This window comes from Paenibacillus sp. Pae15, assembly GCF_024519685.1.
Classification (GTDB): domain Bacteria; phylum Bacillota; class Bacilli; order Paenibacillales; family NBRC-103111; genus Paenibacillus_G; species Paenibacillus_G naphthalenovorans.
Genome location: NZ_JALJRM010000027.1, coordinates 1 through 57,671 on the forward strand (window position 1 = coordinate 1; position 57,671 = coordinate 57,671).

The 57,671-nt window shown below is 48.7% G+C and carries 51 protein-coding genes and 7 pseudogenes (1 of these 58 running past the window's edge); 39 read left to right on the forward strand and 19 right to left on the reverse strand.

Annotated elements, in window-relative coordinates; genetic code table 11:
• Window positions 1-114: 114 nt before the first annotated feature.
• The 3 genes from NR121_RS19320 (at window position 115) to NR121_RS19330 (ending at window position 3,279) form a co-directional block, all read left to right on the forward strand.
• Entirely contained in the window at window positions 115-657 is a 543-nt protein-coding gene (locus NR121_RS19320) for a type 1 glutamine amidotransferase domain-containing protein (protein WP_054818554.1), read from the forward strand.
• A 191-nt stretch (window positions 658-848) separates the two neighbouring features.
• Window positions 849-2,519, forward strand: a complete 1,671-nt coding sequence (locus NR121_RS19325) for a GMC family oxidoreductase (RefSeq protein ID WP_137671064.1) — start codon at window positions 849-851, stop codon at window positions 2,517-2,519.
• 19 nt (window positions 2,520-2,538) lie between these two features.
• Window positions 2,539-3,279, forward strand: coding sequence for a gluconate 2-dehydrogenase subunit 3 family protein (locus NR121_RS19330; RefSeq protein ID WP_054818555.1), 741 nt, complete (start codon window positions 2,539-2,541; stop codon window positions 3,277-3,279).
• Window positions 3,280-3,389: 110 nt separating this feature from the next.
• Here the strand turns inward: NR121_RS19330 and NR121_RS19335 are convergent, their stop codons facing one another.
• The 5 genes from NR121_RS19335 to NR121_RS19355 all read right to left on the reverse strand — a co-directional run bounded on the left by NR121_RS19335 (window position 3,390) and on the right by NR121_RS19355 (window position 7,837).
• Window positions 3,390-4,028 (reverse strand): ABC transporter ATP-binding protein, encoded by a 639-nt coding sequence (locus NR121_RS19335; RefSeq protein WP_062408314.1) that lies wholly within the window; start codon window positions 4,026-4,028, stop codon window positions 3,390-3,392.
• Window positions 4,029-4,045: 17 nt separating this feature from the next.
• Window positions 4,046-5,530, reverse strand: coding sequence for a hypothetical protein (locus tag NR121_RS19340; RefSeq protein ID WP_256831800.1), 1,485 nt, complete (start codon window positions 5,528-5,530; stop codon window positions 4,046-4,048).
• A complete protein-coding gene (locus tag NR121_RS19345; protein WP_062408316.1) occupies window positions 5,527-6,309 on the reverse strand; it encodes a hypothetical protein in 783 nt (260 codons plus the stop codon). The genes NR121_RS19340 and NR121_RS19345 overlap by 4 nt, the downstream gene beginning before the upstream one ends.
• A 36-nt stretch (window positions 6,310-6,345) precedes the next feature.
• Window positions 6,346-7,269, reverse strand: coding sequence for an anti sigma factor C-terminal domain-containing protein (locus NR121_RS19350; RefSeq protein WP_256831801.1), 924 nt, complete (start codon window positions 7,267-7,269; stop codon window positions 6,346-6,348).
• A 67-nt stretch (window positions 7,270-7,336) separates the two neighbouring features.
• Window positions 7,337-7,837 carry an RNA polymerase sigma factor gene (locus tag NR121_RS19355; RefSeq protein WP_062408318.1) on the reverse strand — a complete coding sequence of 167 codons (501 nt, stop codon included), beginning with the start codon at window positions 7,835-7,837 and terminating at the stop codon, window positions 7,337-7,339.
• 407 nt (window positions 7,838-8,244) lie between these two features.
• On the opposite strand from NR121_RS19355, the gene NR121_RS19360 reads away from it, so the two are divergent.
• The 20 genes and pseudogenes from NR121_RS19360 to NR121_RS19450 all read left to right on the forward strand — a co-directional run.
• Window positions 8,245-9,672, forward strand: a complete 1,428-nt coding sequence (locus tag NR121_RS19360) for a hypothetical protein (protein WP_062408319.1) — start codon at window positions 8,245-8,247, stop codon at window positions 9,670-9,672.
• Complete coding sequence (locus tag NR121_RS19365) at window positions 9,669-10,025, forward strand: acetone carboxylase subunit gamma (RefSeq protein ID WP_054818564.1); 357 nt, start codon at window positions 9,669-9,671, stop codon at window positions 10,023-10,025. The genes NR121_RS19360 and NR121_RS19365 overlap by 4 nt, the downstream gene beginning before the upstream one ends.
• Window positions 10,022-12,148: a hydantoinase/oxoprolinase family protein gene (locus NR121_RS19370; RefSeq protein ID WP_054818565.1), complete on the forward strand. Its 2,127-nt coding sequence runs from the start codon at window positions 10,022-10,024 to the stop codon at window positions 12,146-12,148. Before NR121_RS19365 ends, NR121_RS19370 begins: the two co-directional genes overlap by 4 nt.
• Before the next feature lie 33 nt (window positions 12,149-12,181).
• Complete coding sequence (locus NR121_RS19375) at window positions 12,182-14,242, forward strand: hydantoinase B/oxoprolinase family protein (RefSeq protein ID WP_137671069.1); 2,061 nt, start codon at window positions 12,182-12,184, stop codon at window positions 14,240-14,242.
• A gap of 26 nt (window positions 14,243-14,268) precedes the next feature.
• Window positions 14,269-15,996, forward strand: coding sequence for a helix-turn-helix domain-containing protein (locus NR121_RS25255; RefSeq protein WP_054818569.1), 1,728 nt, complete (start codon window positions 14,269-14,271; stop codon window positions 15,994-15,996).
• A 233-nt stretch (window positions 15,997-16,229) separates the two neighbouring features.
• Window positions 16,230-18,194, forward strand: a complete 1,965-nt coding sequence (locus tag NR121_RS19385) for a hydantoinase/oxoprolinase family protein (RefSeq protein WP_256831802.1) — start codon at window positions 16,230-16,232, stop codon at window positions 18,192-18,194.
• Between the two features lie 3 nt (window positions 18,195-18,197).
• On the forward strand, window positions 18,198-18,569 hold the full coding sequence (locus NR121_RS19390; protein ID WP_054818571.1) for an acetone carboxylase subunit gamma: 372 nt from the start codon (window positions 18,198-18,200) through the stop codon (window positions 18,567-18,569).
• Window positions 18,566-20,755, forward strand: coding sequence for a hydantoinase/oxoprolinase family protein (locus NR121_RS19395; RefSeq protein ID WP_256831804.1), 2,190 nt, complete (start codon window positions 18,566-18,568; stop codon window positions 20,753-20,755). The genes NR121_RS19390 and NR121_RS19395 overlap by 4 nt, the downstream gene beginning before the upstream one ends.
• A gap of 14 nt (window positions 20,756-20,769) precedes the next feature.
• Window positions 20,770-22,827, forward strand: a complete 2,058-nt coding sequence (locus tag NR121_RS19400) for a hydantoinase B/oxoprolinase family protein (RefSeq protein WP_054818572.1) — start codon at window positions 20,770-20,772, stop codon at window positions 22,825-22,827.
• A gap of 18 nt (window positions 22,828-22,845) precedes the next feature.
• Window positions 22,846-23,754 carry a uroporphyrinogen decarboxylase/cobalamine-independent methonine synthase family protein gene (locus NR121_RS19405; RefSeq protein ID WP_256831805.1) on the forward strand — a complete coding sequence of 303 codons (909 nt, stop codon included), beginning with the start codon at window positions 22,846-22,848 and terminating at the stop codon, window positions 23,752-23,754.
• An 18-nt stretch (window positions 23,755-23,772) separates the two neighbouring features.
• A complete protein-coding gene (locus NR121_RS19410; protein WP_062408327.1) occupies window positions 23,773-25,104 on the forward strand; it encodes a phenylacetate--CoA ligase family protein in 1,332 nt (443 codons plus the stop codon).
• Window positions 25,023-25,298: an SDR family oxidoreductase gene (locus tag NR121_RS25385; RefSeq protein WP_306274588.1), complete on the forward strand. Its 276-nt coding sequence runs from the start codon at window positions 25,023-25,025 to the stop codon at window positions 25,296-25,298. Before NR121_RS19410 ends, NR121_RS25385 begins: the two co-directional genes overlap by 82 nt.
• Window positions 25,292-26,473: an acetyl-CoA C-acetyltransferase gene (locus NR121_RS19415; protein ID WP_171006020.1), complete on the forward strand. Its 1,182-nt coding sequence runs from the start codon at window positions 25,292-25,294 to the stop codon at window positions 26,471-26,473. The genes NR121_RS25385 and NR121_RS19415 overlap by 7 nt, the downstream gene beginning before the upstream one ends.
• Before the next feature lie 468 nt (window positions 26,474-26,941).
• A pseudogene (locus NR121_RS19420) lies at window positions 26,942-28,258 on the forward strand (threonine--tRNA ligase).
• Window positions 28,245-28,436 (forward strand): hypothetical protein, encoded by a 192-nt coding sequence (locus NR121_RS19425; RefSeq protein WP_256831806.1) that lies wholly within the window; start codon window positions 28,245-28,247, stop codon window positions 28,434-28,436. Before NR121_RS19420 ends, NR121_RS19425 begins: the two are co-directional and overlap by 14 nt.
• Window positions 28,411-29,103 (forward strand): response regulator transcription factor, encoded by a 693-nt coding sequence (locus NR121_RS19430; protein ID WP_054818576.1) that lies wholly within the window; start codon window positions 28,411-28,413, stop codon window positions 29,101-29,103. Before NR121_RS19425 ends, NR121_RS19430 begins: the two co-directional genes overlap by 26 nt.
• Complete coding sequence (locus tag NR121_RS19435; RefSeq protein ID WP_256831807.1) at window positions 29,100-30,182, forward strand: sensor histidine kinase; 1,083 nt, start codon at window positions 29,100-29,102, stop codon at window positions 30,180-30,182. The genes NR121_RS19430 and NR121_RS19435 overlap by 4 nt, the downstream gene beginning before the upstream one ends.
• A 130-nt stretch (window positions 30,183-30,312) precedes the next feature.
• The gene (locus NR121_RS19440; protein WP_256831808.1) at window positions 30,313-31,629 is read left to right on the forward strand and encodes a cell wall-binding repeat-containing protein; all 1,317 of its coding nucleotides are present in this window, start codon (window positions 30,313-30,315) and stop codon (window positions 31,627-31,629) included.
• A gap of 188 nt (window positions 31,630-31,817) precedes the next feature.
• Window positions 31,818-31,954: pseudogene (locus tag NR121_RS19445) on the forward strand (IS110 family transposase); the annotation flags it as partial.
• Between the two features lie 113 nt (window positions 31,955-32,067).
• A pseudogene (locus NR121_RS19450) lies at window positions 32,068-32,393 on the forward strand (transposase); the annotation flags it as partial.
• Between the two features lie 150 nt (window positions 32,394-32,543).
• Here the strand turns inward: NR121_RS19450 and NR121_RS19455 are convergent.
• Window positions 32,544-32,687 (reverse strand): cysteine hydrolase family protein, encoded by a 144-nt coding sequence (locus tag NR121_RS19455; protein ID WP_256831809.1) that lies wholly within the window; start codon window positions 32,685-32,687, stop codon window positions 32,544-32,546.
• A gap of 263 nt (window positions 32,688-32,950) precedes the next feature.
• On the opposite strand from NR121_RS19455, the gene NR121_RS19460 reads away from it, so the two are divergent.
• The 4 genes from NR121_RS19460 (at window position 32,951) to arsC (ending at window position 35,695) form a co-directional block, all read left to right on the forward strand.
• The gene (locus NR121_RS19460; protein ID WP_375162531.1) at window positions 32,951-33,283 is read left to right on the forward strand and encodes a copper amine oxidase N-terminal domain-containing protein; all 333 of its coding nucleotides are present in this window, start codon (window positions 32,951-32,953) and stop codon (window positions 33,281-33,283) included.
• Window positions 33,284-33,600: 317 nt separating this feature from the next.
• Window positions 33,601-33,915: an ArsR/SmtB family transcription factor gene (locus tag NR121_RS19465; RefSeq protein ID WP_137671079.1), complete on the forward strand. Its 315-nt coding sequence runs from the start codon at window positions 33,601-33,603 to the stop codon at window positions 33,913-33,915.
• Window positions 33,916-33,926: 11 nt separating this feature from the next.
• On the forward strand, window positions 33,927-35,237 hold the full coding sequence (locus tag NR121_RS19470) for an arsenic transporter (RefSeq protein WP_062408333.1): 1,311 nt from the start codon (window positions 33,927-33,929) through the stop codon (window positions 35,235-35,237).
• A gap of 32 nt (window positions 35,238-35,269) precedes the next feature.
• Window positions 35,270-35,695 carry an arsenate reductase (thioredoxin) gene (arsC, locus tag NR121_RS19475; RefSeq protein ID WP_256831812.1) on the forward strand — a complete coding sequence of 142 codons (426 nt, stop codon included), beginning with the start codon at window positions 35,270-35,272 and terminating at the stop codon, window positions 35,693-35,695.
• Between the two features lie 231 nt (window positions 35,696-35,926).
• Here the strand turns inward: arsC and NR121_RS19480 are convergent, their stop codons facing one another.
• Window positions 35,927-36,544 (reverse strand): RraA family protein, encoded by a 618-nt coding sequence (locus NR121_RS19480; RefSeq protein WP_054818580.1) that lies wholly within the window; start codon window positions 36,542-36,544, stop codon window positions 35,927-35,929.
• 625 nt (window positions 36,545-37,169) lie between these two features.
• Between NR121_RS19480 and NR121_RS19490 the strand changes: the two are divergent.
• From NR121_RS19490 to prpF, 3 genes and pseudogenes are all read left to right on the forward strand, one after another.
• A pseudogene (locus tag NR121_RS19490) lies at window positions 37,170-37,568 on the forward strand (aconitase family protein); the annotation flags it as partial.
• A 74-nt stretch (window positions 37,569-37,642) separates the two neighbouring features.
• Window positions 37,643-37,837, forward strand: a complete 195-nt coding sequence (locus tag NR121_RS19495) for a hypothetical protein (protein ID WP_054818582.1) — start codon at window positions 37,643-37,645, stop codon at window positions 37,835-37,837.
• A 22-nt stretch (window positions 37,838-37,859) separates the two neighbouring features.
• Window positions 37,860-39,029: a 2-methylaconitate cis-trans isomerase PrpF gene (prpF, locus tag NR121_RS19500; protein ID WP_062408336.1), complete on the forward strand. Its 1,170-nt coding sequence runs from the start codon at window positions 37,860-37,862 to the stop codon at window positions 39,027-39,029.
• Between the two features lie 93 nt (window positions 39,030-39,122).
• Here prpF and NR121_RS19505 read toward each other — a convergent pair whose 3' ends face one another.
• Together NR121_RS19505 and NR121_RS19510 are read right to left on the reverse strand one after the other, a co-directional pair.
• Window positions 39,123-40,193 (reverse strand): sensor histidine kinase, encoded by a 1,071-nt coding sequence (locus tag NR121_RS19505; protein WP_054818583.1) that lies wholly within the window; start codon window positions 40,191-40,193, stop codon window positions 39,123-39,125.
• On the reverse strand, window positions 40,190-40,882 hold the full coding sequence (locus NR121_RS19510) for a response regulator transcription factor (RefSeq protein WP_054818584.1): 693 nt from the start codon (window positions 40,880-40,882) through the stop codon (window positions 40,190-40,192). Before NR121_RS19510 ends, NR121_RS19505 begins: the two co-directional genes overlap by 4 nt.
• A 196-nt stretch (window positions 40,883-41,078) precedes the next feature.
• Here NR121_RS19510 and NR121_RS19515 point away from each other — a divergent pair.
• From NR121_RS19515 to NR121_RS19525, 3 genes and pseudogenes are all read left to right on the forward strand, one after another.
• A pseudogene (locus tag NR121_RS19515) lies at window positions 41,079-41,777 on the forward strand (DJ-1/PfpI family protein); the annotation flags it as partial.
• An 80-nt stretch (window positions 41,778-41,857) separates the two neighbouring features.
• On the forward strand, window positions 41,858-42,490 hold the full coding sequence (locus NR121_RS19520) for a DUF2306 domain-containing protein (protein ID WP_062408339.1): 633 nt from the start codon (window positions 41,858-41,860) through the stop codon (window positions 42,488-42,490).
• 48 nt (window positions 42,491-42,538) lie between these two features.
• Window positions 42,539-42,760 (forward strand): hypothetical protein, encoded by a 222-nt coding sequence (locus tag NR121_RS19525; protein WP_256831814.1) that lies wholly within the window; start codon window positions 42,539-42,541, stop codon window positions 42,758-42,760.
• A gap of 59 nt (window positions 42,761-42,819) precedes the next feature.
• On the opposite strand, the gene NR121_RS19530 is transcribed toward NR121_RS19525, so the two are convergent.
• Window positions 42,820-43,029, reverse strand: coding sequence for a hypothetical protein (locus NR121_RS19530; protein WP_054818585.1), 210 nt, complete (start codon window positions 43,027-43,029; stop codon window positions 42,820-42,822).
• Between the two features lie 264 nt (window positions 43,030-43,293).
• Here NR121_RS19530 and NR121_RS19535 point away from each other — a divergent pair, with 264 nt between their 5' ends.
• Window positions 43,294-44,352, forward strand: coding sequence for a nitric oxide synthase oxygenase (locus tag NR121_RS19535; RefSeq protein WP_256831815.1), 1,059 nt, complete (start codon window positions 43,294-43,296; stop codon window positions 44,350-44,352).
• Window positions 44,353-45,473: 1,121 nt separating this feature from the next.
• Here the strand turns inward: NR121_RS19535 and NR121_RS19540 are convergent.
• Window positions 45,474-46,019 carry a MerR family transcriptional regulator gene (locus NR121_RS19540; protein WP_235594336.1) on the reverse strand — a complete coding sequence of 182 codons (546 nt, stop codon included), beginning with the start codon at window positions 46,017-46,019 and terminating at the stop codon, window positions 45,474-45,476.
• A gap of 206 nt (window positions 46,020-46,225) precedes the next feature.
• The gene (locus NR121_RS19545; protein WP_062408343.1) at window positions 46,226-46,984 is read right to left on the reverse strand and encodes an SDR family NAD(P)-dependent oxidoreductase; all 759 of its coding nucleotides are present in this window, start codon (window positions 46,982-46,984) and stop codon (window positions 46,226-46,228) included.
• Window positions 46,985-47,198: 214 nt separating this feature from the next.
• On the opposite strand from NR121_RS19545, the pseudogene NR121_RS19550 reads away from it, so the two are divergent.
• Together NR121_RS19550 and NR121_RS19555 are read left to right on the forward strand one after the other, a co-directional pair.
• Window positions 47,199-47,342 (forward strand): annotated as a pseudogene (locus tag NR121_RS19550) (IS110 family transposase); the annotation flags it as partial.
• Window positions 47,343-47,592: 250 nt separating this feature from the next.
• A complete protein-coding gene (locus NR121_RS19555) occupies window positions 47,593-49,236 on the forward strand; it encodes an S-layer homology domain-containing protein (protein ID WP_054818591.1) in 1,644 nt (547 codons plus the stop codon).
• Window positions 49,237-49,316: 80 nt separating this feature from the next.
• On the opposite strand, the gene NR121_RS19560 is transcribed toward NR121_RS19555, so the two are convergent.
• The 4 genes from NR121_RS19560 to NR121_RS19575 are packed head-to-tail and all read right to left on the reverse strand — an operon-like array spanning window position 49,317 to window position 52,687.
• Window positions 49,317-49,790: a hypothetical protein gene (locus NR121_RS19560; protein ID WP_256831816.1), complete on the reverse strand. Its 474-nt coding sequence runs from the start codon at window positions 49,788-49,790 to the stop codon at window positions 49,317-49,319.
• Window positions 49,791-49,823: 33 nt separating this feature from the next.
• The gene (locus NR121_RS19565) at window positions 49,824-50,351 is read right to left on the reverse strand and encodes an NAD(P)H-dependent oxidoreductase (RefSeq protein ID WP_174349924.1); all 528 of its coding nucleotides are present in this window, start codon (window positions 50,349-50,351) and stop codon (window positions 49,824-49,826) included.
• Window positions 50,352-50,395: 44 nt separating this feature from the next.
• Complete coding sequence (locus NR121_RS19570; protein ID WP_256831818.1) at window positions 50,396-52,024, reverse strand: DHA2 family efflux MFS transporter permease subunit; 1,629 nt, start codon at window positions 52,022-52,024, stop codon at window positions 50,396-50,398.
• A gap of 27 nt (window positions 52,025-52,051) precedes the next feature.
• Window positions 52,052-52,687, reverse strand: coding sequence for an HlyD family efflux transporter periplasmic adaptor subunit (locus NR121_RS19575; RefSeq protein WP_074729241.1), 636 nt, complete (start codon window positions 52,685-52,687; stop codon window positions 52,052-52,054).
• A 171-nt stretch (window positions 52,688-52,858) separates the two neighbouring features.
• Here NR121_RS19575 and NR121_RS19580 point away from each other — a divergent pair, with 171 nt between their 5' ends.
• Window positions 52,859-53,332, forward strand: coding sequence for a MarR family winged helix-turn-helix transcriptional regulator (locus tag NR121_RS19580; RefSeq protein ID WP_054818609.1), 474 nt, complete (start codon window positions 52,859-52,861; stop codon window positions 53,330-53,332).
• A 51-nt stretch (window positions 53,333-53,383) separates the two neighbouring features.
• Entirely contained in the window at window positions 53,384-54,013 is a 630-nt protein-coding gene (locus NR121_RS19585) for a TraX family protein (RefSeq protein ID WP_062408349.1), read from the forward strand.
• 68 nt (window positions 54,014-54,081) lie between these two features.
• Here the strand turns inward: NR121_RS19585 and NR121_RS19590 are convergent, their stop codons facing one another.
• The gene (locus tag NR121_RS19590) at window positions 54,082-54,327 is read right to left on the reverse strand and encodes a hypothetical protein (RefSeq protein ID WP_062408350.1); all 246 of its coding nucleotides are present in this window, start codon (window positions 54,325-54,327) and stop codon (window positions 54,082-54,084) included.
• A 490-nt stretch (window positions 54,328-54,817) separates the two neighbouring features.
• A pseudogene (gene infC, locus NR121_RS19595) lies at window positions 54,818-55,289 on the reverse strand (translation initiation factor IF-3).
• 63 nt (window positions 55,290-55,352) lie between these two features.
• Between infC and NR121_RS19600 the strand changes: the two are divergent.
• Window positions 55,353-55,664 (forward strand): hypothetical protein, encoded by a 312-nt coding sequence (locus NR121_RS19600; RefSeq protein WP_054818597.1) that lies wholly within the window; start codon window positions 55,353-55,355, stop codon window positions 55,662-55,664.
• A 160-nt stretch (window positions 55,665-55,824) separates the two neighbouring features.
• Here the strand turns inward: NR121_RS19600 and NR121_RS19605 are convergent, their stop codons facing one another.
• Window positions 55,825-57,671 carry the 3' portion of a sensor histidine kinase gene (locus tag NR121_RS19605; protein WP_256831819.1) on the reverse strand. It continues 10 nt past the right edge of the window, so the window shows 1,847 of its 1,857 coding nt (coding positions 11-1,857); its start codon lies beyond the right edge, outside the window; its stop codon occupies window positions 55,825-55,827.

Consider the following 57,671-nt stretch of genomic DNA (forward strand, 5'->3'; position numbering starts at 1 on the left):
AAGCCCGGCAAATACCAGAGAGCGTAATGCTCACCCGGACGGGGAACGGCAACGGCCTGCTTGGGGGCGTGCTAGATGAATTGATAATGAAAGTGAATGGAAGGAGCGAAAGCTATGAGGTTAAACGGCAGGCGCGTTGCGCTGCTGATCGAGGATGATTACCAGGAGCTGGAGGCTTGGTATCCGGTACTCCGGCTGCAAGAGGAGGGTGCGACGGTCGTCATCGTCGGATCGGGCAGGAAATCTACTTATCACAGCAAGCTCGGCTATCCAATCACAGCGGACCGGTCCGCGGATGAGGTCAAGGCGGATGAGTTCGATGCGGTGGTGATTCCCGGCGGGTTCGCCCCGGATCACATGCGGCTCTCCCGGCCGATGGTGAATCTCGTCCGCAAGGCGTACGAGTCCGGGAAGCTGACGGCGGCGATCTGCCATGGCGGATGGATGCTCGCGTCGGCGGGTGCGGTGCGCGGGCGGCGGGTGACGGGCTATCTGCCGATTCGCGACGACGTGGTCAACGCCGGGGGCGAGTGGGTAGATGCAGAGGTCGTATGCGACGGGAACGTGATTACGTCCCGAACGCCTGAGGACCTGCCGGCCTTCGCCCGGGAAATCGTCAAGTACCTGGAACGGGCGTCGGTGAGCAGCAGCTTCTAAGCTGGCACGCAGGACGGCGCACGTGGCTGCGATGAACCGATGGACGAGGACTGGTACCGCCATCCGTCCGAGGCAGTGGGCGCAGCTGTGAAACAGTTGAATGATCACCATCACCCGCGAAATCGATGGGGGCGCAGCGAGAACCATCCCTTTCGCGGGAACGAATTCGTCTGCAAAGGGGAAGATAGGATATGACGTATGTAAAGAAGCCCGAACCGGTCGACGTGTGTATCGTGGGGGCAGGTGCAACCGGCGCCACGACCGCTAAGGTTCTGGCAGAAGCAGGATTGAAAGTCGTGGTGTTGGAGAAAGGTCCCCGGATGAAGCCGGAGAACTTCTCGGGTGACGAACTTAAGTATGTTAACCGGAACTACCTTTGGCCGGATCCGAAGATCAGCCCGAGGACCGTGCGGCCGGATGAACACACGAAAGCGAAACGGTTCCAGTTTTCCCCTACGCCGCAGATGGTCGGCGGTGGTACGGTGCATTGGGCCGGATGGGTCCCGCGTCCGTTGGAATGCGACTTTAAAATGCACACTTTGCATGGCGATATTGAAGGCGCCAGCCTTGCGGATTGGCCGATCACCTATGATGATCTCGAGCCCTACCTCACCAAGGTCGAGTGGGAGTTCGGTATCTCCGGCCTTGCTGAAGCAAACAAGTATGAACCGCGCCGAAGCAAAGGATATCCTACCCCGCCGCTGCCACCGACGAGGTTTGGGAAGAAATTTTACGAGGGGAGCAAGAAGCTCGGGATCAATGCGTTCCCGATTCCACATGCCATCATCACCAAACCCCATAAGGGGAGGACTCCGACGAACTGGACGGGATTCTGGAATCAGTACGGCGACCCGGGAACCACTCGGTCGAGCACATTGACTACCTTTATCCCCGAAGCCCTGGCGACGGGACGGTGCGATCTGCGAACCGGATGCTACATTCGTGAAATCACCCTGCATAAAGACGGTCGTGCCAAAGGGGTAATCTACTTCGATTCGGAAGGGCGCGAGGTCGAACAGGAGGCCAGCATCGTGGTTTTGTGCCCTGGTGCCATAGAATCGGCACGGCTGCTGCTGCTGTCCAAGTCCAACCTGTTTCAGGACGGCTTGGCGAACAGCAGCGGACTGGTCGGAAAGAACGCCACCTTCCACGAATACGCGTTCGCGACCGGCCTCTTCGACAAAGAAGTGCACGATCCTCTTTACGGGTTTGCCGGTCACTACATCAGCGGAGGCTCGATGCAGTTCTACGAGACCGATGAGAAGAGAGGGCACATCGGCGGTTGTATCCTCGCTGCGTCGCAAGTAGGACACCCGATCAACTGGGTTTTCCCGGGCAGGCCGGAGTGGGGGATGGCCATGAAGGATGCGGACCGCGACTTCTACAACTACTCCATGAAGATCGGGATTATCCTTCAGGATCTGCCTCAAGAGTCCAACCGAGTGGACCTGGACCCCGAGGTTAAGGATGCTTGGGGCATGCCGGTTGCGCGGATTACGTACAAACCGCACTCGAACGATATTCGTATGGCAAAATGGATGATCAACAAAAACGCGGAGATCCTTGAAGCTGCAGGGGCGTCGAAAACCATCAAAGTCATTCCCGAAAACTCGTTGACCGGCAACACTTGCCACCAGCATGGTACCGCGCGGATGGGCAATGATCCCTCCAAGAGCGTGCTCAACAAGTGGTGCCAAGCCCACGATGTCGAGAACCTCTACATCCTGGACGGGAGCAGCTTCCCAACGTCCCTGGGGGTTAACCCGACGCTCACGATGATGGCTAACGCCTGGCGGTGCTCCGAGTATATCGCCGAAATCCATGCCAAAGGCCGCCAGAAACGGCAAGCCGCCGGGTTATAACATAGAGGAGGTAGGTTTCATGACAAGCAAAGCAGATTGGCCCGTCATGGGGTCTCCAGTGGATCACGAATCCAACAAGCCCTTGTTCTTCGAGCAGCATGAGTGGGAGACGATCGAAGCCGCGACTGCCCGGATCATCCCAACTGACCACGACCCCGGCGCTCGGGAGGCTGGCGTGGTCCGCTTCATCGACCATTACCTTTCGGGCATTGACTACATCTATGCAGCTGCCGACGGAAGCGGATTTCTGATGCTGGAGGGCAAAGAGGCCGATGCCTGGCGGGAGCGTATCGCCGAAATGCAGGAGAACTACCGTCAGGGGATCCGGAAACTGGACGAAATCTCCCGCGAGAAGTTCGGCGCCGCTTTCAAGGACTTGAGCGACGACCGGCAGGATGAGGTTCTGGTGGCCCTTTCAGGGAGGCCGCAGCCGCAGCCCATTTCCCTCACTACGGAAGGGGACCACAGTACCTTTCTTCAGGGCTCGTTCGACGAGGGCATGGACTTCTTCAGTGCTTTGGTGCTCCACACCCGGCAGGGATTTTATTGCGACCCGGTCTACGGGGGCAACAAGGATCATGTCAACTGGAAGGTCATCGGGTTCCCAGGCCCTAAATCCTTGGCCGACACCAACACCTGCAAGTACAGCGTCCAGGAGTACTACGTCGAAGATTACGACTGGGCCGATCTGATCCCTTACCTGAAAGAGAGGGAGAATTCAGCAAAAGGCGAAGAAGAAAAGCAAGGAGAGCAACAATGAAGCTCCCTGTTGAAACAGCCTTTCAGATGGGGTGGCACTAGAGTGGCCGTTGCGCGGGTATGGCAGCGAGCCGGGAAATGAGAAGCCACTCGGGAGAAGAGTGGCTTTCTCTATTTCAGTTGTTCTAAAGTACAATTTCTCACTCTAAACACATGCTCACAAAGAAGCTCTATATCTTCGTTATGATGGCTGGTTAAGATAATGGTTTTCCCCTCTTGATTTAAACTTTTTAGCAGATTCCTAATATTTTCTACACTATCCACGTCTAACCCGTTAAATGGTTCATCCAGAAGCAAGACATCCTGGTCTTCCATGATCGCCTGTGCAATAGCTAATTTTTGCTTCATTCCAAGGGAATAATGTTTAACCTTTTGTTTTAGAGTGTATTGAAGTCCTACCATTTCCAACGTTTCTTTGATCTTCTCATCAGATATTTTATTTTGTATAGCAGCCAGATACTTCAGGTTTTCAAACCCGGTTTTATCACCTAAGTATCCAGGCTTATCAATGATGATTCCAAAGTTCTCAGGAAACCTTTTATTTTTCCCAAGCTCTATTCCATTGACCAAAACACTTCCCTGATCGGGGAAAACAAAACCGCACATCATTTTAAAAAGCACAGATTTCCCGGAACCATTGTGGCCCACAATTCCATATATTTTTCCTTTTTCAAAAGACACGGATACATTCTCAAATAAAGATAATCCTTTGAATGATTTGCTTACATTTCTTAATTCTATTCCATTCATCACTTTCACCTTTCTTTTTATAGGGTATAGTCTTTCTTGTTTAACAGAAATAATAAAATGAAGATTTCAGCCGCAACAAAAGCTGCTAACTGAGCTGACGTTAAATAGATTGAAGAGCTTTCAAGGAGATAACCCATGCTATTTAACCCCATCGGAATGATATTGTGGATTCGAAAGCCCGGCAGCATAAAAATCGTCAGCACTAACATAGTAATAAAGCTTTTTAAGACATCTTTTGTAACAAAAGAGATGAGGATGACTAAAAGCACATAAAAAAGCAGCTGCAAAAACCCGTTAACCATAAAATGATACAGAATTTGGTATACATTCTCCGGAACGGTAAGAGAATATCCTTTTAGCATCCCTATGAACATGGTTACAGCAAGCAGTGCCAGCAATAATAGGATGATTGATTTTAATATTTTGGGGAACCAACTTAAAAACCACTTGTTCATAAAGTGATATCTTATCATGGTATAAAAACTCATTTCCGATAGATGCTGCTGCAATAACAATTGAACAAGATAAACCGCCCCTAAGAAAACGACTACGTAATAAGTAAAGGAGAGAAGGCTAAACCTTTCATTGGTCGTTCCCATAAATGTGCCTATAAAAATGTCCCAAATGGACAAACCCTCATTTGCGTATTTGCCTGTATTCAACCATATCCCCATTAAGCAGAGTAATCCATAAATGAATAATGGCGATTTTTTTATTGCATATTGTTTTATGCTGCTGTGATTTAAATCGATCTTGTTGGCAATAAAGACTAACATCAGCAGAGTTAAGGCCATGATCCCAAAAGGCGCGATTATACTATGAAAAGAAAGTACCCCGTGAAATAAACTCAAATAGTTTACAACGGAAAACCATTTCATGGAGGATGGCAAAACTTTAAAGCCAATAGTACCCCATAGGAACAGCAGTACATTCAAAATATGCAGGATGGACTGCTTCCTATATATTGTAAAAAGGATGCACAGCATAAGCTGAATCGTGATGAGTGTAAACATAAACAAAACAATTTGTAACAATGCTGCGATAAATGGTGTTGCAAAATGTAATTGCAAATGATAAAGAATGTCATTACCAGCTACATTCATTGTGCCAACATCGCTCCAATTCATTGAAAACGGCGTATTTATTGAAGTGATGAGCAAAGATCCAATGAGTATAGCCATAAAGAAAATATTAATAAAGAGCAGTTCCCATAACTTTTTAGAAATCCACTTCCTATATGAGCCCAACCGTATAAGCATCGTGTATTCAAATGTATTATTGATAAAAAGCGTAGATACGAACACAATGAGTGGGAAAAAATAATACAGGATAAAGTATGGATGACTTGCCGGTATCAATACATAATCCCAAAAGTTAGCGGAAACGTTGTATTCCTGCTCGAAAAGCGGCATCGACAGTCTGTCACTTAAGGAATATAGGATAATCGGGATAGCAGCAAACAACCATTTCCATGAAATTAGTTTCACTTGAACTTTCATCATTCATCAGCCCAAACGATCTGCTTCGTTTTTATCAGAGTTAGCAAAATAACGATGACTAGAATCAAAGCTGTAAAAGGAACAAATACTGTCCAGATCGGCTGAGGAGTTATTCCAAATGGAAAAACGGTATAAATCGGTGAAAATTTTTCTAATCCGGATATCCCGGTAACATAGTGCCCAACAAACCACCATAAAAATGGAATGGATAAAGCAACGAACTTGTTATTAATGTATATTGAAAGCAAATAACCCATCGTTACATAAAGTGCCCCATGGATGGCTACCCATAGTGAATACACTGCGCCATAAAGAAAAAAGGATTTTTCAGCTAAAAATTCAAACGTTCCGACCCGAACACGTTCGAAATATTCTGTTGTATACTGGATCATATTAAAAAGCGGGTCTACATATTGAATGAATAAAAAGGGAATAAATATCATCAGGAAAGCGACAACAAAAGCCACAATAGCACTTGCAAGTCCCTTTGCAACAACATAATCGGATAAATCAGTCCTTGGCTGTACATAGGAAAGGAAATGATCTTTCTTTTCCTTGGCATAGGAGCTCGCAAGCAGTGGAACTAACAATGCCGGAAATAATAACGAGATGGCCGAGGTCTCAAATAACCGGGAATGTACCTCTATAGGTCTAAAAAAGACGTATGCACCGTTGATTAAAGGTAAACCGACGAGAAGCGGCAAAAATATAAAAGCCAGGCTAATCATTACAACCTTAATCGATAACCTTTTTTTAAGTTCGATGGCTAATAAATGTTTCAACGTATTCACTTTCCTTTCTGCAGCCATTTTTGCTTTTCAAAATTGATCTACTGTAGCGCCCAATACGGCTGCTCTGATAAATGGTTGATCTTTAAGCGTAAGAAGGCTTTCTCTAGTCCCTGTCACTACGGCTCCAATAATTAAACCGTCTTTTTTGTTTTTTTCTATGGCGTTATAGATCCTTTGATATTCAGAAATATAATAATCCTTTTGTTCTATTGCCGTTTTGACGAATCGGATAAAATCCTCTTCGGTTTGTTTTTGTGCCGGATCATTGGCGGTTAAACCATCTCTATAACGATCAAACCCGTAACTGGTTTCCGCTCTTAACGGTTGTTGATCGTCATGAAATCCTGCCAATTCTTCTGCATCTATCGTATTAACCCAATACCAGGTCACATGAACTTCATCCGGCAATAAGCGCTCCACATCCTCCAAGGCATACGATTTATCGAAAGATAATCCGATTTCAATGTATTTGTCATTTGGAATAGCCGGAAGTACCGTCAAATCGTTAATTATCGATGTATACGGAAGAGAGGGATGATAAAACAGCAGTTCCCGTTCTCCGGTTTGTTTGTTGAAAACCCTGCTTGTACCATTGGATTCATAGATTTGTACATCTTCATGGCTGCCGAACCTTTTCGACATCGTTCCAAAAATGGAGTATTCCATATTCACGGTACCCCAGGGGATGATCCGGTCTTCCATTTTTTTAACTAACATGTATTCCATCTCACCTTTAAACAAACGTGGCTGAAATTGCGCACTTATAATATAGGTGTTCGGTCCTGAAATTTTTTTCAAATGTTCTCTGCTTGCCAGCGCATGATAGCCTTGTTCATTTAAAGTATTTCGAATGATAATGTACCCAATGAACAGGAGAATGGCCGCTGCAAAAAAAACTACCGTTGAAGTTATAGCCGTTCGAAGCAGGCTTTTTCGCTGCGCTTTCTTCACGATCGTTTGCAGTTTCTGTGTATCGAACGGTTCGTCCGCTGCGTCAGTGTGATCGTTGTAATGTTCGTTACTCATGGTAGTACCTCCCAAATCTTTTTTTAAAGTGCTGTCTGGCTCTTGCCAAATACGTCTTCACCTTTTCTTCTTTCATATCCAATAAACTTGCGATTTCCTTGTACGATAAATCCAAATCATATTTGAGCAGCAGAAGGTGCTTGTATATATCGCTCATTTGCTGCAGTACTTCATAAATCTTTTTCTTTTCTTCTTGAGCAAGCAGCATGTCCTCAATCAGTTTTTGGTTGGCCGTTAAATTTTCTTCCAATTCGATATGGCTTATTTTTTTCGTTTTCCTTCTCAGATCGTAAAATTGATTCGTCGCGACTTTAAACATCCATGAAGAAAATTTATCCGGTGGAATGGTTTCGATATAAAGGATTGCTTTGTAAAAAGAATCTTGAACGATGTCTTTTGCATCCTCCGGGTTCGCTCCGATTTTCACAAGATAATGATATATCTTGTTCATGACCATTTTGATGACTTCTTCATTGAATCCTTGAACCACCATCCTCATCCTTTCGTTATTACAACGAATCAAAGCTTAAAATGTAAACAAGGGGAGCAAAAAAATAAATTTCATGTCCTATCCAGTATTTCCAACGGGCATTTTCTTTACAACTATAAATCTATAAGAGGGAAGGATGGAGGTTAAATAAATGGGGAAGGTCTGTGGAATGTGGGAAGCGAAGACGTGACTGTCCTAAAGGTACAAATGAGTTTGTCATTACGGATTGACGTATTGTTGAGTAAGATGGTATATTAATGGAAATTAGACGAAAAATAAATTAACGTAATGAACAATATACTACTCACATCCGGGCGGGCACAATCTATATGATGGAAACCGATCGAAATGAAGGAATAATCAATGATTAATTCATTGTTAACTCGCGATTTCGGAATGAAGGAGGACGTATGAATTCTGCCCGTTCATCCTATCTAATTGAGATTTTGGATCGTGCCGTTGCGTTGATTGATGATCGTGGGTGTACGCTTTCCGTATCGGATATCGGTCGTATGGGTGCGGCGCATGGTATTCGAAGCGTACTAAATCAAGCTGCAGAGATAGACTTGATCGATACCTCTCATTTCTTACGCGGTTGTCCTGAAATTCGTCTTCAAACCAATTGTGTTAGTAAATCTGTTTATTCCCTCACAGGCCAGCCTGTCGGTCTGATCACCTCAAATTATTATAAGGAACAGGCTTTAAAACTATTTTCTTTACTTCAAATTCCTCAAGAGTTCCTTTATGTAATGCCGACGGAGGGTGTCGTTGACCAAACGGCTTCACTTCGGGACGCTGTGAACCGTTTTCTCTATCACGGCGCGGAAACGGTTGCCATTTGTATAACACCATTACTAGATCAGCAGTTTCAAGAAGAAGAATTAAAGAAAAAGTTCACCACCCTGTATCCTCCGCATATGTTAGGTTCCATTCCTATAATAATTCCTTTACATCGTGCACAGCAGCTAAGCGAATGGGATCGGCTTGAGTCTGTTGTCGTGAGCGGGTATGTTCGTGGTAACCTTTTGCAACAAGTGAAAGAAGTTAGGCAACTGCTGCGAGAGCACGGATTTACAGGTCGATTATTAACTTTTACGGGCGATCATCGTCTGGTTCCAAGCCACCAATGTTATCCTTGGGACATGCTGGCTCATGAGAGACATTGTTTTTTCACCAATATCCGTCAATGGTTGAAAGAGGAGGACGTAAGCGAGGGAATAGCTATCCATATCGATTTATACAAAATTGTAACCGCTATCATTGGCAGAGGGGGGACTTACAAGTCAAGTTCAATTACAGACTGCACGCCACTTCGCGCCTTGTTTCCTCATAACCAAAAGAAGGAGCCGGTACACGACCTTTTGGCTTCCGCCGGATTGTTGCCTGGTCAAGAGGAACAAGTTTATAGCGAAGGAAACGGACCTATTCGCTACTTATCCCAATGGATTCAAGAGCTTGCGAGCTTCGTAAAGAGAAAGATAATGGCTGAAGGAGGGCAATTATTCTCGGATACACCACTTATGGTTTCCGGCACGATCGGCGGTATGGTTGCTTGTCAACTTGCGGATTTGTTAGGGATAAGGAATCTGTCTCTGGCGCTGGGCAGGCCGTTGGTCCCTAATGCCACAAAGAATTATACTGCAAAAACGATCCGATGGAGTGCGAACAGCGGTTGGCTGTCGTCCCCGAGCATCCAGGGAACTCAGGTCGCCTTGTTAGAAGAAGTGAAAGGTCTTCATTATATAGAGGGGTTCGAGACGGAATGCTTGGTAGCTCCCGGTTGGATCTACAAGCCCGTATCAAGCAGAAGAGCTATGCTCATTCGGAGGTCGCCATGAGAATTCGAATTACGGAAAGCATAGATATTGACTTGAATTCGGAGATGTGGTGCTGTAATCGTTGCGGAATCGAGCTCATAGATGCACGAATGAATTATAAAGAGGGCTGTTTGATCCATGCGAGGGATCCGAAAGAGATTTTCCGCCCTCTTGTCGAAGGCGAAACGTACACCTTTGCCCCCGATTCCGATTGGGCTCGTCTTGTGGAATTTTATTGCCCTGGATGCGGAGTCATGTTTGAGAACGAAATGCTTCCTCCGGGGCATCCAATTACGCACGACATTGAGATCGATTTAGATAAATTAAAGCAAAAACATCAGTCAAATCCTTCCACGAAAGAGGGAGTAGGATGACCTACCGGATCTTTATCGATATCGGCGGCACTTTCGCGGATTGTGTCGTCATTCATCAGCAGGGTATTGTATCCTCTAAACGTCCAAGCGCGCATAATCGAATCGGTGAAGTGCTGGTAAAGGCGCTGCGCGAATGTGCAGACGAGCTGCGCATTGACCTTAGCGAATTATTGTCCAGTACGGAAGAGATCGGATATGCATCAACAGCCGCGTTGAATCAACTTGTAGCACGACAAGGGCCTAAAATTGGACTGTTGACCACAACCGGGGCAGAGGATGCAATCTATATCGGAATGGGAGCGCAATGGATCGATGGGGTACGTGACATCGAACGGGAATCACTGCTGCCGAAGGCGCGGAAACCGTCCCCATTAATTCCGCGTGAGCTTTCGGTCGGCATCCTGGAGAGGATGGACTCACGTGGCAACGTCATTCGGCCGTTAGACGAAGAGATGGTTCGCGAGCAGGTGAGCCGCTTAGTAGAGGAAGGGGTGCAAGGCTTTATCGTCTCTTTCTTATGGTCGTTTTTAAACCCGAGCCATGAACTGAGGGTGCGTGAAATCATTAAGGAGGAGTTCCCGGACCACTTATATGCGCTCCCTGTCGTCCTTTCAAGCGAGTCAGCTTCGGTTCGCGGAGAATACCAAAGAACGATGACCGCAGTAATTAATTTATTTTTGATGGAAAATATGCGCTTCCAAATGTACAGTGTGATCGAAGAGCTGCGTAAGCATGGCTTTCGGGGACAGATTTCCCTTGTTCAAAATAATGCAGGGCTAGCCGATGTATGGTCCACTGCTCCTGTTTCCGTATTCAAAGGCGGACCCGCGGCAGGACTGATCGGGGCAACGAATCTGATGAAAAAATATGGCGAAAACATCATTACGACCGATATGGGAGGAACGACGTTTGACGTCGGCGTCATTAGCGCTGGAGAGCCGATGACGAGCGAATTGCGCCCAGTCATCGATCGATGGCTCATTGGAGCCAATATGCTGGAAGTGACGTCGATCGGAGCAGGCAGCGGCACCATTTTCCAAGTGAACCTAGAACGAAACGGTCAGCTTGAAGCGATGCCGCAAAGCGCCGGGTCGGTGCCGGGACCCGCAGCGTACGATCTCGGAGCTAGTGATCCGACGTTGCTGGATGCGGACCTCATCCTGGGATACCTGGATCCTGATACGTTCGCCGGAGGAAAACGGAAGCTGAACCGGGATCGCGCTTATCGCTGCATTAACGAACGAATCGCTCGTCCTCTAGGCATATCTGTCATAGATGCAGCTGCTAGAATGCGGCGCATGGCGAACGATCTTATGGGACACACATTGTTAAAGGAAACATTGATGCGCGGATTCGACCCCAGAGAATTTACCGTTTTTGCATATGGCGGCGCAGGCCCAACACATTGCTGCGACTATACGAGAGTCTTGGATCCCAAACGAATTGTAACGTTTCCTTTTTCGCCTGTATTTTGTGCAATTGCCAGCTCACTATTGTCGCACAGCCTTACCTTAAGTAAATCGAAACCGTTTCTTCTTATGTATCCCGGACAGCAGTGGCCGGATCACTTTGACGCTTTCAATGTTGCCGTTAAAGAGCTTCAAGCACTGGCATATCAAAATTTGGGCACAAAATCAGTAAACAGAGGTGATTTGGAGTTCACATTAGAGCTCGATATGAAATTCGGGGGACAAGTGCATGTGAAGCGAATCGTATCTCCTCTTCTTCGGATTGAATCCGTGAAGGACGCGGATCTGATTTATGCCACATTCATTGAGTCCTACAAACGACGATTCAGTCCGTTTTCACTTAATGTCGAAGGAGGGGTCATTATCGAGGCGTTTACCTTACATGCTTCAATTCCGCGAGAAGCAGTGGAGCTGCCAACGTTTCCTCCCGCTTCTTCCGGTCCTTCTCGCGCGTTAAAGGGAAGAAGGGATGTCTTTTGGATTTATGAAAAACAGTGGATGTCGACGCCGATCTATTCCTTTGATTTGCTAAGTGCAGGTAACTTGTTAGAGGGTCCGGCTATTGCTGAAGGTGCGTATACGACCTATGTCATCCCACTGGGATACCGGTTTTCATTGGACCGCCATAAAGCCGGCATCATTGAAAAGGCATGACATGATTTTTAGCTATACATAGGGGTGAACCGGATGACTATCGTCGATCAAAGAGAGTTATTGGGATGGTTAAAGCCTGAAATTCCGTCGGATTATGAAATCAATTGCTCTGAACGAATTGACGATGTAGATTACGCGGTCTATAAGCAAAAATTGAATCTAATCTTGTCGGAAGCCATGGATATGTTCGTTCGGTGCGGGATCTCCGACTTGGCCATGGCCGGAGACGTCGGTGTTGCATTGTTCACGCCGGAGGGGGATTTGGTCGCATGTAACGTAGGAAGTTATTTGCATGTGGTAAGCTCTGTGTTTCCGATTAAATATATCATGCGAAAATTGCGCCACAGTCAAGGAATGACCGTTCGGGGAGGGGACTTCTATTTCTGCAATGATCCTTTATACGGAGCCGTACACAATGCGGATCAAATCGTTATGATGCCTATCTTTCATAATGGTACGTTGGTAGCTTGGACCGGAGCGACCGCGCATACGGGAGAAACAGGGGCGACAGAACCCGGCGGCATGCCCGTTACAGCGCGCAGCCGATTTGACGAAGGGATGAAGATGGCGCCTTTCCGAATCGGGGAGCGTTATCAATTGCGGCCGGATTTGCTTCAGATGATGGAGAATTATGTATCGCGATCCCCTCGTACCTTCATGATCGAGTTAAGGGCACGGGTAAGCGCATGTGACCGAGTGCGAATTCGGATTCAGGAGCTAGTTCAAGCTAAAGGAGCCGTTTTTTTAACCGGATTATTCCGAAAAATTTTGGTTGAAGCGGAGACCAGTGCAAGAGCTCGGATTCGAGGATGGAACGACGGAATTTATCGAGCAGTGACGTTTACCGACAGTATTGGCTTGGAAGAGGGCTTGCAGCGCGTTTCGCTCACGTTGACAAAGTTCGAAGACAGCCTCGTCTTCGACTTCAACGGCACCTCTCCCGAGCATGAAGGCTCGTATCATGCCTTTCCGCATGCTACTGCGGCGCATGCCGCCATTTATTTATTCGGCTGGCCGTTTTACGACCTCCCGAGATCGTCGGGCACGCTGGCCTCCTGCGAATTTAAATTTGCGCCTGGAACAGCGCTTTCTCCGAGTTCCGAGGCAGCTACCTCGAATTCCGTCATGATCGGCAGCGCCGTCATGTCGCTTTTGCCAAACTGTTTTAGCAAAATGATGTTCGATAGTCCCCAACGGGAATTGGTAAGCGCTGCCATGGGAAATACAGGTTCCGGCTATGTCATTTCTGGCTTGAGCCAGTGGAACGTACCTTTCTCCGATATGCTGGCGTATCCGCTCAACACGGAAGGCGGAGGCGGGAAGGCGGATTCCGATGGGGTCGACGCGATGGGTTTTCCTTGGTGCCCCTCGGGCAGAGCATCCAATGTAGAGGATGAGGAGCACGATTATCCCATTATATGCATTACGCAGAAACTGGCGCGCGATAGCTGCGGCTTTGGTCGACACAGGGGCGGATCCGGAACGCAGATGGCGGTTACGCCGCACCATGTAGAGCACTTGGCACAAATGTCCATTTCCAAAAATTCGCGCCTTCACACTACACAAGGATTGTTTGGAGGCTACCCTCCTCGGGTGATTCCGGGAATCGTTATTCGAAATACCGATTTATTCGCTCGATGGCAGAAAGGCGACCAAGAGATTTTACATGACATCCACGATCTGATCATGAACCGAAGCCTTTCAGGCGAATACATGTTTACTACGCATTATCGTCCCGTTCAACTTTTGAAACGGGGAGATATTTTCGTTGAATTTTCCTCCGGGGGACCTGGCTATGGAGATGTTTTAGAGCGAGAGGCTCACAGCGTGCTGGCCGATATCAAACAAGGTATCATTTCCGAATGGGTTGCGGATCAGGTGTATCTGGTATCGTACGACCCGCTTACCTTTGAACTGGATGACGAACGGACGACGGAGCGGCGAAAAGAAGCAAGGGCTTATCGTTGTCAAAAGGGATTGCCTTACCGCAGATTTATGCGTGATTGGGAGAAGCTTCGGCCTTCGGAGGAGTTATTGCGTTACTATGGGAATTGGCCGGATGCTTCACCGAATCGAGACATTATCCGCATGTGATTAGCCGATGGGGAGGGGAAGAAGCCGTGCTCGCCTATTCATATGATTCGTTGGGAGAACAATGGAGCCGTCAAACGCGGTTATCGGAGTTATTAAAGGATGCTGTGAAGGTCATATCCGGTATCTGCGGCAGCCCCTGCGTTGCGATTGTTTTTCGAGAACCCACGGGTAAAACGATATTTCAATTTGAAGGTCCTCTTTCGGAGCCTACTGTATCGGATCTACGTTGTTGGTTGGAGAGAGGGAGCTGGGAATATGCAGAATATGGAGCGGAAGAGGTAACTAGGGAATTTGCTTCCGGATTTCAGCTTGGCATTCGAGCGTGCGTGACCATCCCCGTCAATCGGCATGGAGATTTGAGCGGAATGATCGGGCTGTTTTATGATGCTAAGCCGCCATTACAACGGAAGATGCTTGAAGACGTATCGGCCCAATTGTACCTGGCGGCCAATCGTTGTTGGCTGTACCAACGCGAAAGGCAGATGGTTAACCTCCTGCAGGAAACCCGTAATGAAGCGGCAGAGCTTAAACGCAAATATGATCGGCTTTTCACGCTTCAAAAACAATTCGCAGATCTCAATGCAGTCGTGGATGGCTTTGATCCCATTGTCGGAAAGCTTGGCGAGCTTTTGAAAGAGCCGATCCTTCTATTGGATAAAGATCTGCGATTATTGGCGTCGTACACGCCACCCGTGCCTTTAGAGACGGCTTGGATCCGGTCTTTGGAGGAGCGTCGATTGGACCCGGCTTTCGCCGATCGTCCCTCTTTTCAGCATGCAATTCGGCGGGTACAGTCGGGAGATATGATCCCCGTTACGTTGGAAAGCTCATCCAACGGCGCGAGGGAGCTTTATTGGTTAGCTGCTTTGCAGAGCGGATCGAGTGTATGGTGTTATCTGTTGTGGAGGGGTGTGCTTCCACCTTTACCTAAAGAGACTGCCCATACGATTCAAATGGCGGGAGTAGCTCTGACACTTTCCTATTTCTACCAATTCGAACAAACGCTGCAGCAACGGCCGTCCTTCCTGGAAGCCTTTCTCGCGGGACAGTACTCCAGTACGGAATCGGCCTTGGAGCAGGCACGGCTGCAGGGCTGCGACATCCAAAAGATGAACAAAATCATCATCATTGAACCGGAGAAGACAGACAGAAGCATGAGTGAACTGAGATCGCTGATCGAGAGTGCTGTAGGCGGAATGAACTGTGCCTTTTATTCGGGAGTATATGCCGAGACGATTGTCATTCTTCTTGATTTCGATGCGGATGAGAAGGCTGTATCCAAGGCGATTTACGATCGTTTGCGGGCCAACGACATTCCGATCTTGCTGGGTGTAAGCCGTTCATTTCGGGATATGGAGGATCTACGAAGCGCTTTCGACGAAGTTCGTCGAAGCTTGGCACTCTCACGGAAGTGGGGAAAGCACAATACGGTCGTTTATTACGAGAGCCTAGGCGTATACCGGTTACTGTTGAACACGGATCGAGCAGCATTAGAGGATACCATTCATAAAGCGATGGGGCCGCTCTTGCGCGTTGAAAAGAAACAATCCGACGAATTGCTGTCCACATTAATGCATTATCTTCGCACCGGCGGAAGCATTCAACAGGCGGCGGAGCTTTGTTTCGTTCATATCAATACAGTGAAATACAGGCTAAAACGAATTTCGCAAATGCTGGATGCTGACTTAAGCCACCCTGACGAACGCTTCAAGCTGGATTTCGCACTGCGTGCGATGGAGATATTGGAATTATAGGCGGAATTTACACGACGAGGCTTATGCTAGTGACTGACGAAGACTGCTTGGTGAAATAAGACTGATGTCTCAAACAACCCTTCCCGGTAAGATGTCGGAAAGGGTTGTTTTTGTTTCAAAGAAGTTTATACCTTGGAGACAGCGGTAATTGTACTTCAAGATATCTATGAAGAAATCGCGCCGAAAGATAGAATGTAAGCGTATTCAAATACAACGCCTTTGGGAGGTGCAGTATGCGTTATACAGTCGATATCGACATCGGCGGAACGTTGACAGATGGTCTGTTCAGCGACGGCCGGCAGGTTATCGCAACGAAAGTGGATACAACTCCACATGATTTTACCGTTTGTTTTTTTGAATGCATTCGAGAGGGAGCCAATCGTCTTGGTTACGAGAGCCTGACGGATTTTTTTGCCGATGTAAAGGTTATTCGTTGGTCAAGTACGATCGCAACGAATGTACTTGCGGAGGGAAAAGGGCCGAAGCTTGGTCTCCTCATCAGCGAAGGTCATGGAACGGATCTGTACGGTAATGGAGTAAGTCCGGCGATAAATAGAGTGCTGTCACCTGAGAACATCACACAGATCAGCGAGCCGATTTCGGAGGAAGAAGTTCTTCGCAAAGTAAGAGCGCTTCTCGAGCAAGGCGTTCGGCGCATTTGCGTCAGCTTGAAGGGCGCCTTCGAGGACCCGTCTATAGAGCAGCGTATTAAGAAGCTCGTGGATGAGCAGTTCCCTGACCACTATTTGGGTGCTGTCCCCGTCTTGTTAGGAAGCGATATTTTGCACCACCCGGACAGCCAGACAAGAACCCATCTGTCTCTCATCAATTCGTATGTGCATACTCCGCTCGCAGTAGCTTTGTTTAAAGCGGAGGACGAACTTCTTCTTCAGCACAAATATCGCAAGCCGGTTTATATCGGTCACGTGAATGGCGGGGTAGCGCGAGTAGCAAAGACGAAGGGAGTGGATACAACCGAATCCGGTCCGGTATTCGGACTTCACGCAGCGTCGTATTTTGCCAAGCGATACGGCTTGGATAAAGTGTTGTCTGTTGATGTAGGCGGTACGACGGCCAAGATCGGACTGATCCTTAACGGGGAAGTCATCACCGTCCCGAATGGTGATTTGTTCGGTATTCCACTGAAAACGCCGTGGATCTTGCTTCGTTCCATCGCGCTTGGCGGAGGTTCCATTGCCCGTGTAAAGAACGGCAGGGTAACTCTCGGTCCAGAGTCAATGGGCGCTTACCCCGGACCTGCGTGCTATAACCTTGGCGGCGAATCCGCAACGCTTACCGATGCGTTTCTTGTCTCCGGTGCGATGAATCCGGACCGTTTCTTAGGCGGACGCCGGCGGCTTCAGTTGGAGCAAGCGCGCAGAACGATTCAAGAGCAGGTGGCCGGTCCGCTCAATATCAGTATTGAAGCAGCGGCTCAGGCCATTATCGAGAGAGCGATGGAGATGGTGACCGACTGCTGCAACGAAACGCTCAAGGAATACGGCTATACAACGGAAGGTTTCAGCTTGTTCTCATTCGGCGGTAACGGCTCCAACTTCGCCTCCGGCGTGGCCGACAAGCTGAACCTGAAGAACGCTTACGTATTCGGTCTCGGTCCCGTACTTTCCGCTTTTGGCTCCTCTGTATCCGACATCTGTCACATTCACGAGGAATGGCCGTATCAGCCGCTGAACAAAGCTTCGGTTCAAGAGGTGTATAAGCTCGTTGCACTCGGCCAAGAACGCGTGCTCCGCGATTTGGAAGGCGAGGGCTTGTCTGCCGCCGACGTGGAATTGAGCGTAGAATTCATCATTGCAAAGAACAATGACGAATCGGAGGTCATTCAGCTCCCCATCGAGAAAGCGTTAAACGGAGGGTTCCAAGAAATCGCTGAAAGCCGTTCGGGCTCGACGCTCGAACGTGTCTCGGTCAAAGGGTTGTCCCCGGTATCGAAGTTTGAGTTGCCGCACGTGGATATAAGCTCGCAGCGAGCGAAAACGGACCAGCGCCGTACCATGCTGTGGCCGAAGCAGGCCGATCATGCGCCGATTTACGATTGGGAGCAGCTGCAGAGGGGAAGTTCGTTCACAGGTCCGGCTTGTTTAGAGTCCGAAACCGTTTCTTGCATGGTCATCCCGGGCTGGGATGTCCAGATTGACGGATACGGCAACGCCGTGTTCACCAAAGGAGGCGCGTAAGTCATGAAGCGATTGATCATTACCGAATACTTGGATATCGATCTCGAATCAGAGATGTGGCACTGCAATCGATGCGAGCACGCTCTGATCTCTGCCCGCAAAAATTACAAGGAAGGTCTGCTGGTGTATAACCGTGATCCAAGGGAGGTTCACAAGGAGGTTATCGAGGGAGAGTATACGTTCTCTCCGGATCCGAACTGGATGCGCATATTGGAGTTTTATTGTCCGGGCTGCGGTACACAGGTTGAGACGGAATATTTACCTCCGGGGCACCCGATCACCCACGATATCGAGATCGATATCGACAGCTTGAAGCAGCGTCTTCAGAAAGGTGAATTGGAAATCCACGATAAAAGGCTGGTGAGCAGGATATGACGAAACCAAACGCAGCTCGCAATACGATTGACGTAGACGTAGGCGGTACGTTTACCGATATGGTCATGACCTATGACGGTACGCAAATTTTCCGCAAAGTGCCGACGACTCCCTATGATCTATCGGTTTGCTTTATTCAGGCGATTGAAGAAGGGGCGAAGCACTTTGATAAGACAGCAGATCAAATTCTCCCGAATTTCGATATCGTTCGGTATTCGACGACCGTTGCCATGAATCGTCTCATTGAGCGAAAGGGTCCGCGTCTTGGTTTAATTACGACCGAAGGTCATGAGGATGCGGTTCACATCGGACGCGGCGCACAGTGGATCGACGGCACGCGCCTAGCGGAAAGGCGTAACCTGCCGATTCAACAGAAGCCGCAGCCGATCGTCGATCGTGAGATGATCGTCGGGGTGAAGGAGCGGATCGATGCAAAGGGCAAGGTCATCCGACCGCTGGATGAAGACGACGTCCGCCGCAAGGTTCGGACGCTCGTCGATCGGGGGGCCCGTGCCTTCGTCGTATCGCTGCTGTGGTCGTTTGTCAACCCGTCGCACGAGAAGCGGATCAAGGAAATCATTCGGGAGGAGTACCGAGAGTACCACGTTGGTTACTTACCGGTCATTTTGTCACACGGGGTCGTGAGCCGATTAGGCGAATATGAGCGAACAAATACCGCGATACTCGACGCCTACCTGCAGCGTTCCATGCAGATCGAGCTGTCCGGTACTTGGGATAAATTGCGCGAGAAAGGGTACCGCGGGCCGTTCATGATGGTGCATAATACCGGCGGCTGCGCGGACGTCTTCAAGACGACGGCGAGCAAGACATACAACGGCGGTCCGGTATCCGGCCTTGTTGGGGCGCAGTTCGTTGCGGACAAAATTGGGATCAAAAACGCGGTCACGGCCGATGTTGGCGGCACAAGCTTCGACATCGGACTCGTTATGGAATCCAGCGTTCGAAACTATGAGTTTAATCCGGTCGTCGATCGCTGGATGGTGAGCGCGAACATGCTGCAGTCGATTTCGATCGGCGCAGGCGGCGGTTCGATCGCATGGATCAATCAGCAGCTGGGCAACCGTCTGGAAGTGGGACCGCAGTCTGCAGGTTCATACCCTGGACCTGTTTGCTATAACCTCGGGGGCACCGAACCAACGGTGACCGATGCGGATCTGGTGCTCGGCTACCTGAATCCGGATTATTATTTCGGCGGCCGAATGAAGCTGAATAAGGCAACTGCGGAACGTGCGATTCGCAAGAAGATAGCGGAACCGCTAGGTCTTTCCGTCATGGAAGCCGCTTCCTTAATCCGGAGGCTCGTTGACGAGAAGATGGCTTCCGCCATCCGCAAAGAGGTGGTACTGCGGGGCTATCGCCCGGACGACTTCGCGATCTTTGCGATGGGAGGCGGCGGCGCAACGCATGCGGCGGGATATAAGGATGAGATTCCGAAGGTCGTCATTTTCCCATACTCGCCTGTATTCTGCGCATTCGGTTCATCGATCATGGACACGATGCACGTGTATGAGACGTCGAGAAAGATGCCGTTCATCGCTCCGATGACGGAGCAGCCGGCGCTTGACTTTGAAGAATTCAATACGACGGTGAACTCTTTGCTCGAGCAGGCGAAGAAGGAGCTTGACGCGGAAGGGCTCGATACGAACAAGGCTGTCTTCACGCTGGAGCTGGATATGCTCTACGGCGGACAAATCAACTCAAAGCGTACCTCGACGCCAGGTCTCCATATTACGAATGACGAGGATCTCTGGAGGTTTTATAAGCAGTTTGAAAAAGAATTCAGCGAAGCGTTCAGTCCGCATGTCATCAACCTGTCGGGCGGCGTATACATCGAATCGTTCGTATTGAAGGCAGCCGTACCGTCCCAGCCGTTCCATCTTCCGGTACTTCCTCCGGCAACGGTGGGCAAGGAGATCGCGTTGAAAGAGCATCGGTCGATGTACTGGCCGGAGCTGACGGATCATGCGGAATCGCCGGTGTACGATCAGATGAAGCTGCAGCCGGGTCACATCGTGAACGGACCGGCCGTTATTGAGTCCGAATATACGACTGTCGTCGTTCCGCCGGGGCTTAAGTACAGCGTTGACCCCTACGGACTTGGCATCATGGAACGGGATGAAGAACGTGTGCCGGCCCTCTCAGGTACGGCAGCGAATCAAGGATAAGGAGGCAAGTCGATATGCCAATGCCTACACCGGAACAGAAACTGACCATGATTAAAATGGAGCCAGCTACGCCCGAAGAAATTGCGGCGATGGAGACACTCTCTCCAGGGGATTACGAAATCGGCTATCAGCGGACGAACGATATCGTAGATGAAGCGTTAGAGGTATTCCAGCGTTCCTCGCGTTCGAACATGGGGGTGTCCGGCGACGTTATGCTAGCGATCTTTACCGCGAACGGAGATTTGGTCAACTCCGCGGCGGGCACTTATCTTCACGCCATCATTCAGCCGATTATTATCAAATACATCATTAAGAATTACAGTAAAAACCCGGGTATCAACGACGGCGACGTCTGGTTTGCAAACGACGCGCTCTATGGCGGTATCCATAACCCGGACATGGTCTGCATCACGCCTGTGTTCCACAACGGCAAGCTGATCGCTTGGACCGGAGCGGCGAGCCATATGACCGAGACCGGAGCGATTGAGCCGGGGGGAATGCCTGTATCCGCAACCTCGAGGTTCGAAGAAGGGCTTGGTCTCCCGCCTGTGAAGATCGGAGAGAATCACGAGCTTCGGGAGGACTGGATTGAAGTGTTCACGGCATACGGCATTCGCGCGCCGCAGATGATGGTGACAGATTTGAAGGCGCGGGCGACGTCTGCGGACCGGGTACGAACGCGCCTGATCGAGCTTGCGGACCGTGAAGGCACTGAATTCGTCGTTGGCCTGCTGAGAAAAATGCTTGAGGTGGCTAAGGAAGGCGCGACAAAACGTTTGGCATCCTGGCCGGACGGCAAATTCCGCTGCGTTACGTTCTCCGACGCGGTAGGGGTAAAGCACGGCTTAATCCGCAATGCGTCACTGACGCTTGAGAAGAAAGGCGACAAACTGATCTACGATTTCACGGGGACGTCGCCGGAAAACTATTCAAGCTATCATGCTCATGTGCAGGCTGTTGTCGGTCACGTGGCCAACTACATTTATTCCTACGTGTTCTATGATTTGCCGATCTCGAGCGCCACGTTTGAGCCGATCGAGTTTCGCATTCCGAAAGGAACCATTCTGAATCCGGATCCGAAGGCGGCGACCTCCAATGCGGTCATGATCTGTACGGGCGTCATGTCCGCCAGCGCGAATGCGTTCGCCAAGATGATGTTCTGCACGCAGGATGCCGACAAGGTTGTAGCCTCGTCCTCTAATGCCGGCAACGCGATGGTGATCGCCGGCTTGTCACAATGGGGCTTGCCGTTCGCGGACATGATTGCCTACTCGATCAACACGGAGGGCCAGGGCGGTCGCCCCGCGCTCAAAGGGATGAATGCGTTCGGGTTCCCGTGGTGCCCTTTCGGCCGCGCTCCGAACGTAGAGCTCATGGAGAACGAATTCCCGCTGCTCATTCCGCTCTCGCAGCACTGGAAAGATTCTTGCGGCCATGGCAAAAACCGCGGTGGCGTCGGCACCGCTCAGATGTGGGTTGCGCACCAAGTCCCGCAAGTATTCTTTATGGCAATTGCCGACAACTCGAAGGTACAGACGCCGCAAGGTTTGTTCGGCGGGTATGCGCCTTGCACGGTACCGGGCATCGGCATCCGTAATGCGGATGTCGTGCAGAAGATGAAGGAAGGAACGAGTCATCGTCTGGAAGTGAAAGAAACACTGACGGAGCGTTGGATTGAAGGCAGCTGGGAGATTGAGTTCTTCGGCCGATCCGCTCGCCCCTATAACGAAGGCGACGTGATGGCATACGGCTTCTCCGCAGGCGGCGCCGGCTACGGAGATCCGCTTGAAGCCGATCCGGAATCGGTCGGAGAAGACGTCATCAACCAAATTATCACGAATGAAACAGCCGCCGAAATGTATAAGGTCATCTTTGATGAAAGGGCGCATAAGGTCGACGTGGAAGCGACCAACCGTCTCCGGAACGAGGAGAGAGCCGCTCGCCGAGGCCGCGGCAAACCGTACTCTGCATTCATTAAGGAATGGGAAAAGTTAAAGCCTGCGGAAGAAATCTTGCACTCTTTCGGCTCCTGGCCGGAAGGTCAATCGACCGACATGATGATGAGAATGTAAGAAGGAGGCACTTGACTCATGTCCTCTCCTAAAGAATTGTTGAATACCGTATTGACGGGCGGACGGGCGGGGCGGAAGCTCCTCGCCCCGCTCGTCTGCGCTGCGGCCGGCGAAATGGCGGGTCTCTCGCCCAGGGAATTTTTGAGCAATTCGACCAAGATGGCTAATACGCTGCGCGATTTGCAGCGGGCGCTGGGGCTGGACGTGGTCGTTGTGGAATCGGGATCGAACATCGAGTGGGAAGCGTTCGGGGCGCAACTGGATTGGTCGGTATATCCGCCTCGTCCGAACTCCTATCCGTTCAAGGGCGATCCCGCCCTCGCTTCTGGGGGGCGGATGCCTGTGCTGGTAGAGACGGTCAAGCGGTTGAAGCAGATGCTCGGGGACAAAGCGGCGGTGGCCGTGGCACTTCAAGGGCCGCGGCGGATTTCGGACGCCGGGGGTGTCGCGCTGGACAAGGCTGCAGATGCTGTGCTTCGCATGGCTCGCGTGGTGTGCGAAAGCGGCGCAGATTTGATTTGGCTGGCAGAGGCTGGCGAGCACCCTCCGCAGGATACCGACGAATACCTCGCTGTAACGGCGCCGATCTGGGGGACGATTCGATTTTATCAATCCATTCCCGCGCTGCATCTGGCCGGTTCCGCCGATCTTTGGCTCGATACGGTGCTTGATGCGGACAGGGGCGTCATCCCTTGCATCGACCCGATCCGTTCTCCGAAGCTCTCGGATGCGCTGAAATCCGTGGGCACGTACGGGGCCATAGTAGGTAACGATCCGTTAACACCGGATAAGGCGGCTGCGCTGCGCGCATTTGCCCTGGAACCTGGTTGCCAGCTCTTTACAAGTGAATCGGATTGGTTCGGGCGAGTAACGGCACGTGAATTTCAAAGCCGCATCGACCAATGGAAAATGCTGATTAATCCATAATCAAGGAGGTGTGATCCGATGGATCGGATCTATTGGGCCCCAGATCTGGAAACAAGCGTACCGGGTTCGCTTCATTCACTGGAGGAGAGCAGATTGCGCCAGCAGCTTTCTTGGGTGTTGAAACATTCGCCGATGTACCAAGAGAAGTTCAAGGGAATCGATGCAGAAACGTTCAAGCTTTCCGATCTTGCTAAGCTTCCCGTTACGACGAAACAAGAGGTTCGAATGAGTCAGGAATTGTATCCTCCGCTTGGCGGTCATGCGTGCGTCGACTGGAAACAAATCGGACGCATTCACGCGAGCTCGGGCACTACAGGGAAGCCTACGCTTGTTGGAGCGTCGGCGCGAGACCGGGAGATGTGGCGGGATCTGGTCGCCCGCTGCATGTGGGCGATGGGCTGCCGGCCCGAGCACCGGGCTTGGGTGCCGTTGACGTTCGGTTGGTGGATCGCAGGCTTAAGCTTTTATGAAGGCTTGCAGCATCTCGGGGCGGCGGTGCTTCCGAGCGGAAACAACGAACCGGCGCGAACGCTGAGCGTGCTGCAAATCACAGGCGCCGACTTCGCGATCTCCACCCCTTCGTTTATTACTTATTTGGCTCGGCTTGCCCAAGATGAGCTCGGCCTGGATCCTCGATCCATAGGGCTCAAGAACATTGGTTTGGGCGGGGAGCCGGGTGCCGGCTTGCCCGACGTCCGACGCCAAATTCAAGAAACGTGGGGCGCGAAAGTATACGACTGCATGGGAACGGCAGACTTTTGTACTGTCATTTGGAGCGAATGTGAATGCCAAGACGGCATGCATTTCTTCGGTCAAGGCTATATCATTCCGGAGCTGCTCGATCCGCTCACTGGAGAGGTGATCGAGGCGAAAAAGGGTGTAGTCGGTGAACTGCTGTATACAGCTATTCATCGTGAGTGTACTCCGTTGATCCGGTTTAAGATTGGAGATCTTGTGGAAGTGGTGGGCGACGGAACGTGTGATTGCGGTAGAACAGGCATACGGATTAGCTGCGTAGGCCGGGCGGACGACATGCTGATTGTACAAGGTGTAAATGTATATCCGTCCGCGGTAGCGGATGTCGTTTCTTCCTTCAGGCCGAGGACCACTGGGGAAATACGGATATTTGCGGACGGAGCAGGCCCGAACGTACAGCCTCCTGTACGAATTCAGGTAGAGTACGAACCCGATGCGGGAGAATTGGAAGCATTAAAACTCGACATAGAGCTCGCGATCCGCCAGAAGCTAGTGTTCCGAGCCCATATCGAATGGGTGGAAAAAGGTGCATTGGCTGCGCAGGGCGGGATGAAACGGAAGCTTGTCGAGCGCCCAAAAGTTTCTTCGCAATAACAGCTTCGCAAGTGATTAAGAAGGTCGCGACACCGAACGATCTCGTTGGTTCGGCCTTCTTCCTCACAAGCAACGATGCAGCTTTTATTACTGGACAAAATTATGCTGTTGATGGCGGAGTGGCGAAATACGCGAAACGCATTCCCTGCGTACTGCAGGGGAAATTCCATATCGGAGGAGGAAAGGCATGGTGAACCGCGAGGTGTATTTGATAGACGGGGCGCGCACCGCCTTCGGGGATTTTGGAGGCTCCTTTAAGGATGTCTCTGCTATAGAACTTGCAGTGGAAAGCGCTAAGAAAGCGATGGAAAGGGCGAATGTGGCTCCTGAAGAGATCGACCAGGTCGTCCTCGGGAACGTCATTCAATCGAGTACGGATGCGATTTATATGGGCCGGCACGCTGGATTAAAATCGGGCGTGCCCAAGCACGTGCCGGGCCTGACAGTAAATCGCCTATGCGGCTCGGGCTTGCAGGCGATCGTGAATGCGGCGCAATCGATCATGCTTGGTGAATCCGACTTGGCATTAGCCGGCGGAGCGGAAAATATGAGTCAGGTGCCGCATGTTGTTCGAGGCGCCCGGTGGGGCATTCCGCTGGGGAAATCAACGATGGAGGATTATCTGTGGGAGGCGCTTTACGATCCTTATGGCGATTGCACGATGGCGATGACAGCAGAAAATCTTGCCGTCAAATATGGATTCACCAGAGAAGAAGTTGACGCCTTTGCCCTCCGCAGTCAGGAGAGAGCGTTAACGGCCATCGAGAAGGGTGTTTTTGCGGAGGAAATTGTACCGGTTATCATAAAATCTCGTAAAGGCGATACGGTGGTGAATCAGGATGAGCATCCACGGAAAACGACCATGGAGGCGCTGGCAAAGCTGCCTGCTCGTTTTACGAAGGACGGGGTCGTCACAGCCGGCAACGCAAGCGGTATCAACGATGGTGCAGCCATGACGGTCATCGCATCGGAGGATGGCATCAAAAGAAGCAACCTGAAACCCATCGCTCGATTAGTTTCATGGGGGATTGTCGGCGTAGAGCCGAAAATCATGGGCATTGGCCCGGTAGAAGCGATTCGGCAAGCACTTAAGCGTGCAGGCATGTCTATACAGTCTCTGGATCTGATCGAAATCAATGAAGCCTTTGCCGCTCAATACTTATCGTGCCAGAAGGAGCTTGACTTCGATCCGGAACTCGGCAACGTGAACGGAGGGGCCATCGCGTTAGGGCATCCGCTTGGGGCAAGCGGTGCGAGAATTACATTGTCACTTGTGTACGAGCTGCGGCGCAGAAACAAGAAATTTGGCGTATCATCCCTTTGTATTGGCGGGGGGCAAGGCATCGCGGCAATTTGGGAGCGAGTATGAGGCGGACCGTGTAGAGGAGGGCACGATAAATCCAGTAGAGAGAAACGTATGTTCTAACAAATCCTTGTCATCCGATGGATCAGCATGAAAGTGAGCTGCTCCTGTTATTATTCTTGCAAATGAATCGTGTTGGCTTGACATGATAAACTCGAAGCGATATTATATGTGAAAAATAAAAGCTGTAATCAAGGGCAAGAATCTTAACGAGATCCGACCAGAGAGAGAGGTCATCGGCTGAAAGCCTCTTCGGTGATCCTAAGGATTTACCACCTTGTAGCTGCGATATGGAAATCAGGGTTAACATCCTTGAGAGTAAACTTCGCCGGGTATTCCCGTTATAGAAACGAATGAGGACTCGCTTCTTTGCGAGTCAAATTAGGGTGGAACCACGAGCGCACTCATCCCTTTCGGACAAGTGCGCTTTTTTGCGTTCAAAATAAAGATAAAATGGATGACGGAGGGTTTCTAATGGCAATAAAAGTGACACTACCCGATGGGGCCATTCGGGAATACGAACGCGGCACAACTATTGAGCAAGTGGCGGAGTCCATCAGTGCAAGATTGAAGAAAGAAGCCGTGGCAGGAAAAATCAATGGCAAGCTGGTCGATGTAAACCAGCCGATTGAAGAGGATGGTCTGGTCGAAATCATTACACTGGACAGCAAGGATGAGCTGGAGGTCTATCGCCACAGTACGGCGCATTTTGATGGCGCAAGCCATGAAGCGCATATACGGGGATAAGGCCGTCAAGCTCGGAATAGGCCCCGTTATCGCAGACGGGATTTACTACGACATCGACATTGAGAAGCCGCTTGCAGTGATTATCATATATACACAGGGAGAGTTTTCAGACCTTTGTCGCGGACCGCATCTGCCCTCCACCGGCCGGATCAAAGCACTCAAACTGATGAATGTTGCCGGAGCTTATGGGCGCGGTGACTCAAAGAATAAAATGCTTCAGCGTATTTACGGGACTTCATTCTCGAAAAAGGGGCAGCTCGATGAGCATTTGAAACTTCTTGAAGAAGCCAAAAAGCGCGATCACCGGAAGCTGGGCAAAGCACTCGGATTGTTTATGTTATCCGAAGAAGCGCCGGGTATGCCATTCTTACTTGTCAAAAGGGATGGTCATCCGGACCGAGCTTGAAAACTTCCTGCGCAATATGCAGTAAAAACGGGATTATGAAGAAGTGCGCACACCGTTTATCATGAAACAAAGGCTGTAGGAGAAGTCAGGCCACTGGGATCATTACCGTGAAAATATGTACTTTACCGAGGTTGACGAAACAAAATTCGCGCTCAAACCGATGAATTGTCCGGGGCACACTGGATTTTCAGATGCCGGAGAAATTTGACCTGTCGTACATCGGCGAAGACAACAGGAAATACCGGCCAGTCGTGATTCATCGTGCCGTATATGGTTCCATTGACCGGTTCATTGGCATTTTAACGGAACACTACAGCGGCGCATTTCCGCTTTGGCTTGCGCCGGTTCAGGTGAAGCTGCTGCCGGTGTCGGCTCCATTCCTCGACTATGCTTTTCAAGTGAAGGCAGCGCTCCGGAACGCTGGTATACGGGTCGAGGTCGACGGGAGTAACGAAAAATTGGGCTACAAAATCCGCGAGGCTCAGTTGGAGAAAATTCCTTATATGCTGATACTCGGTGAAAACGAGGCAACCTCCGGCACAGCAGCCGTCAGAAAACGCGGGGAAGGGGATCTCGGGACAAAAAGCGTGCAAGAGATCGCTGAGCAGATCTGCAAAGAAATTCGTGAAAAAAAGTGACGGCTGGCGTGCTTTTTCACACGAAAATAGGATGAGCAGGGAACAAGGTTATTATCAAAATATAAGCGAATGGAAAGAATTGTTGGAAGCCTACATCATTTCTTCACAAGTCAGTGGTAAAGTAATCAAAGAAACGTGTTTGGAGGATGGTCATGAAAACGATTTTGGTGGTGGATGACGAGGAGAAAATTCGCGATGTCATGGTGTCCTATCTTAACAAGGAAGGGTTTAAAACATTAGAAGCGGCAACCGGAAAAGAGGCGTTGTATACTCTGCAAAACCTGCCGGTCGATCTCGTCATACTCGATCTCATGCTGCCGGATATGGAGGGGGAGCTTGTATGCCAAACCATACGTCAAAACCATTCCGTTCCAATTCTCATGCTTACTGCCAAAGTGTCGGAAAACAATCGAATCAAAGGCTTGTCCATTGGCGCCGATGATTATGTGACCAAGCCTTTCGATCCGCGCGAGGTCGTGGCCAGGGTCCGGGCGATCCTGCGCCGAACGGATGACCGTCATTTGCTTGCTGACCGCATAGCCTTCAACAATGGCCATTTGGTGATCGATTCGCTGAAACGAATCGTCCTTCGCAATGGAGAACCGGTGAATTTAACGCCGAACGAATACTCGCTGCTCCTTGCTTTGGCCAAATATCCGCAGCGGCATTTTTCACGTGAGGAATTGGCAGATAAAGTGCTCGGTTATGAATTCGAAGGCGATATTCGGACCATTGACCAGCATGTTAAAAATATACGCCACAAAATCGAACCGGATCCGAAAAAACCCCGATATATCGTTACAGTTTATGGTTACGGTTATCGCTTTTCAGGTGGTGCCCGATGAATAAGCGATTGCACACCCGTCTGGCGATGCTGATCATTGCAATAGCGACGGGCATTTTATTGATTTCGACGGTCAGCATTATTGGGGGAACCCATTATCATATTTCCATGTATCAGGCACAGGCTGCAGGCGCGTATCATGATTTTCCGCAGCTGGGTTATCACTTGGAACAGGCGCTCATTCAATCGATCTTGTGGACGTTTGCCGGTTCCATCGTCCTTTCGGTTCTGATCGGTTTTTATACAGCGAAACGTATTTCGGCCCCCCTTGTCGACATGAAACGGGTCGCGGAACGGATGTCGGACGGCCAGCTGGACGCCAGGGTGAAACTCGACGGCAAGGACGAGCTTGCGGAATTGGGCAGTTCGCTAAACAAACTGGCCGAGCAATTGCACAAACAAGAGCAACTTCGGGTCACCATGACCGAAGACATCGCGCATGAACTTCGAACGCCGCTCGCCACTTTAAAAAGCCATATGCGGGCGTTTGAAGACGGCGTTTGGGAACCGACTCCGGAACGCATCCATTCCTGCTACGAAGAGATTGAACGGTTGACGGACATGGTAGCAGAACTGGAAGACCTGACCCATATGGAATCTCCGGCATTTCATTTGGAGCGAAAAGAAGAGCCTCTGGTTTCCATGATTGCCAAAGGGGTGGACTTGGTTTCCGCCGCTTATCTTGAAAAAAAAATTAAGCTTTCGTTTAGCTGCAGTCCGGACATCCGGATTGTTGCGGACCGCAAACGCATGATTCAGGTGTTGGTCAATCTGCTTGGCAATGCCCTCAAATACACTCCGGAGAGCGGGGAAGTGCGAATTGAAGCTGTAGAGGAGGAACAATACGTGCTTATTGCCGTTCAGGATTCGGGCAGCGGTATTGCGCGGGAGGATTTGCCGTATATTTTCGAGCGGTTTTACCGGGGGGACAAGTCGCGAAACCGGAAAACCGGCGGCAGCGGTTTGGGGTTAACCATCGTAAAGAAGCTGGTTAACGCTCACGGGGGACAGATTTGGGCGGAAAGCAGTCAGGGGACCACGTTTTATATCCGAATTCCTAAAGTAAGCCGTTCTTTTTAACCGGCAAATCATCATTCTTCACAAGATCTTCAAAAGCGGTGGTTATTCTTATTGCAGCGGATTGGTTTGGACATTAGCGGGCACAATCTCGCAAAATGAAAAACCGTAAAGACAGGAAGGAGGCTGTGTAATGAAAAAAACAATGAAAGTCGGAATTGTTTCCGTGGTTACGGCCTTGGCCTTAACGGGATGCTTCCATGCTACGGATTCTTCCCCGCAGCACGAGGGGTATAACATGGGGAATGCGGAGCAGCAGGCCGGTTCCGGACAAAGTCAACCGGTCTTGGCGGTTAACATGCCGTGGGTGGGATCGAAAAACACAACACGCATCAATACGAGTGATCCCGCGGAGGCGGCCGTGCTGGTTTCGCGAACGTTGTGGATGGCTACCGGCGACGAGAACAGACCGGGCGGTGTCGTGCTCGCGAATCCGGACGATTGGCAAACGGCGCTTGTCAGTGCGAATCTGATTCATCATCCGAATAACGGCCCAGTGCTTTTCGTGGATAAAGACGGGATTCCCGAAGTCACCTTGAACGAGTTGAAGCGGTTAAAGCCTGCAGGTGTGCCCATGAACAACGGTGTCCAGGTCATTCTGGTCGGTGATCTCGATCCAAAGGTAGAGGAACAGGTGAAGGAGCTTGGGCTGAAAACGGACAAGATTGCAGGCGGAAATCATGCGGCGGTGGCCAAAGCGGTTGATGCCTATTATGCGAATGTCACTAAAGAGAATCCTCCTTCAGTGATCGTGGGTTCGAAGGATAGCCAGGAATATACCATGCCTGCCGTAAACTGGATCGCCCATATGCCGGAACCGCTGCTTTATGTCACAAAAGACGAAATTCCGCAGGAAACCGTCGATGCTTTAAAGACGCGGGGAGGCAAAGCAAACATCTATATCCTTGGACCGGAATCGGTGGTATCGGCCAGTGTGGAAACCCAATTGGGGCAATTCGGAAGGGTCGTCCGGATCGCCGGGAAAGATCCTTACGAAAATGCCGTTGCCTTCGCGAAATACAAAGATCTCGTTACGGATTTTGGGTGGGGAATAACAACACCGGGACACAACTTCTCTTTCGTGAGCAAGGATTCCCCGGCTTTGGCCCTGGCTGCCGCACCGTTCTCCCATTTGGGCAAACATGCGCCGATGCTTTGGACGGATAAGGACAGCATGCCGGAGGCCGTCATGTCCTATGTCATGTCGATTCAGCCGAAGTATAAGAGGACTCCTGCGGAAGGACCTTACAATCATGCCTGGTTAACAGGGGGCGAAGACGTGCTGAGCGCCGCGGCACAAGGGGAAATAGATGCCATGCTGGAGATCGTCTCCGAATCCGGAGCAGGCCATGGAGGACATGGCAGCGGCAATGCCCATGCGGGAACGCAGCCTGATACGGGTGGAGGAAACGGACACGATATGGGCAGCATGCCTGGAATGAAGCATTGAATAAAAGCAGCTTGAAACGGCGAAAATACGCAATCGATAAGAAAACATAACGCCTTTTACATGCTATGATATAAGGAGCCATTCCTGTAATGAATGAATTCGAGGTTTGAATGAAAAAAGCGCCTCCTGTATGCAGGGTCTCGGAATGATGCACATTCACTGCCCTACATTGAAGGAGGACGCTCTACATGAAGAAGTATAAGCAATCCAAAAAGCAGAATCAACGCATTCTACAAATTACCGAATCGACCCTTGTGGTCGGAGCCGAATTGCCAAGAAAACGCATGTCGCCCGAGCCGTCGATTACCGCGGAATCGAGCTCGGAGTCTTAGCGAAATCCAATGCGGAGTTTGTGAACAGAACGAACGTATTGTTGCCGAATTAGGCAAGGAAATCGCAACCCCCGATGAAGCAAGAAAGATTTTGAAATTAACCAATCTTGAAGGAATCGATACCTTTACGGGATTGCATCATCGTTTGGATACGGATCTCCGGTTTCGTTATCAGTGTGGTCTTCCGCTGGATCGGGAAGCTCCCTCCATATCCACATTAAGCCGAGTTTTCGCGGAACTGACGAAAAAGGGCTTGGCAAAACAGCTTTTTGAGGATTTGGTCACACGCTGTCAACAGGAAGACATCCTGGATGGCAGTAACGTCGCCATTGACAAGCGCCGCTCTCCGTGCTTACGAGAAAAAGCAACCCAAACGCAAAAGCGCGCAAACGGGCAATTGCAAACTGGGGCGCAAAATTTGATTCCTTCGGTAAAATTAGAATAATAAAGGACTGCCCGTTATTCAACTAACGAAAGTCCGCATGTTAAATAAAGGAGTGGAACCCCGAGGCCGATCAGGGTTATTTTTATGCCCGGGAATGGGCGGGAAGGAGTGACTGATCTGGGACTGCGATGTTTATATTAAGTGGATTCGAGGGAAGGCTTCATATTTTTCAGTACCTTGTCGGCGTTCACGACGTCGGCGTATCTCGCATTTAAGTCCAATAGGGTGATGTTCTGGATTGTCTGATTGCGGTCACCTACCGCCTCCTTTGGAATGACCACCTTGTATCCCCTTTTAGGCGGGCAATTAGGAATAGGATCTTATGAAGATAGCAACGTACCTGTTAAGTTAAAGGTCTACATAAAATAATAAAGATCGCGGCACACGGTACAGGTTTCCGCTCTATGGCGCTTCGAGAAGACGGGACTTTATTTTCTTGGGGCAGAGGCTATACGGGAGATGGAACGCAATGGTATAGGACAGAACCAGTTTGGATTAAAAGTAATGAGAATGAAGATTTTGTAGACAACTAATTAGCGTTAAAATTGATGAAAAGGTACTCGAGTTCGAACAACTACCTATATTGGTTGATGGAACAACCTTGGTTCCGATGCGCAAAATTTTTGAATCTTTGGGTGCCGAAATAGAATGGCATGCCGAAACTTCTACAGTAACTGCACATAAAGGGCAAACCACCATACAATTAACGATAGATAGTGATTCTGCAATCATTAATGGTGAATTAACAAAGTTAGATGCTCCACCAATAATAAAAATTGGCGTGACCCTTGTGCCAGTTCGCTTTATCAGTGAATCACTAGGGACAAAAGTTGAGTGGAAGGAAACTACAAAGACGGTGCAAATTACAAGCAACTAAATCATGGGCTTTTATTTTATCGGAACAAATTCTTGTTACAATTCAACGTCAAGAATCTGTTCCGATTCCTGATTTAGGCCAAGAATGTAGTCCGCTGAAGTTCAGTTAATGGTAAGGGGGATTTAAACTCATTGCTGATTCGGTAGGGGGTAAATGATAAACTTCTTTACAATCTTTTTAAAATATAATCAATTGATTATATAATTGAATTATTATATATTTATTTTATCATTCATTTGATGTTGACTGTGAGGTGGCTATAACGGTTGAAGTCTTAAAAGACCAAAAGATTTATAGTGATTTATTGGAGGTTCTCTATGGAACAAATAAATGAAATGTCGGAAAGCTTTAAAATGCTCGGAGACAAAACACGGTTAACGATCATGGCTTTATTGAAAGAGCGGCCGCTTTGTGTATGCGACATCGTTGATTTGTTGGAAACGTCTCAACCGAATGCAAGCCAGCATTTGCGCAAACTAAAATCAGCCGGGCTTGTCAACGAAACACGTAAAGGCCAATGGGTTTATTACGCATTAAATATTGATGATAAACCATATATTCAGACAATTTTAGAATATATCCCGTCATTAAAACTAAAGATCGATCAGAAGAAAAACGACTGTTGCGAATAAGTGGGGGACACATGGCGATCATCGCATTTCTCATTTTTTTATTTACCTTGACGTTGGTCATCTGGCAGCCGCGGGGACTGAATATCGGCTGGTCGGCGAGTGCCGGAGCTATTCTCGCTTTATTGTTCGGGGTGGTCAGCTTTACGGACGTGGGCACCGTAACCGGTATCGTATGGAATGCAACATTGGCCTTTGTGGCTATCATTTTAATCTCGCTGATTCTTGATGAAATTGGTTTTTTCGAGTGGGCAGCCTTACATATGGCACGGCTAGCACGCGGAAACGGACTCCTCATGTTTGTTTTTATCATTCTGTTGGGATCGGCGGTCGCTGCCTTGTTTGCCAATGACGGTGCAGCCCTGATTATCACGCCGATTGTGCTTGCAATGGTTCGGGCATTGAAATTTGATGAAAGGATGATTTTGCCGTTTATTATGGCCAGCGGTTTTATTGCCGATACAGCATCTTTGCCGCTTGTCGTCAGTAACTTAGTCAATATCGTATCCGCGGATTATTTCAACATCGGTTTTGCCGAATACGCCAGCCGTATGATCGTTCCGAATTTCTTTTCTATCATCGCAAGCCTCGTTGCGCTCTATCTGTATTTCCATAAAAGCATCCCGGTAAACTATAATCTGACCTCATTGAGAAGACCGGAGAAAGCCATTAAAGATCCGCGGCTATTTAAACTATCTTGGGTCATTTTAGCCGCACTGCTCGTCGCTTATTTCGTCAGCGAATTTTTCTCGCTCCCTGTATCCTTGATTGCAGGCATCGCTGCGATTGCGTTTTTGTTTGCTGCGAGAAAAAGCCCTGCAATCCATACATGGAAACTGGTGAAGAATGCTCCTTGGGCAGTTGTGGTCTTCTCCGTCGGTATGTATGTAGTCGTATATGGCCTTCGAAATGCCGGACTTACCGATGCGCTCGGCAGTGTCATTCAAACGGTCTCAGACCAAGGACTTTTTGCGGCTACCGTAGGTACGGGCTTTATTGCCGCAATCCTGTCCTCCATTATGAACAACATGCCAACAGTCATGATTAACGCGCTGGCGATCCAGGGCACTCAAACCGGCGGATTTATTCGTGAGGCGCTCATCTATGCGAATGTGATCGGTTCGGATTTAGGTCCGAAAATCACACCGATCGGCTCATTGGCTACGCTGCTTTGGCTGCATGTGCTTTCTACGAAAAACGTAAAAATTAGTTGGGGTTATTATTTTAAAATCGGCATTCTGCTAACAGTACCTACATTGTTCATTACGCTTACCGGTCTTTATATATGGCTGTATGTTCTGCAGCATCTGCAGATGAATGCATGAATAGTTCAATTTAAAAGGGAGATTGTTCCATCATGGAGAAAAAACCGTTAGTTTACTTTTTGTGTACCGGCAATTCCTGCAGAAGCCAGATGGCGGATGGCTTTTTAAAAGCATTAGGTGGTGATAAATACGAAGTAAAAAGCGCAGGGCTTGAAGCGCATGGGGTAAATCCTCGGGCAGTACAAGTAATGAAGGAAGCCGGTGTGGATATTAGTCACAATACCTCGGACGTGATCGATCCCGATATTTTGAATCGGGCCGACTATGTCATTACCTTGTGCGGCCACGCCGATGAGCATTGCCCCGTAATCTCCAACAAGAACGTTACAAAATGGCACTGGGGGTTTGATGATCCGGCAAAAGCTATTGGAACGGAAGATGAAATAATGAGCCAATTCCGTACTGTTCGCGATTCCATTAAAAGCCGGATTGAGCGGTTCGTCAAAGAAGGGGAATGAGCCGAATTCGAATGGAGGATATGGAGGTGGAAGGGGAACTTGATACGATAATCATTGGAGGCGGATAGGCGGCAAAGCTATATTGTTTCCGCCGTTACATAACCTGAGCGGATCGTGCAGGGAATCGGGCGAATGAGGGAATGAAGCCCAACATTTTACGGTAGAGGATAGAGACAAAAGTAAAAGCTGATTTCCGCATAGGAGATCAGCTTTTCTCTTTGCCCATAAGTCTTACTTGGAGAGTATTGAATCAAGATGCTTTCTTATTGCTTCCTGATCCCCGGAAACAAGCTCTTCTCGCTCTTGATCCATTTTCAACTTATCCAAAGCTTTATGGAGAATCGTTGTTTCTATGTCCTTAGGGACAACGACAACCCCGTCCACATCCCCGACAATGATATCACCGGGTTGGATCGAAACTCCGCCGCAAGAGATAGGTACGTTAATTTCCCCTCCTCCCGCTTTGCCGCTCGCAGCAACCGTGGTCCCTTTGCAAAAGACCGGATAATTCAGTTCCCTGATCCCATGAATATCGCGGATGACTCCGTCAACAACGAAACCTTTTATTCCTAAGGTTTGTGCCATGCCCACGACAAAGTCGCCGGCCACTGCACGGTACGTATCTCCTTTAGCATCGATGACAAGAATATCATCGGGTTTAGCCTCGGATATTGCCCGAAGTACAGCGTGATTGTCTCCAACAGGCATTTTAACTGTAAAAGCTCTGCCCGCAACTCTATACTGCTCCTTTAAAGGTTTAATGCCGGGATCCAGGTTATTCATTCCTTGCAAAGCATCGGATATACAAGTGGTCGGAATTTCTTGAAACAAGCTCACAATATCCTTCATCTATGTTCCTCCGTTCTTAACATGAGTAGCTGCCTATTAACATTTAATCATAGAAGTATAATGAATTAAAAATACTAATTTTGCATGGTTAGACATAACCAACTTGCATATCTGATTTTCGTTCAGCTATATATAGTATGTTATTTATAGATTGGAAGAGGGGCTAAGACATTGGAGGAACAAGATTGGCTCATATTGCGGGTGCTTTACAAGCATAAAAATATCACAAGAACCGCTGAGGAATTATTCATTTCTCAACCTTCCATCACGAAACGCTAAGGATGCGGAGATCAATAAAGTAGACATCACAGACAAAGAGGGAAACCGCATCATAAGACAAACCTGGATGTTTTACTATAATGAAGCGCTGGAAATGAATACTGTCGAAAGCGTTTGTTCATTTCGTTAAAGAAACCGATTTGCAAGAGTAAAGAAAGAAGTCAAATGAGACAATTGCAGTCTGTCTTGTTTGGTTCTTTTTTTATTTTTAGATATTCCCAATGGGTATCGCCGGTCATAAGGAATTGATATTTTCTTTTAGTTCTGGGTCCGGCCTATAATAATCTCAAGTTCGTTACAACAGGATAGGAGAGGGGGAGACCATGAGAACACCTCAAGATATCTTCAACAAGTTCATTATTACCGGCTTCAAACTTTGGAGGAAGCTGGTATAGGCTAAGTATCCAGACTTCCGTACTCGATTAAAATTTTATTGGAGTCAGTATTGCGTCAGTATGACGGAAAAACGATCACGCAGGAGCACATTGAGAATTTAGCGAAATGGGGCACAAAGGATGCGAAAGAAAATGTAGAAGTACCTTTTAAGCCGGCTCGTATGGTCCTTCAGGATTATACCGTCGTTCCTGTTGTCGTGGACTTGGCTTCTTTACGAACCGCCATGGCGAACATGGGCGGAGACCCGAAGCAGATTAATCCGGAGATTCCGGTTGATTTGGTGATTGACCACGCTGAGCAGGTGGATAAGTTTGGGACGCCAGATGCATTAAAGTATAATGTAACGTTATAAATTCATTAAATTTCTAAGTTTAATTCAAAACCGCGATAGACAACAGGCTTGCTGATTATGCCCGGAGTCGATTGCTCGGAGACATCAAGCCGCGGCAGCTTGTTAAAGTAACGGCAGCGGACGAGGATGGAACGCAAAAAACGTTTGAAGCAGCGGTAAGATTCGATAGTGAAGTCGAGATTGATTACTATCGCCACGGTGGAGTGTTGCAGATGGTGCTGCGAAATAAACTGGCGTTGAGTCAAAAAGAAGAGAGGCAAAGATAAAGGAAATGGAGGTACAACGGTCATGAGTAAATGGGGAAGACAAATCAAAATACCGGCAATATATATGCGTGGCGGAACAAGCAAGGGGGTGTTTTTCGTACCGGATGATTTACCGGCCGATCCAACTGAGCGTGATGGAGTATTATTACGTATTATAGGTAGTCCGGATCCGTATGGTCAGCAGATTGATGGTATGGGCGGGGCTACATCGAGTACGAGCAAGGTCGTCATTATCAGTAAAAGTAATCGGCCGGGATGTGATGTAGATTATTTATTCGGACAGGTTGCCATCGGACAACCGTTGGTGGACTGGAGCGGGAACTGTGGAAATCTTACTGCGGCTGTAGGGCCTTTTGCCATACATAGAGGCCTGGTAGACACTCCGCGGGATGGAGTGGCTGCAATAAATATCTGGCAAGCAAATATCGGCAAGAAGATTATTGCTCATGTCCCGATGAAGGATGGAGAGGTGCAAGAGTTGGGTGATTTCGAGCTGGATGGTGTCACTTTCCCCGCAGCGGAAATTAAATTGGAATTTCTAGATCCGGGTGCGGGCGATGGGGATGAGGAGGGAGGAGCCATGTTCCCTACAGGAAATCCAATAGATGTACTTCCGGTACCAGGTGTGGGAGAGGTGGAGGTCACCTTAATGAATGCCGGAAACCCTGCTATCTTTGTCTCGGCATCATCCTTGGGATTAACGGGAACGGAGCTGCAGCAGGATATCAACGGTAATGCGGAGCTTCTTGCCCGCTTTGAAGCGATTCGGGCTCATGGAGCTGTGGCCATGGGTCTGGCCGATAACGTCGAATATGTCATGACGAAGCGTCAGCACACGCCGAAAATCGCATTTTTCGGAGAACCGGCGAGCTACACGGCGTCCGACGGAAAAGAAGTGCGAGCGGAGGGGATTGATATTTTGGCACGCATTCTTTCCATGGGTAAACTTCATCATGCCATGACCGGTACGGGTGCTGTTGCGATCGCCGCTGCAGCTGCAATTCCGGGAACGATTGTCAGTAAGATTTTAGGTGACACCAAGTCAGCACTTTGTTTTGGTCACCCCTCCGGTACCTTAACGGCAGGTGCTGATGCCGCACAAGAGGAAACAGGCTGGATCGTGAAAAAAGTGGTCATGAGCCGCAGTGCTCGAAGACTCATGGAGGGATCCGTGCTGATCCCTTCTAAATAGTAAAATTGCTGGGACGATGAACGATAAGCGAAGGATACCGAATATTTGCTGGCAGCCTTCGCTTGCTTCCTTGGTTATTTGGAGCCGGTCTTCCTATCGGTTAGCGACAGGAATCCAGCCTGAGAGGATGGCTCCTCCCTCCGGGTGGTTGCTTGCAGCAAGCTCGCCTCCATGCCGGCGGATGATTCGCTGGGATATGGTCAGCCCCAATCCGGCTCCTCCCGTCGCACGATTTCTCGATTGCTCTCCCCGATAAAGAGGCTCAAAGATACGTTTGAGCTCATCCTGCGCAAAGCCCGGCCCTGAATCTTGGATCGTGAACGCTGCCCGATCTCCCTGCTGGCGGCACTGAACGAGAATGCGGCCATGAGCAGGCGTGTGCCGCACGGCATTATCCAATAAATTGCTCAACGCGCGCTCCATTAAGTGCGAATCTGCTCGAATCAAACAATCATCCGGCGCATAATGGGCGACGATCGAGATGTGCTTCTTCTGCGCTTGCGGCTCCAGGCTGTCAATCGATTTCTGAACAATTTCGTTAAAACCTGCTGTGTTCTTGCTTAACTCCGTTTCCAGGTACTCCAACTTCGTAAAGGTGAAAAGATCCTCGACCAACCGGTCCAATTGCGCCGATTTCTCCTTGCAAACATCCACATACTTTGCGATTTGTTCCGGTGTTTGCGCAATGCCTTGCTCAACCCCGTCCAAATAACCGCGCAAGGCAAATAACGGTGTCCGCAAGTCATGTGCGACAGCAGCGATAACGAATCTCCGTTCCTCCTCCAGCTCCGCTTGCTTCCGGTGCGAGCTTAGCAGACCGTTCACCATGACTTCGAATCCCTCTCGAACCTCGGCAATCTCTCTGATGGTCGATGGGGGCAGCTGAACGTCCCAATCGCCTTCGGCAATTTGCCGAGCTGCCTGGCTCATTTTCTCAAGGGGCATAAGAAGGAGCCTTCGCATGCGAATGCCTACAATAAAGAAAGCGAGCAGAAGCCCTGCAAACGCAGCCACAATGGGAACCGCATAGGAATCCGGCCGGCCCGCTCCAATATGCAGCGATTGGGTCGTGATGAAGTGAGCTGCCACAAAGAAAACCCATGGCAGCAGCAGAAGGAGCACCAAACTGAACAAGGCATAGGTACGAATACGAAGCTTCCTCATGTTATACGCCCCTCGAAGCGATAACCAACGCCCCATACGTTGGTTAAATATTGCGGCTGATCCGGATCCAGCTCGATCTTCTCGCGAAGACGACTCAGATGGACGCGAATCGTATGCTTATCGCCGATGCCATCCCAGAATTTCGCGAGCAATTGATCATAGGTAAACACCTGTCTCGGATGCTCCGCAAACAATCGCAGCAGCTCATATTCCTTCGGCGTGAGCGAGACTCTCCTTCTATCGACGAACACTTCTCTAGTAGACAAATCGAGCTTAAGACGGCCATAATCCAACACCTTGGCCGCACTTGCTTGCTGGTTGCCGGCGCGTCGCAGAACAGCCTTTACGCGGGCAACGATTTCGCCGGGTGAAGCGGTTTTGACGATATAGTCATCGCCGCCAAGTGTCAACCCGCGAATCTTGTCTACATCATCGCTGCGGGCACTCAAGAACAGGATCGGAACAGGGCTTTCCGTCCGAACGCGCCGGCAGAAATCAAATCCGTTTTGTCCCGGCATCATAACGTCCAGGATGATGCAATGAACCGTGTTCTGTTGAAACGCTGTCCATGCTTGCGCCGCGTCATTAGCCATTACGACCTGAAAATGATCATTCTCCAAAAAGTCTCTCAATAGTTCAACGATGCTCCGGTCATCGTCCACGACCAAGATCGTAGGTCTTTCATTCATATCGATCCCGCCTTCATTCCGAGGATTGACCCTTACCGAATATATATATAAGTGTATCATCTCTTCCGCCAAAAAAACGAGTTCCGCGCATATTGTGACGGTTTGTTTATGGTTTTGTTACCTTTTTGGCGCTACGTTTGAGAGATTCTTTTGGTATCCTACCTATCAGTGGAGTGAATAAAAGGAGGTTATATGGATGTTGACTGTACAAATCGTGCTGTTCGATGGCTTCGATCTTCTGGATGCTATTGCACCTTACGAAGTATTTTGCGCGGCCGGAATGGTTGCCGATCATGCGTTGTGTGTGGAATTCGTCACTGCGGAAGGGCCAAGGCTCGTCCCGAGTGGCGTAAACGGGTTAAAAATTGAAGCGGGCGGCAGGCTGAGCCCATACCGAAAGGGCATCATTCTCGTGCCTGGCGCGTCCGGTGAGATAGAAGGAGACAGCCCAAATTCCATTCCTGCCATTTTGGCCCGTGCCGTGAACACGGAACTGACCGGAATACTTAAGCAGGCACTCGGGCATCCGGATATCGTAGTGGCTACCGTATGCGGGGGTTCCTTGGTGCTGGCCATGGGAGGAGTGCTGGAAGGAAGGCCGGCGGTAACGAATTACTTGGGAATGGATGTGCTTGGGGCGACCGGTGCCATACCTGTTCCGGCTCGCGTAGTCGATGACGGCAACCTTGTTACCGGGGGCGGTGTAACCTCGGGGCTGGATATCGCGCTCCATCTCGTTGAGCGGGAGCTGGGGCCTCGGATTGCACATGCAGTAGAGCAATTGTTCGAATTTGAACGGAGAGGAACGGTCTGGCGTAACATCGGTATCCCCCCGCGTAAGGGATCGGCGGTCCGTGACCCAAACGCCGCGAGCCTTCAAGGCACATCGGTGAATGACATTATGACCGGTTTCGCCAAAGCCGATGTATTGCCGGCCTCCAAATTAACAGGGAAGCGAATATAAGGGGTAAAAGCATGAACAGACGCCAAACCTTCTACAAGCTGATCGCGTGCGTTAGTATGATTTACATCCTTTATGTCTTGGTCAACAATTTCGTTGTCGATCCAGGTGCCGAGACGTTTTTAAGTCATAAAGCAGGTCTTGAGTATGAGCTTAAACCTCGGATCTGGCTAATGGTCATGTATATTCATGCAGGTTTCGCCTGTATTGCGATGGGCTCGGGTCTCATCAATTGTTCAAGGCGCAGCTATGAGAAGCACCGTGGTTTTCATCGCGTGAACGGCTGCGTCTATGTTTCGTCCGTGCTTATTGCCGTGCTGACATCCGGATACATGGCGCCCTATGCCACGGGAGGAAAAATAAGCAGTATAGGCTTTAATGTTCTCAATATTCTCTGGCTGGTCATAACGGCAACTGCTCTTGTCCACATCTTTAAAAAACGGATTCTTCAGCATCGTCGGTGGATGATTCGAAGCTATGCCTTTTGCTATACGAATATGCTGATCCATCTGCTCACCTTTGTGTTTCACCAGATCATCGGCTTCGCTTACGTGACCAGCTACACGATTGGATTATACGGCTCGATGGTGCTGCTGATGATTGCTCCGGAAGTGCTTTTTCGAGTGAAAAAACCTAAGTGCGCATAGGCCTGCTCGATTCAAAAATTCAAAAATGAAAATGGGGGCGGTCAGCATGTGTATTTTGGTTATATCGAAACGGTTGCCGCTTTATATGTGTTCAACGGACTTGCCGCCATGCTGATCGTAGGCGCTCAAAACATTATCCATTCGCTCAAGACAGAGGTTTTCCCTACCCGAATGCGTTCGACCTCCGTCGGTTGGGGGCTTGGCGTCGGCCGGATCGGTTCTATTCTCGGACCGACAATAGGCGGTTATTTATTGGCTTTGAACTTTTGAATTCAAAACCTACTTCATTTTGTTCAGTATCCCATTTGATTTTAGTTTCCTGATCATACTTACGTTTCCCAAGCACGTGGAGGAATCAGAAGGGGACAAGCAGGAATATCTCCCCAATACAGCGGAACAAATTCATTCAAGCATCTAAGAGTCATGCCGTTAAAAAGGCAGCCTAACCCAATTTTGAGAACGTGTCTTTTTAAAATTGGCAGGTGCAGGTTGAGAGGAATGATCTGCTTAAGCTGGTCCCGCTTGTCCTTTTGACTCACGTACCAGGCCTCCATGTGTTGGCAGATCATAATGCCATAAAGTTTACATAATAATTATTATGTAAACATTGAATGTGAATGTACCACAACATTGTAGAGCGATGTCGATCGGATTCCAACATTAGACTAAGAGAATAAATATTAGACTGGCAAAGTGTATTAGGCTAACGGGCAGAAGAGCTCAATAGTAAATGGGTATAATTTGGAGTATACTATACAGTGGAAAAGTATATCTACCGGTGGACTTGAAAGGAACATTTCAGCATGGAACTATACGAAGAATCAAGAAAATTCATTATCACTTGCTATGAGGAACTCGGAAAGGGGATAGACGAAACTCACGAAAGAATATCGGAAATATGGAACATGATCAAACAGGATGGAACCTATGAGCATTCATTTGAGGAATTGGAACACGGGGCTAGAATGGCTTGGAGAAATAGCAATCGATGTATAGGACGATTATTTTGGCAGTCACTCAAAGTGTTTGACGAAAGAAGTCGACAAACCGCTGAGGAAGTTGTGACTGCTCTTTATCGCCATATTGAATATGCAACGAACGTAGGAAAAATCAGGCCAACCATCACAGTGTTCGACCCTAAGATTCGGATCTGGAATCACCAACTCATTCGCTACGCCGGTTATGAAACAGATCAAGGTATCGTGGGCGATCCACATTCAGTGCGTTTTACACGTATTTGTGAGGAGTTAGGATGGCGAGGTAAACGAACGGCATTTGATGTGTTACCATTAGTTATTCAAGTAAATGGGGAAAAGCCTGTATGGTTCCCTATTCCTGACGACTTAGTAATGGAAGTCGATATTCGTCATCCGGATTTACCTCAATTCATTGAATTAGGACTCAAGTGGTACACTGTTCCAATGATTTCAGACATGGCATTAGAAATAGGCGGCATTACCTATTCAGCAGCACCGTTCAATGGTTGGTATATGGAAACAGAGATCGGTGCACGTAATTTCGCCGATACTCAGCGGTACAACATGTTACCCAAGGTGGCTCATTTAATGGGGCTTAATACCAAAACGGACACATCCTTGTGGAAGGACAGGGCACTGATCGAGTTAAACATCGCTGTGTTGCACTCTTTCAATGAACAAGGTGTCACCATTGTCGATCACCACACTGCAGCGAAACAATTTCAACTTTTTGAGCAGATCGAATCTGACGAAGGACGAAATCTTACTGGGGATTGGTCATGGCTAATACCTCCGGTTTCACCGGCAACGACACACATTTTCCACAGTCATTACGATGATACAATCACTAAACCCAATTTCTTTCGGCAATCCACCCTTTTTTGACAAGCAATTAGACATTCATCCTTTATTATCAGACAATTTATTTTATAGACAAAATCTACTAATTATAGATAATGGGTGAAGGATACTATTGAGCACACTAAAAGGATCAATATTCAGATCGAACATAGATTGGTTGGATTTGTCTCAGGCATTCCATTCAATACATTCAATATTCCTTTTTTTGTAGAATTAGAATTATATATAAAACTAAGGAAAGAAGTCATTGTCATTATCTTGTTAATGCCAAGTGCCGTAAGAAATAATAGAGGGGGTGGTATAAATTAGGGAGAGCAGAAGAAAGTCAGTTCGAGTTCCGGTAAATATGTGAAGAACATGAAAATATCTTACCCAAAAAAAGCTGGCCAAATTGGTCGGCTTTTTTTGTTTAAATATAGTGGATCGGATCATCGAAACTTATTTTTTAATGTACGAAAAATCACATCAAATTGTGTAACAAGATATATGAAAGCATGCCATACAAGGGGCCTAATCGATTTATAGACATATGTACAAAATACGAGTTTTGTGAAAATGTATAACTGACAATATCGACATTCCAAATAATATCTCTGATCAATATTTTTCTTCTGTAATAAATGACATGTCTGACAATCCTGTTTTTATACAGAGACCAACCCCAGCCGAAAAACTCGTTATTAGTTATTTCTGCGCGAAATCGTATTCACACCGGCTCTCCAGCGAACCGGAACACTAGCAATATTAGATCGAATGCATCCATCACTTTCTGGAGGATTCCATCTCCAATCCCCTTGGTAGACTTCTTCTTCATTGACCCATTGTTTGGTCGCTATTTAGTGACACAGACATCCCCTTAAAATTAGATTCTTGCTCTTCCTTTTCATCCGATGCTTTAATCAAGAAAATGGAAAATAGATTTCGCTTGTATTTGCTTGGCAATTCATATCTCATTTATAGCGGTTTCTTTTTTGTTTTAGAAAATGATTTGATTTGGTAAGTCGGAATAAAGCAAATTTGAAGGCAGCCCAATAAAAGCAAGATATGCCGGGGGCTATCCGCTGATAGAGCGAATAACCCCAGCACGCTTTTGAACCGCCGGCATGCGGATTTTATTGTAAGTGAAATTACGGCGCATCGGCTTCCTACCTGGTTTTGAACAAGCGTTGAAAAAATCCGGGCTTGCCCCGGCCGGTTCGTTTTGGTGCCTCAACGGCAACCGCCACTTCAAACTGGGAACGAAGATGTTCCGTGAGATGCCGGTCGCGCATTTTTAAGGAGTCCTCAATATACCGCTGCTGCTGTTCCATCACTTTCGATTGCTCGTCCAGCTTTTGAATCAGCATCTGAAGCAGCCCGTTTTGGTCCGTAACCTTTTCCGCAAGGTCCTCAACTTGTTTTTCGAAATTCGATTTGGCCTCCGGTGTTTTATCCATGTTTACGCTGCCCTCAAGCCATTCACGCACCTGGTTGTAGGTCCAGCCTTCGGTTTGAATTTTTTCTTTAATCGCCAGCAAATCGGAAATGTTCTTTTGCGTAAAACGACGGTGTCCGCGAGAGGTACGCTCCACTTGCAAATTAAATTCTTTTTGGTAAACACGGATTAAATCGTCCGACAACTCCGTCATTTCAGCAACTTGTTTGGTACTGTAGAAGGCTTCAACAGAAATTTCGTTTTCAGATTCCAGCATCGATTGCACAATACTCCCTCCCTATTAAAAACTCGCAACACCTAATCCAGATTTCAACTCTACTTCTTTCATTGTAGATTCAAAGAGGTGAATTTACAGTCGAAATCAGGGTGTCGGATATTCAAAAATAGTGAGGAAAAGCATTTTTGTTTTGTATTATATCCGTTGAATTTTGACGATTGTTGTTGGAGCGTTACCGATACGGTTTATACTGCTGTCCATCCTCCGTCGACCATGACCGTATGGCCTGTGACCAAATCAGATGCAGAACTGGCGAGATAAATGACCGTGCCCAGAAGATCCTCCGGTTTTCCGATCCTTTGAATAGGTTGACGCCGAAGGTAATCCTCTTTAAATGTCTCTTGTGCAAATAAAGACTCAGTTAACGGCGTTAATAAATATGTTGGACCGATAGCATTGACATTAATGCCGAATTCAGCCCATTCGGCTGCCAGGGTACGGGTCAAATTGATCACCCCTGCTTTGCTTGCGGTGTACGAGGACCGTTCGGCGGAACCGATCATCCCGTTAATGGATGCGATGTTGATGATCTTCCCGCTTCCTTGCCGGATCATGACTTTGCCCGCGGCTTGGCAGCAAAAGAAAACGCCCTTCAGGTTGACGTCCATTACTCTGTCCCATTCTTCTTCTGTCACCTCTACAGCCTTTTTCCTGATGATCACTCCGGCATTATTCACAAGTACATCGATTCTCCCAAAATAATCACAGGCTTGCTCGATCATCTTCCCGATCCCGCCCACGTCCGTTACATCCAGTTCAACGACCAGGGCTCGCCTGCCCGCGCTGCGGATTTGCCTGGCAGTCTCATTGGCGGTTTCCAATCTCTCCGGAAGTTCAGTAATGACCAGATCAGCTCCGGCCTGGGCAAGTCCCAGAGCTATACTTCTGCCAATGCCGGAACCGCTTCCAGTAACGATGACCACTTTGTTGTCAAGGTTAAACATGGGAATGTCCTCCTGTCCAGCTAATGAATTTAGCAGTCTGAATATGGAACAAACAACAGGTGAAATATCTATATTGTCTACTAAAACCGCTTTCATGTCTAACAAAAAAAGCTGTCCTGAGAAAATAAAGTATTAGACATCCATGCCGCTGACGCGGCACCCGGTGGTTGTTGCACCAGCCCTTCAATCTAACATGCCGTAAGGAGTTTCTTGAATGGACGTCGTTTACAGCCATGTGTGCGGGCTTGACGTTCACAAAAAGAACATCGTCGCCTGCATCATCACACCGGAAGGCAAAGAAATCCGAACGTTTGAAACCATGACCGACGACCTGATCCTACTCGTCGATTGGGTCAGGATGACAAAAGCTTGATTGATTTATCCTCAGCCGGTCTTTATGGTCAATCGATTAAACTTAACATAAATAATATTATGTAAACAATGAGGCGGCCATCCTTGGCAAGCTGCTGTTCAAGCGGCTGTTAATTTATTTCCAGATGACTTTGGTATTCTTGCCAATGTATAATGAAATCGTTGTACTCATTCCCAACTTTATCACGCTCTTCCACCCGGTTTTCGCAGATTGAATGATGAAGGAGGCCTTTCTAATGAATAAAAGCTTCAAAATTTTGGCGTGTTCGACAATGGCTTTTGCCATGCTGACTTCCGCAGCCCTGGCCAATCCGGTAGAAAATAAGTCGGCCGTTGCCGTTGCTAACGCAAAAGTCTCTTATGCTTTCAATGATTTATCCAATATTGATCCGGTTTTGAAAGCAAAGATAGATTCGCTGCTGTCTAAAGGGATATTTGAAGGAGTTTCGGATGATACCTTCGGGATTCATCTAAACATGACTCGTGCCCAGTTTGCGAAAGTGGCTGCACTGGTCTTCGATTTGGATGTTGATTACAGCATCACTACCTCCAGCTTTGCGGATGTGAAAGCCGACGATCCGCAACATGGCTGGGCGATCCCGTACATAGAAGCCGCTAAGAAGGCCGGGCTGATCGATGGGATGACGGATACGGAATTTGCTCCGGGAAATGATGTGACGATAGGCCAGCTGGATAAGGTTTTCGTCACCGGTTTGGGTAAGCCGGTGAACGTGACAGGCAGTCCCTGGTATGAGGATGCTGTAAGGCAAGCTCAGGCTTTGGGCATTCACCCGCCCGGCAAAGACGGCCGTGCTGCGGCTTCCCGTGCCGATCTGGTTACAGCCGCTTATGCCGGTTATGAAGCGTTCCATAAGCAAGAGGATAACGCAACTCCGGCAGCGATTGTTTCTGTCAAATCGGTTGACAATAAGACCGTGCAAGTGATACTGAACCAGCCGGTGGATCCTTCCAAGGTCGCCTTTTCCCTTACCAAGGATACCCAGCAATTCTCTACAACAACCAAGTGGTCCAACGACCATAAATCAGCGGATTTAACCGTTAACGATGCTGAGCTAACCGCCGGCGAGTACACGATTAGAGTAACCGGTCTGGACAAACCGCTCACAGCGACGTTAACCGTTTCCGGAACGATAAGCACCAATGATCCCCATGTATCTATCACTAATCCCGGCACTATCGCCAACGTGATCGATAGCGGATTAACGAGTGCGGCTACCGGGCTCAACGGCTTTGTCACAAGGACGGTAGCCGAAGACCCGACCCTCAGCAAATTTGCCAAGGAAATCAAATTTAATGTGACCAATGCGGCTGGAGACGCCGTAGCGATTCCAGGCATTATCGAGACGATCACCTCGTCCGATCCCAATGTGGTCAAAGTCGGCCGCTCGAATGACAACCGCGGCTATGTTCTGGGCAATAAAGCGGGAACGGCGACCGTGAATATCGTTTACAAGACCAATAAAGGCGAAAGCAAAGTCGCATCGGTAACCGTAAACGTAAAAGACGAGGTCGTGGCCGCAAGTCAGGTTGAAGCCGATGCGAGAGCCTATCAAAGAATGACGGTATCGGATAACGTATATTCCGCCGAATTTAACGCGTTTACTGCGATGAACCTTAAAGTATACGACAACTACGGCATCAAGTACCAGAAAGATGAAGTGCAGAAGTATAATTTTGCCCTCGCTGTAGTGCTTATCGCGGATCATATTGTTGGAGATCTGGACAAAGGCGATACAGGCACGGTGACGGTAGATCCGGATGGGACGGTTCATGTCGTCGGAAACGTCACGCAATTTGATATAACCGCGCATTTACCGAACAACAAGAGTGCAACTACAGAAATTCGACTTCTCCCATAATAACAGCCAAAAGACGCAGCATAGCAAGTGTACAAAAAGGCCCGAATGGCTCATCCGAATGAGCTTTCGGGCCTTTTCAGTTATGGTTTTTCCGATCTGTCGTTCATCATCGAACGCAGCGCGGCGCGAAAATCGTCATCTTTCATTGCCGTATGATCCGAATCTTTTTTTGAGCTTTCGCGTTGGTCCGGCTGCCGAAATTTTTGAAGCGCCTGCCGGTAATCCCGATCGGCCATTTTCCCGTCATCCGGAGCGCGCCGCGTTTGCCCGGAATCCGTGCTTTCAAGCACCGAAGAATCGTCAGTGACGGATATTCCTTCTGATTGGGGCTCCATGCTTTCCGTTTTGGCCGCCGGCCGGGCATGCTTTGGTGCTGCCGCGGATGCGCTCGTGTCATCTGACGATTCCGGTTTCGCCAAATCTTCTTCAGGACGGACTATGGGATATTGCCGCTCGCTTCTTTTAGGGGTCGAAGAGAGCGAACGAAGATTATAAACAATGAGAATCACGATAAGGATCAGGCCGACGGCAATGCTCAATATGGGAACAATCACCGCCTCTCCCCCTTTCCACACTGATGTCCCTCACTACACATGAATGAATTTTTTGGTCACCTGAGCGACGCGTTCTCCCAATGCTCTTCCGAGCGCTTTTCCCTGCTCGCTTATGAGCTCATCCTTATCGATCGGACAAGTGATGCCGACGCCATAATAAGAACCGTACAGGGCATTCTCGGAAATATTGCCGGGAAGACCTACGATAATCATCCCATGATGCAGCATGGGAGTCATTAAACTGACCATGGTGGACTCCAACCCGCCATGCTGTGTTGCCGTCGTACAGAATACCGCCCCGATTTTATTGATCAGCTTGCCGTTCGCCCAGAGATGCCCGAGCTTATCGATCCAGGCTTTTAACCCCGAACTAATCGTTCCGAAATGCCCGGGACACCCCCAAATGATGGCGTCCATATCGGCGAGATCGTAGACACTGGCCGAATGGACATGGTGGATATGCACCTCCGCCTGAGCCTCTCTCGAGGCCCCTTCAGCGATGGATCGGGCCAAAGCTTCCGTATGTCCGCCTTCACTATCGTATACAATGTAAATTTTCATTTAACCGCCTCCGCTTCACGAGACTTTCAAGAATTAACCATACGTTAACCTTGCCGGGTTTGACCAGGAGCCGGAAGCATAATGACCTCCGTACTCGCTGCCTCTTCCCTTTCCGCAGTCTTTTTATCTTTTCGCACATCCTTCAGAAATACACACAGCAGCAGGGCGGCGGCCGAAATGATGGAGGTCCAGAAAAAAGCATCGTTGATCCCCATAACCGTGGAATGCATCTGGGCTTGTCCAGCAAGCTGGGAAATGGCTTGCACTTGTGCCTGTTCCAGCGGCAGGTGCGACGAATCGGCTATCTTGTGAACCAGCGAATTAAACGAATCCATAAAGGCTGGATTGGTTGTATCCATCCGGTTCGTATACGAAGCAAAATGGAAAGTCGACCGGTTGGTGAAAATCGTCGTAATCCAGCTTGTGCCAATCGAGCCGCTAATTTGACGCAGCGTATTGGACATGGCTGTACCGTGGTTGTTCAGTTCCTTCGGCAGCTGGTTCATCCCTGCGGTCATAATCGGCATCATCAACAACGACATCCCAAAGAAACGAAGCATATACAGAATCATAATAAAGTTATACGTCGATTCCATTGTCAGCTTAGTAAATTCAAATGTGGTGACGGTCGTAATGATCATGCCGATGATCGCAAGCGGCCGCGGGCCGACTTTATCGAATAAAGCTCCCGACACCGGCGACATGACCATCATGACCAGCGCACCCGGAAGCATAAGAAGTCCGGACTCCATAGGCGTAAAGCCTCTTAAGTTTTGCAAGTATATGGGAAGCAGAATCATCCCTGCGAACATGCTGGCTGTCAGAAGCACACTGATGACGGTGGATAACGAAAACATGCTGTATTTAAACACGCGCATATCCAGCATAGGCGTATCGGACTGCATTTGCTGCAGTACAAAGATGAAGATCAAAGCCAAACCGATAACAAGATAAGCCAGGACTGCGATATCCGTCCAGCCTTTCGTTCCCGCTTCCGTCAAGCCGTACAAAAGCAATCCAACTCCGGTTAAAGAGGTAAAGGTGCCGAAATAATCCAGCTTTATTTTTTTCGGTTCTTCGATATTGTTTAGCGTAAAAAAGGCAATGATAAGAACCAGCACCCCTAGAGGTATCATCCCCGAAAAAAGTAGATGCCAGTCATAATTTTGCACCACCCAACCGGATAATGTCGGGCCGACCGCCGGAGCGAACATCATAGCCAGCCCGAAAAGCCCCATGCCCTTGCCTCGCATCTCCGGAGGGAAGATATACAGGATCACACTCATGACAAGAGGGGAAAGCACTCCCCCGCCAACGGCCTGAATCAGACGACCGGCCAGCATGAGCGGAAAATTCGGGGCCAGGCTGCATATCAGAGCTCCGAGCGTAAAACAGAACATGGCGATCAAAAACAACAAACGAACTCCGAACCTTTCGATTAAGAATGCGGATAAAGGGATTAAAATCCCGTTTACCAGCATATAGCCGGTTAAAAGCCACTGGATCGTATTCGTCGTTACACCGAAATCCGCTGTCATATGTGGAAGAGCAACGTTTAATAACGTCTGGTTCAAAATCGCCAGGAACAAACCCAGCATCAACACGGTCAACAGCGGGATATGCCGGGAAATACTGTCGCCGCCGCTCTTCACGGCTGAGTTTTGAGCAGCCATATCGCTCCTCCTTTCCAAATCATTACATTATTTTTTGGTAATCTTCACTTCAGCATTCATCCCGGGAAGTACATTGTCCGAGTAGTTGCTGATCGATATCTTAATCTGCACTTTTTGCGTTACTTTCGTGTAGTTGCCACTTGTATTGCTCACGGGAAGCAGCGAAAATACGGAATTCGTTGCCCGTCCGATCTCCTCTACCTTGCCTTTTAACGTATTGCTCGAATCACCGTCAACCGTTACCTCGACGTCCGAACCGATTTGAATATCTTTCACGTCGGTTTCGTCAATATTGGCTACGATATACAGCTTCTTCATATCGATGAGCTGGGCTAAGGTTTGGCCGGGTTGAACCATTTGGCCTTCTTTGGCCTGGTTTTTCACAATAGTGCCTTCGAGCACCGGACTTACATTGACCGTCTTGGTTCCGTCACTCACTTGGCCCACAACTTTGGCTTTTGCGACCACGTCCCCTTCTTTCCCGTCCCAGTTAGTCAAGGTTCCTGCAGCCGGTGCGGACAGGTTTATGATATCCCCTGCGACGCGCGCATCCTCTGTCTTAATATATTGTGAGCTTTGAAGATAGTAATAGAAACCTCCCATAATCAAAGCAACGATGACGATAATGCCAATCAGATTGGCTGCAAACAAACGACCTTTCATAGGTTTTCTCCCTCCATACTTTAATATATAAATTACTTTGTAACAAAGTATTTTAGAACAAAATAAATTTATCATAATAAAAAAAAGAATACAAATAGTAAAGTAATCCTGTATACTTAACTTATGTCATTTCATCGGGAAAGAAATTGGGGATGAATAAGGAAAATGGGAATGCGAGATGGAAAAAAAGATATGACCGCGCAAATCGAAGCCATGGATCATTTTAATGAAACGTTCTTGAGATATAAAATGAAATTGCTGGATGCCCATCATAAAGACCCGCAGCTTCGTATGAATGGCACCAAATATCATATACTGATAACGATATACCAGCGCCAAAGCTGTATGGTAACGGATATTTCGCGGCATTTGCATTTGTCTTCGGGAGCTACTACGATTTCGCTGAATCAGTTGGAAAAGGACAATCTGATTGAGCGGCTGCGGAGCAATGAGGACCGGCGCACAGTCATGGTTACCCTCACTCCCAATGGAAAAAGGTTTATTGAAACGGTGCTGGACATCCGAAACCGGCTGCTGGCCGAGATGATTGAGCCGCTTTCTTCGGAAGAACAAGATCAATTATTTCATATTATCGCTAAGATATCCCGACAGCTGGCCAAGAAGATCGCTTCCCATGAGCTGTAAAAGATATCCTAAACGCTCGGCCCGGAAACCAAAGTTGAAGGTGATACCATCATGCTGCAGCTTATTGCTATGACCACGATGCTGATTGACCATGTCGGGTACATTTTTTTTCCTCATACGGATCTGTTCCGCATTATCGGACGCATTGCCTTTCCGCTCTACTGCTGGTTTCTGGTCCAAGGCTATCTTCACACGAGCAGCCTGAAAAACTATATGCGGAGGCTGTTCTGGCTGGCCTGCTTGTCGCAGATTCCGTATTCCCTGGCATTCGATGATTGGGAATTAAATGTGATCTTTACTCTTTTGCTGTCGATCGTTGGCTTATATGCAGCGGATCGCATCAAGGATGAGAAATATAAAGCCCTGCTGATGGCCGGAGTACTGCTTGCCGCCCTGCTGATACCTATGGATTACGGGCTTTATGGGGTGCTGCTTGTTTTTCTTTACCGGTATTTTACCGGGTGGAAATTGATCGTCTATCATACGGCCCTGAACATGATGTTTATCGCCGTATATGGAACGGGCGCCTGGATTCAATTATTTAGCCTGCTGGGGACTTTTCTGTTTGCTTATCCTATCCCTAATTACCAGATATCCATTAAAAAATGGTTGTACCGCAGCTTCTATCCGGCGCATTTGTTCCTCCTGTTTATCCTCTATCTCTGGATGGAGCAATCCTAGACTCTCTCTTGCCTAAAGCAAAACGGGTCGAAGAGCAGCAGCTCTTCAACCCGTTTTTGTTCATCTATTCATTGCTCTTCTTTATCTTTGGATTCGTTGACCAACCGGTCATATTTGGCATATCGATCATCCACTTCCGAGGCCATTTGCCGAAACCTTCTGGTCTCTTCAAGCACCGGATCAATCTGTGCCTGAATGCGGATCTCGGTTTTGATCGGCAGCCGTTTGCGTGCGGCCTCCTTCGTATCCTCCTGCTCCATTTGGCCTTCCGTCAGTTTTTGCGCCAATTCTTCCTCCAGCTTTCTGGAATTCATGGTTCTTCATCCCCTTTCGCCTTGTGTCAGATTCATCAAAGTCTTTTTATATCCTGTCCATACGAAAGAGCTGCTATAAGGCGGAGCCTGTTGAGCGGTTCAGCAGGAACGGGTCGGACTGTTTTTCCAGCCGGTGAAATGGATAAGCAGGCAACGACAATCAAAACATTGCGGCGATCCGACGAATAAAATTGGATAACAATTTGATGGATGGAAGCACAAATAAAAAGGAAGCAAATGCCGCGCCAGCTCAATGCTTTGATGGTCCCCTCGCTCCGGAAGGCGTTTTTTGAGGGCGGATCCTTCCCAGACGGAGACCATGCATTCGATGATCACGCCGACCATAAAAATGACAGCCCCGTATCTTCCGTCATCGGTCCAGCCGTTCCGCGCCCAATGGAACATAAAACAAAACGATCCGAAGCACGTGTTCCCATCTCCATCCCCAATTATCATTGATCAATCAAGCTGTGGGCTGTCGAGCTCTCCTTCAGACCGGATCGATTTGAACGGCAGCTTGCTTACCGCTGATCTGAATCGCCGTTTTTTACGGCCTGCCGTGCTGAGATCCCGCAGTATATCCTCTAAAAGCGCTTTTCCCCTCCCCTCTTCTTTCCCTTGCGCCCAGACAACGAACATCACCGAATCGCCGGATTTCAGGATTTTCTGTGCCTGCTGCAATTTGGTCTCGTAGTTGTGCTCTTCAATCCCGGGTGTAAGACGAATCTCCTTCAGCTTGGGCACGCGATCCTGCTTCCGGGCTGCTGTGCCTCCTGCCTGGCCGCTCCTGCACCGATCAGCCTGCATGGCGGAGGACTGCTCATGAATGAGGTGCATACCAAATCAACCTTGAGTTTTTGGGCCATGGCCAGAGCTTCTTTCGTCGGGACGATGCCCAGGTCTTCCCCGTTTGGTCCTGTGAGGTGAACCTCGGAGGCTTTATTTTTTTCGTTCATGATCATTGTCAGCGCACCTGAACTTTCTCTATAATGAACCCATATTACCGTGTAAAAGGAGATTTTTCAATGAGTCAAAACGAACTTGAGCAACAAATCATTCGCAACTACCAGCGCGACGAGCAAATGATGATTCTTGTGTTTGCCCAGTGGTGCGTTAATCATGATCTCGATCCGGCCGCATTGTACCGCCGTGCCTATCCGCAGCAAGACGCTAATCCTTCGCTGCAGCAGGCGATCGCATTGACCGTGCCTAAAGAAGAGGCCGGCGAAATTGCCGATGAAACGCTGCTGGGCGTCTTGTCGCTTTTCGGTAATGATGAACTCGCCATGGTCGTCACCGAGGAAATTCAAAAGCGTCCGCGCGTCGCCAAAAAATAAGACCCAACCGATCGTCGGCAGAGCTTAAACGCGCCGCCCAATTCCATTTGTTCTCCTATCCGGGCTTGTCATTTCCGCATGCAAATAGCGCAAACCAAAAAGTCTGCCAGGCCCGGTACCGGAACAGATTTTTGGTTTGCAAAGTGGTAAATGAGATCCATCAGATTTTCATGGCTTGTTTCTTGATCCGAATTTGAACACTCGTTCCTTCTCCCGCTTCTCCGGATGAACGAATGATCATCCGATAGGAGCAGCCATATAGCATTTTGAGGCGGGAATCCACGTTTTTCATCCCGTATCCGGAAGAGGAAATAATCTCCTCCTCCAGAACGTCGCCATTCAACAATTCCCGTTGTTTATTCAACTGCTCCACCGTCATCCCCACTCCGTTATCGGAGACATCGACGACGACCTCATCTTCTTCGAGATAACCCGTGATCAGGATCAGACCCTTCTTTCTCAAACGCCGCATCCCATGGACAATCGCATTTTCGACAAGGGGCTGCATCACCAATTTACCGATCGTATATTGGGCTGCTTCATCAGCCAAATGAAGGGTAAAATCGAAGCGTTCTTCAAACCTGATTTTTTGAATTTGCAGATAGACGCGCACCATTTCAAACTCTTCGGCCAAGGTTATGGTTTCCCGGCCCTGGCTTAAAATCATGCGGAACAGCTTGGACAAGCCGCTGACCATCTCGCTGATTTTGGGCTGTTCATTCTCCTGAGCGAGCCAATGAATCGAATCCAGTGTGTTGTATAAAAAATGAGGATTGATCTGATATTCGAGAACTCTGAGCTCAAACAGCCTTTTTAAACGCTGCTGCTCTTTCAAATTCGTCATCAATTCCTCGATTTCGGACGCCATCAGATTGAATTGATCTCCGATGATGCGGATCTCGTCGTTTCCCTTGAGCGAGATTCGCGTTCCCCACATGTTTTGACCGAATTTACGCATGGCCTTAATCAGCTGCCTGAGCCGTTGAGACAGTATTTTCGTTGCCCACAAGGATACGATCAATGCAAGAAATAGAAAAATCACATAACCGTAAATCAGTTTATTCCGGATTTCTTTCGTTTCTTTATGGATAAATTCCTTGTCAAGCCCGACAAAAAGATAGTCCTGCTGGTCCATCCGCATGAGAACGGTTCTCCATATGCGGCCGTTTAGGCGAACTTCCGTCAGCTTGGATGCGATATCCCCCGGTGCTTGATCGATCAGAGGGCCGGTGCCGCCCTGGATTTTCTTATTGTCGTATACCATCCACCCGTTTTCCGATGCATGGATCATGCCGAAAATCATTTGGCCGTAATAATTGTAGGTCTCAAAGGAGCTGCGAACGGCGTCCAAAGAAAGATTCACAATAACATAACCGATCATCTCGGTCGGCTGCGTTACGCCATAGATTTTACGCGCGATGGTGATCATATCCTTGTTTTTGATTAATGCATCGCTGACGCTCCATGCCAAACCGGACTGCTCTGCCGAGATCACCGTCTTAAACAGCTCGGAACGCTCCAAATCTTCAGGATAGATCCGGTAATTTTCGGACGTATTCAAATATACTTCTCCGTTCATATCGATGATGGCGATGGAAAAAATATTGTTCCAAACCAACCGGGATCTGGACAGCAGGTTCCTCATGGTGTGCTCGTTGGCGTATCTCTCCTGTAGACGCACATTTTCATCAAGCGGGCGGCCGGCATCTCCCTCCTCCATGGTTTTCTTGGCCGAGGCTAATATCCTCTGCACGTCGGGGTCAATCAGAATCTGGTTCGTCAAAGTGGTCACATCGTTAAAAATAGCCCGTATTTCTCTGCTTGCCGCATGCTCCAGCACATACAGCGTATTGTTCATTTCCGCCTCTTTTTGTTCGATCTGATCGGACATCAATTGGGCGATGACAGCAATCAACAGCAGATTCGGAACCGAAATGATGAGGATGAGCTTAATGAAAATTTTACTGTTGAGTGTGGTGTACCATCGAGAGAGATGCCTGAACAGCG

Bases quoted from the DNA above. Each gene is read 5' to 3' on its own strand.
- NR121_RS19320 (WP_054818554.1), top strand. From the start codon at position 115: ATGAGGTTAAACGGCAGGCGCGTTGCGCTGCTGATCGAGGATGATTAC.
- NR121_RS19325 (WP_137671064.1), top strand. From the start codon at position 849: ATGACGTATGTAAAGAAGCCCGAACCGGTCGACGTGTGTATCGTGGGG.
- NR121_RS19330 (WP_054818555.1), top strand. From the start codon at position 2,539: ATGACAAGCAAAGCAGATTGGCCCGTCATGGGGTCTCCAGTGGATCAC.
- NR121_RS19335 (WP_062408314.1), bottom strand. From the start codon at position 4,028: ATGAATGGAATAGAATTAAGAAATGTAAGCAAATCATTCAAAGGATTA.
- NR121_RS19340 (WP_256831800.1), bottom strand. From the start codon at position 5,530: ATGATGAAAGTTCAAGTGAAACTAATTTCATGGAAATGGTTGTTTGCT.
- NR121_RS19355 (WP_062408318.1), bottom strand. From the start codon at position 7,837: ATGGTGGTTCAAGGATTCAATGAAGAAGTCATCAAAATGGTCATGAAC.
- NR121_RS19360 (WP_062408319.1), top strand. From the start codon at position 8,245: ATGAATTCTGCCCGTTCATCCTATCTAATTGAGATTTTGGATCGTGCC.
- NR121_RS19365 (WP_054818564.1), top strand. From the start codon at position 9,669: ATGAGAATTCGAATTACGGAAAGCATAGATATTGACTTGAATTCGGAG.
- NR121_RS19370 (WP_054818565.1), top strand. From the start codon at position 10,022: ATGACCTACCGGATCTTTATCGATATCGGCGGCACTTTCGCGGATTGT.
- NR121_RS19375 (WP_137671069.1), top strand. From the start codon at position 12,182: ATGACTATCGTCGATCAAAGAGAGTTATTGGGATGGTTAAAGCCTGAA.
- NR121_RS19385 (WP_256831802.1), top strand. From the start codon at position 16,230: ATGCGTTATACAGTCGATATCGACATCGGCGGAACGTTGACAGATGGT.
- NR121_RS19390 (WP_054818571.1), top strand. From the start codon at position 18,198: ATGAAGCGATTGATCATTACCGAATACTTGGATATCGATCTCGAATCA.
- NR121_RS19395 (WP_256831804.1), top strand. From the start codon at position 18,566: ATGACGAAACCAAACGCAGCTCGCAATACGATTGACGTAGACGTAGGC.
- NR121_RS19400 (WP_054818572.1), top strand. From the start codon at position 20,770: ATGCCAATGCCTACACCGGAACAGAAACTGACCATGATTAAAATGGAG.
- NR121_RS19405 (WP_256831805.1), top strand. From the start codon at position 22,846: ATGTCCTCTCCTAAAGAATTGTTGAATACCGTATTGACGGGCGGACGG.
- NR121_RS19410 (WP_062408327.1), top strand. From the start codon at position 23,773: ATGGATCGGATCTATTGGGCCCCAGATCTGGAAACAAGCGTACCGGGT.
- NR121_RS25385 (WP_306274588.1), top strand. From the start codon at position 25,023: ATGGGTGGAAAAAGGTGCATTGGCTGCGCAGGGCGGGATGAAACGGAA.
- NR121_RS19415 (WP_171006020.1), top strand. From the start codon at position 25,292: ATGGTGAACCGCGAGGTGTATTTGATAGACGGGGCGCGCACCGCCTTC.
- NR121_RS19430 (WP_054818576.1), top strand. From the start codon at position 28,411: ATGAAAACGATTTTGGTGGTGGATGACGAGGAGAAAATTCGCGATGTC.
- NR121_RS19435 (WP_256831807.1), top strand. From the start codon at position 29,100: ATGAATAAGCGATTGCACACCCGTCTGGCGATGCTGATCATTGCAATA.
- NR121_RS19440 (WP_256831808.1), top strand. From the start codon at position 30,313: ATGAAAAAAACAATGAAAGTCGGAATTGTTTCCGTGGTTACGGCCTTG.
- NR121_RS19465 (WP_137671079.1), top strand. From the start codon at position 33,601: ATGGAACAAATAAATGAAATGTCGGAAAGCTTTAAAATGCTCGGAGAC.
- NR121_RS19470 (WP_062408333.1), top strand. From the start codon at position 33,927: ATGGCGATCATCGCATTTCTCATTTTTTTATTTACCTTGACGTTGGTC.
- arsC (WP_256831812.1), top strand. From the start codon at position 35,270: ATGGAGAAAAAACCGTTAGTTTACTTTTTGTGTACCGGCAATTCCTGC.
- NR121_RS19480 (WP_054818580.1), bottom strand. From the start codon at position 36,544: ATGAAGGATATTGTGAGCTTGTTTCAAGAAATTCCGACCACTTGTATA.
- prpF (WP_062408336.1), top strand. From the start codon at position 37,860: ATGAGTAAATGGGGAAGACAAATCAAAATACCGGCAATATATATGCGT.
- NR121_RS19505 (WP_054818583.1), bottom strand. From the start codon at position 40,193: ATGAGGAAGCTTCGTATTCGTACCTATGCCTTGTTCAGTTTGGTGCTC.
- NR121_RS19510 (WP_054818584.1), bottom strand. From the start codon at position 40,882: ATGAATGAAAGACCTACGATCTTGGTCGTGGACGATGACCGGAGCATC.
- NR121_RS19520 (WP_062408339.1), top strand. From the start codon at position 41,858: ATGAACAGACGCCAAACCTTCTACAAGCTGATCGCGTGCGTTAGTATG.
- NR121_RS19535 (WP_256831815.1), top strand. From the start codon at position 43,294: ATGGAACTATACGAAGAATCAAGAAAATTCATTATCACTTGCTATGAG.
- NR121_RS19540 (WP_235594336.1), bottom strand. From the start codon at position 46,019: ATGCTGGAATCTGAAAACGAAATTTCTGTTGAAGCCTTCTACAGTACC.
- NR121_RS19545 (WP_062408343.1), bottom strand. From the start codon at position 46,984: ATGTTTAACCTTGACAACAAAGTGGTCATCGTTACTGGAAGCGGTTCC.
- NR121_RS19555 (WP_054818591.1), top strand. From the start codon at position 47,593: ATGAATAAAAGCTTCAAAATTTTGGCGTGTTCGACAATGGCTTTTGCC.
- NR121_RS19565 (WP_174349924.1), bottom strand. From the start codon at position 50,351: ATGAAAATTTACATTGTATACGATAGTGAAGGCGGACATACGGAAGCT.
- NR121_RS19570 (WP_256831818.1), bottom strand. From the start codon at position 52,024: ATGGCTGCTCAAAACTCAGCCGTGAAGAGCGGCGGCGACAGTATTTCC.
- NR121_RS19575 (WP_074729241.1), bottom strand. From the start codon at position 52,687: ATGAAAGGTCGTTTGTTTGCAGCCAATCTGATTGGCATTATCGTCATC.
- NR121_RS19580 (WP_054818609.1), top strand. From the start codon at position 52,859: ATGCGAGATGGAAAAAAAGATATGACCGCGCAAATCGAAGCCATGGAT.
- NR121_RS19585 (WP_062408349.1), top strand. From the start codon at position 53,384: ATGCTGCAGCTTATTGCTATGACCACGATGCTGATTGACCATGTCGGG.
- NR121_RS19590 (WP_062408350.1), bottom strand. From the start codon at position 54,327: ATGAATTCCAGAAAGCTGGAGGAAGAATTGGCGCAAAAACTGACGGAA.
- NR121_RS19600 (WP_054818597.1), top strand. From the start codon at position 55,353: ATGAGTCAAAACGAACTTGAGCAACAAATCATTCGCAACTACCAGCGC.